Origin of the sequence: Streptomyces sp. NBC_01142, from assembly GCF_026341125.1 — a bacterium.
GTDB lineage: Bacteria > Actinomycetota > Actinomycetes > Streptomycetales > Streptomycetaceae > Streptomyces.
On the sequence record NZ_JAPEOR010000001.1, the window covers coordinates 1 to 56,500 of the forward strand.

A 56,500-nucleotide genomic window follows, 5' to 3' on the forward strand; every position below is an offset into this window, starting at 1 on the left:
CTGTGGGGACGCCTGCGTCCTGTGCCGCGATCTGGTAGATCGTCGTGCATGACGCGGGCGCAACTCACCGACGAAGCATGGGAGTTCATCGAGCCGTACTTGCCGATCGGCAGGTTTGGCCCGTATCCCGAGCGGCTGCGGCAGCAGTTCGAGGGCGTGATCTGGCGCTTCAAGACGGGCGGGCAGTGGCGGGAGATGCCGACCGAGTTCGGCGCCTGGTCCACCGTGCACAACCGCTTCAGGCAGTGGCGGGACGCCGGTGTCTTCGAGGCCCTGCTGGAGGGTCTGACAGCCGAGGCCGCCAAGCGCGGCGAGGTGGACTTGTCGCTGGTCAGCGTGGACTCCACCACTACCCGCGCCCACCACGACGCCGCCGGGGTGCAGCTCGACGAGGAGGTGCTCACCGCCCTGGAGAAGGCCGCCGAGGAGGAGAAGACCCAGTCAAAGGGGGCGATGAGCAAGGACAAGACGGGCGATCCGCCGACAGTGACCCCGCCCGGGAGGAGCGACGCCGCCTGCGAAGGCGACACCGACTCCGGCTGAGGGCCGCTCTGCTCGGGCGCTCGCGCGGCGGACAGACCAGCAAGGTCCACCTCGCTTCCGACCGCAAGTGCCGTCCGCTCGCGCTCATCCTGACCGCTGGACAGGCCGCCGACAGCCCGCAGTTCATCCCCGTCCTGAAGAAGGTAAGGGTCCGCGGACCCGTCGGTCGTCCCCGCACCCGGCGCGACGCGGTGGCCGGGGACAAGGCGTACTCGTCCCGCGGCAACCGCGCCTACCTGCGAAGACGCCAGATCAAGGCGGTCATCCCGGAGAAGAAGGGCAGCCGGGGTGGTCGGCCCGTCGGCCACGACATCGACCTCTACAAGGAGAGGAACACCGTCGAGCGCCTGATCAACAAGCTGAAAGCCTGGCGGGGCATCGCGACCCGCTACGACAAGAGGCCCGAAAGCTACCTCGCCGGCCTGCATCTTCGTGCCTCCATGATCTGGATCAAGGACCTCACGCGAACCACCCTCTGATCACAACCAGATACAGGCCCTAGTACTGCAACGGTGCTTGCCGTGACGGTTGGGCAGGTCGGTCGTTTATCAGGTCATGGGTGGGGAACTTGCTGATGCCCGGTCGTGGGCCGGTGAACTGAAGGCCTTGCACGAGCGGTTCGTGCACCGTTTCTCCAGGTCGGAGCCGCGGGAGTCGGCTCTCGCCTATATGCGGGGGCTGATAGCTCCGCTGGAGCGGAAGAACGGCTGGACGCTTGCCGAGGAGGCCGGGCATGGCGGCCCGGACCGGATCCACCGGCTGCTGAACCGGATCGACTGGAGCGCGGACGAAGTCCTGGACGACGTGCGGGACTACGTCGTCGAGCACCTCGGCGATCCGGATGCGGTGCTGATCGTGGACGACACCGGGTTCCTGAAGAAGGGCATCCGCTCGGCCGGGGTCCAGCGCCAATACTCCGGAACCGCCGGCCGGACGGAGAACTCCCAGATCGGGGTCTTCCTCGCCTATGCCGGCGGACGCGGCCGCACATTGATCGACCGCCGCCTCTATCTGCCCACCTCATGGACCGATGACCGCGACCGGTGCCGGGCCGCGGGCATCGACGACACGGTCGCCTTCGAGACGAAAGTGGTGATGGCCAAGGCCATGGTCCGCCGGGCGATCACGGACCGGATCCCGTTCCGGTGGGTGACCGCCGACGCCGCCTACGGCTTCTCCAAGGGCTGGCGTTCTGAGCTGGAGCGGGCGGATGTCTTCCACGTGATGGCCACCACCCGGCATGACACCGTCGTCACCCGCTGGGCCATGGACCACCCCGTTCACGATCTGTTTCCCGGGCTGTCCCGGCAGAAGTGGAAGCGCCGTTCCTGCGGCAACGGCGCCCACGGCCCGAGGGTCTACGACTGGGCGAGGGTCGAGGTCCGTCCCTGGCACCGCGAGGACCGTCGTCACTGGGTGATCGCCCGCCGAAGTGTCCGCCGGCCCGAGGAGATCTCCTACTACATCGCCTACTGCCCGGCCGACACCACACTCGACGAGCTGATCCGCATCGCGGGCAGCCGGTGGGCGGTCGAGGAGTGCTTCCAGACCGCGAAGCAGGAGTGCGGCCTGGACGACTACCAGGTCCGCCGCTACGACGGCTGGCACCGCCACATCACCCTGGCCATGGCCGCACACGCCTGCCTCACCGTCCTGCGGGCCCGTGAACTCGACACCGGGAAAGCAGAAACGGATCCTCCCAGCTCATACCCCTGACCCTCCCCGAACTCAGACGCCTGATCACCCGCCTCACTCGACCCCGCCCAAGCACCGACCACGTCCTGCACTGGTCACACTGGCGCCGCAGACGACAACACCAAGCCCGCATCAGCCACTACAAACGACGCGGCCACACACCACCAGAAGCCAACAAACCATCAGAGCAAAGACCGTTGCAGTACTAGGGTGCGTTTCAGAAGTGGATCTTGATGTGTCAAGATCCACTTCATGGGGCGGCACGATCTGACGAATGCGCAGTGGACGAAGCTGGAGCCCTTGCTCCCGGTCGGCAAGAAGCCTGGCCGGCCGCCGGTGCACACCAAGCGGCAGTTGATAGACGGCATACGCTGGCGCACCCGCGCCGGTGCTCCCTGGCGGGACGTGCCCGAGCGGTACGGCCCGTGGGAAACGGTCTACGGCCTGTTCCGGCGCTGGCAGCGGGATGGCACCTGGCACCGTATCTTCGAGCAACTGCAGGCTCAGGCCGACGCCGAAGGACTGATCACCTGGGACGTCTCGGTGGACTCGACCATCGCCCGCGCCCACCAGCATGCGGCTGGTGCTCGCAATCTGCAGATCGAGCCGCCGGGTGGTGTCTTCACCGAGCCCGAGGACCACGGGCTCGGACGCTCCCGGGGCGGGCTGACCACCAAGCTCCACCTGGCGGTCGAGCAGGCCCAGAAACCGATGTCGCTGGTCATCACGGCCGGACATCGCGGCGACTCCCCGCAGTTCGAGGTGGTCCTGGGGCGTATCCGGGTGCCCAGGCTCGGGCCGGGCCGCCCGCGCACCCGGCCGGACAAGGTCCGCGCCGACAAGGCGTACGGGTCCCGCGCGAACCGCGCCTACCTGCGCAAGCGCGGTATCCGATGCACCATCCCGGAGAAGCGCGACCAGATCGCCAACCGCAAGAAACGCGGCTCCCAGGGTGGCCGGCCACCCACGTTCGACAAGGCCGACTACAAGGAGCGCCACGCGGTGGAATGCGGAATCAATCGCCTCAAACGCCACCGCGCGGTCGCCACGAGATACGACAAGCTCGCCGTCCGCTACGAAGCGACCGTGCCGATCGCAGCCATCAACGAGTGGCTGTGACCAGCACTTTCAAAACGCACCCTAGATCCACACCCTGTGCCGCCGAAGAATGAGCCTCTACCTGAAGGCCGACCGGAAGCGGGCCGACGCGCCTCCCGGGCTCACCCGGGAGGCGACGGGGCTCGGCAGCTCGGGAAGCGGTACGAAATACCCCGACGGCGCGCTGATCGAATGTGATCGAGGATGCATTGAATTGTCTCTTCGCCGCCAGTGAGGATCGAAGCATGACGGAAATCGACCCCTGATGATCGCAATGCTATGTGCGCAAAAATGACTTTGCATAGAGGGGCTTGAGGGGCCAGCCCCCCTGTTCGGCGCGGTAGTTTCCTTTCAGGCCCGCTCGAGGGCCCGCCCGGGAAGTGTGCATCCACGTCCCCGGGGACGAACAGATCGACAAGGAAACAAACAAATGATCGAACCGATTCGCCGAGGGCGCCTGCAGCTGCCCTCCGGGCAATTTAACGGTACCAGTTTCAATATTGTCCCCGTGGGGATTCACGCCGACCCGGGAGGCCATGTAGCGGTGCGGCTGAGTGCTGTTCTCGCCGCCTTCGTCCTCACGTGGACCGTGGTCTCCGGCACCGCAGTTGACACGGTCCAGTCCGCCTTCATCGTCACCATGCTCGGCTTCGCCTGGCATGCCGGTGTCCACTTCAGCTGGGGCCTGGGCGAGTAGCCCTGGGCATTTCGGCCTCGCGTTCCCATTGAGCGCGAGGCCCATTCCCTTTGCCGCCTGTACATGCGGCATTGAGCACAGGGGCCGGCGCAGCGGTCCCGCGCCCTTGAGGAGCCCTCATTCTCTTCTCCCCTCGTTCCGCTGTGCCGCAGAGCGGTCTCCCCATTCGCTACCCCGTGCCGACGACGGTTGCTGCGGTGGCCGCGGACCTGGGGTTCGCGGCCTTCGTCGAACGGAACCGGCCGCGCTACATGCGCTACGCCGGAGCTCGCCTGCCTGCTGAGGTGGGTTCTTCGGCCGTTGTAAGCACCACGCTGATATCCGCCCGGGAGCGCTGGGGCTGGTTGTTGAGCCAGCCCTGCCCCGCGGCCGAGGTCTGGCAGGAACTTCGCCTTCGGGTGGGCTGGCAGGCCGACCGCACCGCGCCGCACGATCCGGCCCTGACCGCGTTGTACGGACAGCTTCCGGACGGGTGCGCCGACAGCGTGGTGCTGTGCTGCCGACTTGGCTTTGACGTCGACGAGGCGGCCGAGCTGATGGGTGCCGAATCGCCCACGATCGAAGCGGCCCTCACTGTCGCGCAGCGCGCGCTGCCGTATCTCGTCGAGGGGAGGCGCCTCTGACTCACCTGTGAATTCCTCCGGCATATTCGCTCTCTGGCCACGCTCGCTCGGATGCGCCACTTTCTGCCAGCTTGTGCCACCCTTCACCCGTACCGGCGGTGGTGCAGTTGCGTGCTGCCCTTCTAGGATGGGCAACTTCACTCCGATCGGGGCGGAATCGGTTAGGGGACGGGCCGTTGGTGGAGAGAAAGCATGTCGATTTGTCGGTGCCGAGTGCGGCGCGGATGTACGACTGGCTGCTGGGTGGCAGCAATAATTTCGAAGTAGACCGGGTTGCCTGCCAGTTATTGCTGGAGGTGGCGCCCACGTCGCGTGAGATCGCTCTGAACAACCGGTGGTTCCTTCAGCGTGTGGTCCGGGTGCTGGCCGAGGAGCACGGGATCAAGCAGTTCATCGACTTCGGTTCCGGCCTCCCGACCCAGCGGAACGTGCATCAGATCGCGCAGGAGGCCCACCGCGAGTCACGGGTCGTCTATATCGACACCGATCCGGTCGTCCTGGCGCTGGGCCAGTCTCTGCTGGATGAGAACGACAACACCGCGCTACTGCCGGTCGACATGACGGACACCGACACTATCTTCGGTCACCCGGACTTCACGCGGCTCATCGACTTCACCCAGCCGGTGGCCGCCCTGTTCGTCTCCGTGCTGCACTGCCTGCCTGACAGTGCCGGTCCCAAGGCTCTGGTGGAGCGGGTGGCCGACAGGCTCGTCCCGGGCAGTTTCGTCGTTGTGTGTCAGCTGGTGAGCGACGACCCGAAGGTCCGCGACGAGGTCACCGAACTCATGCGGACCCAGACCGGGGGCAACTGGGGAAGGGTTCGCGAGAAGGCGGACGTGGAGGAGATCTTCGAGAAGCTCCTCGTAGAGGAGCCAGGTCTCGTCGATGTGACCGACTGGCGACCTGACTCCGAGATCCAGCAGCGCCAACGCAGCGTCGAGTGGACGGAGTTCGGCGGGCTGGGGAAGGTGCCGTCCGGGAGTAGGCCCGGGGGCGCCGGCTAGGAGTACCGCTTGACGGCTGCCTCCAGCATGCGCCGGCTGTCCGCCGGTGAAGCGCACGCCTCACCCTGGATGCGCAGGAGCAACTGAAGGTGCCGCTCGAACTCGTTGTCCTTGGTCGGCCACGGCTTCGTGCGTTCCTCGGCGCTCCGTGCGGGCTTGTTGTAGTAGTCGGCCTTGCCGTAGCCCTCGACGTAGACGAGGTCGGGCAGTCCGCCGCGGCCGAACTGGAGGTGGGCCATGCCGCCCGCCATCGATGCCTCGTTGCCCGCGATCATGCGGTCGAGGAGCACGAACCGGAGGGTGAGGTGAGGGAGGTCAGCTATCTCAAGCAAGTGGAGCATCTGCTCGAGCATCACCTCGTTGGGGCCGACCCGTCGGAGCAGGACGGACTCGTCCATCAGGAATACGCAGCGTGGCGGGTCGGCCTGGCCGAAAACCCGCTCTTGGCGCTCCCGGCGCAGAGCGACGCGCATTGCCATCTCCGGGCTGTCCCACTCGCTGATGTGCAAGCCGGTGCGGATGATGCAGTTCGCGTACTCCGGTGTCTGCAACAGGCCCGACACCAGGCGCACGTCATATGTGGTGAGCACGATGGCCATGGACTCAAGGCCGAGGAGCCGGCGCAGGTACTCGGCTGTGAAGTCACCGAACCTGCTCTGAAACCACTCCGGCTCCTCGGCGCGGGAGAGCAGCATCGTCAGCTCGTCCCGCGCCGGGCTGTCGAGCTTCAGTTGATTCATCACCGCTTCGACCGTCCGCCGCTCGGGCGTGGTTTCCGCATTCTCCAGGCGGCTGATTGTTGAGTTCGAAACGAGGATCGCTTTCGCCAGGGCTGTCTGCGTGAGGCCGGCCTTATCACGCAAATCCTTGACGGCAAGTCCAAGCATGATGTGGGCCGCTGTCTTTGTTGCGTCTGGCCCGGCAGTGCGCCGGGCCAGACGGATGATCGGAATCGGATCCGGGGACACGCCTTCTCCTTCAACGGGCAGTCGTATTCACATGATGACACGCCCGAGCTGAAGGTGGCGGCCGAACTTATGTACGCCGATGCCTAGTTGAGGGTGCAGAGGGCGTCGAACTCGCCCTTCTTGGCGCCATCGATGAACGCTTCCATCTCCGCGCTGGAGACGATCAGCGCTGCCCCGGCGGGATCGGTCGAGTTACGGATCGCGATGCGGCCCTGGGGGAGCTCGGCGAGCTCGATGCACATGCCGTTCGCTTCGGACATGCGGCTCTTGACCCATTGCCCCGGGATGAGGTCAGCGGCCATACCGTTCGTGAAGTTCTGCATCGAAGAGGCACCCTCTCTGTTCGATAATCCCATTTTTTCTACCTTCCTCCTCGCGGCCACGAGACTGCACAGGTGAAAGCCCCATGAAATCCCGTGATGCAATTTCATGGCCCGGCGTGGATGGAATGCTAGCGGCCCAAATTCGAACAAGGATGTCCCACGTACGGGTGGGTCGCTCAGCCCCGGAGGCCTCTCGTGGCCGCCAGGCAAGCGTGGTGCCACGGCGACTTCCATGCGGAAGCAATGGCCTGCGTACCCGTCCGCGACCGCGCCCTGGAAGGCCACCTGCTCGCAAGCGCGGCAAGACCATCGGGGGCGCGGGCCTTACCGAAGACCACATGCTCTCTGTGGCCTCCACCTGCGTGAGCAGGAGATGAGTCTGCGCGACATCGCCGCCCGGCTCGTCATCACCAAGGGCGCGAAGAAGGGTCAGGACCTGCCGCCCGCGACCGGCCATGCGGATACTCCGCGAGCACAACGAGCAGATGGCCGCGATGGAACCCGCGCCCTGACCTGCGGACCACTCCCTAGCGTTGCTCTTCCGGCGGGAGCTACCGGGACCCCTTGTGACGACAGCCCAGCGGCCACTCAGCGTAGGACTACGGAGAGTGGCCCCGGCGCGGGTTGCGCCCAGAGGGCGTGTAGCGCACTGAAATCATTCGTGCGTCGGGTGTGACTCAAGTCACCGCACAAATGATTTCAGCGCCCAGGTCAGAGACACGCCCACTGCAATCTTTTGTGCGTCCCGACATGCGGGACCGTGCACGCCAATGCGGCGGCGGATGTGCCGGCGCGTCTGGAAGCGCTGGGGACGGCGGCTGGGCTCGACCGGGCGGCGCTGCACAGCCAGTTGGCGGCAGCCCTCTCGGTGGTGATCCATCTCGTCCGGGACAAGGGCGGGCAGCGGCGGATCGCCGAGATCCATGTGCTGGAGCGGGACGCGGCGGGGTTGGTGGTGACCGTGCCCGCGCTGCGGTGGGGAGCGCAGGCGTTCGCGTACGAGCGGGGCTGGGAGCGGCTGCGGCTGCTGATCGGGGGGCACTGCGATGGCCGGTGAGCCCATGTACGCGGCTGCGGTGTGTGTGGGGGCGCTCGCGTGGCTGATGGTCGGCCAGGACCGGGGCCTGCGGCGGGCGAGGCTGCTGCTCGCGGGCGGCGGCGGCGCGGTGGAGGCGCCCCCGTGGCGGCTGTGGGAGCGAGTGCTGCCGATGGTGCGGCTGAGGCGGGAGTGGCTGTGTCTGCCGGCCTCGCTGTTCCTTGCCGTCCTGGGCGATTCGGTGCTGCCGTTGATCGCGGGGGCGGCGGCGGTGCCCTTGGTGAGGCGATGGCTGCGGGCCCGGGAGCGAAGGCGGGAGCAGGAGCGGCGCGCCGAGGGGGTTGTCGCCTTGTGCGGTGCGGTCGCGGGTGAGCTCCGGGCGGGCCTGCAGCCGGGGCAGGCGCTGCTGTTCGCCGCCAGGTCCACGGAAGTGCTGGGCGGGGCGGCGGCCGCGGTGCTGGCGGCGGCGCGGTTCGGCGGTGATGTGCCTCAGGCGCTGCGGGAGGCGGCGCGGGAGCCGGGTGCGGGCGGGCTGGCCGGGGTCGCGGCGTGCTGGCGGGTGGCGGTGGACAGCGGTGCCGGTCTGGCCGCCGGGCTCGACCGGCTGGAGGCGGCTCTGCGGGCGGAGCGGGACCAACGGGAGGACCTGCGCGCCCAGTTGGCGGGTGCGTGGTCGACGGTAGGCCTGCTGGCGCTGCTCCCGGTGGTGGGCCTGGCGATGGGCTGGGCGCTGGGAGCCGATCCCCTCCGGGTGTTGCTGCACACCCCGGCGGGTGCGGTGTGCCTGGTGATCGGCGGGTTGCTGGAGGCCGCGGGCATCTGCTGGGCGCGGCGGATCGTACGGAGCGGGGAGGAGGCATGAGTGGGGGCGCCATGAGTGGAGATGTCGTCCACAGGCTGGGGGCGGTGGTGTCCGTGCTGGCTCTGGCGGCCTGCGTGATCTTCGCGTTCGCTGGGCGACGGCGGCGGCGGCGGGTGCGCAGGCGGATCGAGGCGCTGGTGGCGATGGAGCGCCAACGGCTGTTGTGGCGGCCGGGGTACGGGGCGTGGGCGAGGCGCTGGGTGGCGCCGGTGGGAGCGGTGATCACCGGCTACGTCTTGGTCGGCGGGGTGATCGGTGGCCTCGTCGGGCTTGCCGGAGCGTATGGCGTACGGCGCTGGCAGGGCAGACGTGAGCGGCGCATGGACGTCGGTGCGGAGGCCGGGGGGAGTGAGGCGGCAGGTCAACTGCCGCTCGCCGCCGACCTGCTGGCTGCCTGCATCTCGGCGGGCGCCGGTCCGCGGGAGGCGGCGGAGGCGGTCGGGGAGTCGCTGGGCGGGCCGGTGGGCGAACGGCTCGCGCGAGTGGCCGCCGAGCTGCGGCTCGGGGGTGAGCCGGCCCAGGCGTGGGGGGCGTTGGGGCGCATACCGGGTGCAGCGGCGCTGGCCCGCTGTCTGGAGCGGGCCGATTCCACGGGGGCTCCGGCGTCGGAGCCTGTGTCCCGGCTGGCCGAGCGCTTCCGGGCGGACCGGGCACGGACGGCTGCGGCCAATGGCCGCAGGGCGCAAGTCCTGATCACCGCTCCGGTGGGGCTGTGCTTCCTGCCCGCGTTCCTGGCGGTCGGGGTGGCCCCGGTGGTGATCGGCCTGGCGGATGGCCTGCTGAACGGCAGGTGACAGCAATCGACGGCAACTGAACAAGATCTCTTGGGGGTTGATATGTGGAATCCGATGCGGGAATGGCTGCGCGGGCTGGTGCGCAGGGTGCGTAGGGACGAGGGGATGACCACGTCCGAGTACGCGATGGGGACGATCGCCGCCTGTGCCTTCGCGGCCGTCCTGTACAAGGTCGTCACCAGTGGGGCCGTTTCGGGGGCGCTGCAGTCGGTGATCGGGAAGGCGCTCAATGCGCAGTTCTGAACTCCCGCGTTCTGTAGTCCCGGGTTCTGAAGTCCTCAGTTCCGAGGTGCGCGCCGCGGAGGTGCGCGACTCCGAGGTGCGCGACAAGGGGTCAGTGACGGCGGAGGCAGCGGTCGCGGTTCCGGCCCTGGTGGTGTTCGCCATGGCCCTGGTCTGGGCACTCATGGCGGCCTCTGCGCAGATCCAGTGCGTGGATGCCGCCCGGGCCGGGGCACGTGCGGCGGCCAGGTCGGAGCCACAGGCGGCCGCAATGGCTGCCGCCCGCTCGGCGGCCCCGGGCGGCGCCCGGGTCACGCTGGGGCGTGCGGGCGACCTGTGGCGGGTGCGGGTCGAGGCGAAGGCCCCGGGGCCGGGCGCCCTGGCCCTGACGCTGAGCGCGGAGGCGGCTGCCCTCGCCGAGGACACCGTGGGCCAGGACGGGCCGGCCGGCCGGGGCGCACCCGTGCAGGACACCGGGGAGGCCGAGTCCGGGAACGGCGCGGACGGCGCGGAGGTGGCGCCGTGAACCGGGAGCGTGGTTCGGCGACCGTATGGGTGGCCATGGCGGCGACCGTGCTCTGTGCGGTCTTCGCGGCCGTGCTGGCCATGGGGCAGGTGGTGGTGGCCCGCCACAGGGCCGGTGCCGCCGCGGACCTGGCGGCACTGGCAGCCGCCGACCATGCGCTGCGGGGCACGGCCGCAGCCTGCGCCAAAGCGGCCGATGTGGCCCGGGCGCAGGGTGCGGCGGTGGTGCGGTGTGCCGTGCGCGGCGAGATCGCCGACGTGACGGCCGAGGCGAGCCTGGGACCGTACGCGCCGACGGTCAGGGCGCGGGCGGGGCCGCCGGAGCTTCCCGGAGCAGTTCCGTGAGGAGCCGGACCGCGCCGCGCTTGTGCAGCGGATCGTTGCCGTTGCCGCACTTGGGGGACTGGATGCAGGACGGGCAGCCCGCTTCGCACTCGCAGGAGGCGATGGCCTCACGGGTGGCGGTGAGCCACTCGCGTGCGGTGTGGAAAGCCCGCTCGGCGAAGCCCGCGCCACCCGGATGGCCGTCGTACACGAAAACAGTTGGCAGCAGCGTGTCCGGGTGGAGCGGGACGGAGACCCCGCCGATGTCCCAGCGGTCGCAGGTGGCGAACAGCGGCAGCATCCCGATGGAGGCGTGCTCGGCGGCGTGCAGGGCCCCGCCCAGCTGCTCCGGGTTGACCCGGGCGGCGTCCAGCTGGCCCTCGGTGACCGTCCACCACACGGCCCGGGTACGCAGGGTGCGGGGCGGCAGATCGAGCTTGGTCTCGCCGAGAACCTCCCCGGTGATGAGTTTGCGGCGGAGGAAGGACACGACCTGGTTGGTGACCTCGACAGAGCCGTAGCAGAGGCGGCCGTCACCCCACGGGATCTCGGTATCGGTCTCGAGTACGGAGATGGAGGTGGTGTCGCGGGCGGTCGTGGAGTACGGCGGGTCGGCCTCCTCGACGAGGGCGGCCGAATCCTCCAGGTCCAGGTGCTTCACCAGGTACGTACGCCCCTGGTGGAGGTGGACGGCCCCGTCGTGGACGGCGGTGTGGGCCGCAGACGCGTCGACCGTGCCCAGCAGCCGGCCGGTGGCCGCCTCGACGATCTGGACGGGCCGGCCGCCACCGCCCCGGATGTCGGTCAGGTCGGCGGCCCGCTCGCGGCGGGTCCAGTACCAGCCTGCGGCCCGGCGGCGCAGCAGGCCGGCCGTTTCCAACTGAGGCAGGAGTTCGGGGACGGCGGGGCCGAAGAGCTCAAGGTCGTCTTCCGTGAGCGGGAGCTCGGCGGCGGCCGCGCACAGATGGGGGGCGAGGACGTAGGGATTGTCGGGGTCGAGCACCGTGGACTCCACAGGCTGCTGGAACAGCGCCTCGGGGTGGTGGACGAGGAAGGTGTCCAGCGGGTCGTCGCGGGCGACGAGGACGGCCAGGGCGCCGTGGCCCGAGCGGCCGGCGCGGCCCGCCTGCTGCCACAGCGAGGCTCGTGTCCCGGGGTAGCCGGCGATGACGACGGCGTCCAGGCCCGCGACGTCGACCCCGAGCTCCAGGGCGGTGGTGGCGGCGAGGCCGAGAAGCTCGCCGGAGTGCAGGGCCCGTTCCAGGGCGCGGCGCTCCTCGGGGAGATAGCCGCCCCGGTAGGCGGCGACCCGCTGCGGCAGGGAGCGGTCGACCTCGGCCAGGCGTTCCTTGGCGATGACGGAGATGAGCTCGGCGCCGCGCCGGGAGCGTACGAAGGCGACTGTGCGGACTCCCTGCACGGTCAGATCGGTCAGGAGGTCGGCGGTCTCGGCGGTGGCGGTGCGGCGGACGGGTGCGCCCTTCTCGCCGTGGAGGTCGGTGAGCGGGGGTTCCCAGAGGGCGAACACAAGTTCGCCCCGGGGTGAGGCGTCGTCGGCGACCTCCCGCACGGACAGGCCGGTGAGGCGGCCGGCGGCCTGGGCGGGTTCCGCGGCGGTGGCGGAGGCGAGGAGAAAGACGGGGTTCGCACCGTAGCGGGCGCACAGACGGCGAAGACGCCGCAGTACCTGGGCGACGTGGGAGCCGAAGACACCCCGGTAGGTGTGGCACTCGTCGATCACGACGTAGCGCAGGGCGCGCAGAAAGGAGGCCCAGCGGGGGTGGGAGGGAAGTATCCCGCGGTGCAGCATGTCCGGGTTGGTGAGGACGTAATTGGCGTACTGCCTGACCCACTCGCGTTCTTCTACCGGCGTGTCGCCGTCGTAGACCGCCGGGCGGATGCGGTTGCCGAGCGGCGCGCCGAGCTCCTTCACCGCACGGCGCTGGTCGGCGGCCAGGGCCTTGGTGGGGGCCAGGTACAGGGCGGTCGTACCGCGTCCATTCGGGGCCTCGGAGCCGTCGAGCAGGGCGGTGAGTACGGGCGCGAGATAGGCCAGGGACTTCCCGGAGGCGGTGCCGGTGGCGATGACGACGGATTCGCCGTCCAGGGCGTGCTCCGCGGCGGCTGCCTGGTGGGCCCAGGGGTGCTCGATGCCCGCCGTCTGGATGGCGTTGATCACTTCTGGGCGGATGCGGTCGGGCCAGACGGCATGCCGACCGGGCCTAGGGGGCAAGTGCTCCGTATGAGTGATGCGCGCAGCCCTGCCCGCCCCTGCGGCGAGCCGGTCGAGGACCGTACCGGGGGAGGGGCGGGTTTCCCCCCTCTCGGGAGGTCGACTGGGGCGGAAATTCTTGGCCATCGGCACCGAGTGTGTCACCGGCGTGACGGACAATGGTCCCAAGGCGTCGTGCATGGCTGCTGGTAAGTGATTGAATGCCATCGCGGCTGGCGACCGTCCTCCGACTCCGTCGGGGAGACCTGAAGGGCGGCCGCTCGATAGCAAGGTGCTGGAGGATCCGTGGACCTGTCCCTGTCGACTCGCAATGTGTCCGGCCCTGGTGGCGACCGTACGGTCGTCGAGGTCGGTGGCGAGATTGATGTGTATACCGCGCCCAAGCTGCGCGAGCAGCTGGTCGAGTTGGTGAACGACGGCAACTACCACCTGGTTGTCGACATGGAGGGCGTGGACTTCCTCGACTCCACCGGTCTTGGCGTCCTCGTGGGCGGCCTGAAGCGCGTACGCGCGCATGAGGGCTCGCTGCGCCTCGTCTGCAACCAGGAGCGCATTCTCAAGATCTTCCGGATCACAGGTCTGACCAAGGTGTTCCCCATCCACACCACGGTCGACGAAGCTGTCGCGGCCACCGACTGACGGTCGGCCGGAGACTGCCGGAAGATGTGAGGGGTACCGGGCATCCAGCCCGGGCCCCTGAGATGCACGCCCGTACGTCCGAGGGGGATCGCATGGCCACCGTTGAACTCCGCTTCAGCGCCCAGCCCGAACACGTCAGGACGGCCCGTCTGGTGGCCGCTGCCGTGGCTCGCCGGGCGGGAGTCGACGAGGCCGTGCTGGACGAGGTCCGGCTCGCGGTGGGTGAGGCATGCAGCCGCGCCGTCGGGCTGCACCGCAGCCATGGCATCACCGCCCCTGTGCGGGTCGTGCTGTCCGAGGAGGAGAAGACCTTCTCCATCGAGGTCGGGGACGAGGTTCCGAGTGCCGGCAGCGGTGGGGCCTCGGATGTCCCCGGCGCGCGCAATGGTTCGGACGAGGACCTGGACTCCGACGGCGAGGACGAGATGGGGCTCGCGGTCATCAGCGGCCTCGTCGACGATGTGGAGGTCTCCTCGACCGAGGACGGTGGCGTGATCCGGATGAGCTGGCCCACGACACCGGCCATTGTTCTGCCCTGACTGCTCGGACGATCTGTTGATCATTTTTCTGATCTCCATGTGGTGATGTGAAGTGAAGAGGCCCTGCTTGAGCAGGGCCTTTTTCCTTTTTCCTAGATCGTTGATCAAGCGTCAATGCCTTTGCCCCGTTACCTCTTTCAGGGGGATTTTCGGGACGCGATCATTTGCTGAGTAGCAAGCGAAGGTCAATTCCATTTGTGGCGCCCTGTTTTGATCAGGTTCCGCTCCCTACAATCCGTCCACATCTTGAGCTCTGAGCGTCAAGGAGGACGAATGGCGGGGCTCGTCAACCCAGAACTGTCCGATCAACCCACTTCTCTCGCAGCCGCGGTACTCACCGCCGACAACCGGCTGATCGTGATCGTCATCGCCGTAGTGGCCGTGGCGGCACTGTTCGTCGCCCAGCTGCTGGTGCGCCAGGTGCTGGCAGCCGGTGAGGGCACCGATTCCATGAAGAAGATCGCGGCAGCCGTGCAGGAGGGCGCAAATGCCTATCTGGCACGGCAGTTGCGCACCCTCGGCATCTTTGCCGTCGTGGTGTTCTTCCTGCTTCTGCTGCTGCCGGCCGACGACTGGTCGCAGCGAGCAGGACGTTCGGTGTTCTTCCTGGTGGGTGCGCTGTTCTCGGCGGCCACCGGATACATCGGCATGCGTCTTGCCGTACGAGCAAATGTGCGCGTGGCCGCGGCCGCGCGTGAAGCAACGCCGGCGGAGGGCGAGCCGGAAAAGGATCTGACGGCTGTCTCGCACAAGGCAATGAAGATCGCTTTCCGTACGGGAGGCGTGGTCGGCATGTTCACGGTGGGCCTCGGCCTGCTCGGTGCCTCCTGCGTGGTTCTCGTCTACGCGGCCGACGCACCCAAGGTGCTCGAGGGCTTCGGCCTCGGCGCCGCGCTGATTGCCATGTTCATGCGTGTCGGCGGCGGCATCTTCACCAAGGCCGCCGACGTCGGAGCCGACCTGGTCGGCAAGGTCGAGCAGGGCATCCCCGAGGACGACCCGCGCAACGCCGCGACCATCGCCGACAACGTGGGCGACAACGTCGGTGACTGCGCGGGCATGGCGGCCGACCTCTTCGAGTCGTACGCCGTCACGCTCGTGGCGGCGCTCATCCTCGGCAAGGCGGCATTCGGCGACGCCGGACTCGCTTTTCCGCTGATCGTTCCGGCGATCGGCGTGGTCACCGCGATGATCGGCATCTTCGCGGTCGCCCCGCGGCGCGCCGACCGCAGCGGGATGACCGCCATCAACCGCGGATTCTTCATCTCCGCGTTCATCTCGCTCGTCCTGGTGGCCGTGGCGGTCTACGCCTACCTGCCGAGCTCGTACGCCGAGCTGGAGGGCGTCACCGAGGCCGCCATCCGGACGCACAGCGGGGACCCGCGGGTCCTGGCGGTCATCGCCGTCGCCATCGGCATCGTGCTGGCCGCTCTGATCCAGCAGCTCACGGGGTACTTCACCGAGACCAACCGGCGTCCCGTGCGGGACATCGGCAAGTCCTCGCTGACCGGACCCGCGACGGTTGTACTGGCCGGTATCTCCATCGGTCTGGAATCCGCCGTCTACACCGCGCTGTTGATCGGCCTGGGCGTGTACGGGGCGTTCCTGCTCGGCGGTACGTCGATCATGCTGGCGCTCTTCGCGGTGGCACTGGCCGGCACCGGCCTGCTCACCACCGTCGGCGTCATCGTCGCCATGGACACCTTCGGCCCTGTCTCCGACAACGCCCAGGGCATCGCCGAGATGTCCGGCGACGTCACGGGCGCGGGCGCGCAGGTGCTCACCGAACTCGACGCCGTCGGCAACACCACCAAGGCCATCACCAAGGGAATCGCCATCGCCACCGCCGTACTCGCGGCAGCGGCGCTCTTCGGCTCGTACCGCGACGCCATCGCGACCGCGGCCAGGGAGGTCGGCGAGAAGGTCGGCGACGGCGCTCCCATGAACCTGGTGATGGACATCTCACAGCCCAACAACCTGGTGGGCCTGATCCTGGGCGCGGCGGTCGTCTTCCTCTTCTCGGGGCTGGCGATCAGCGCCGTCTCCCGGTCGGCCGGGGCCGTGGTCTACGAGGTGCGGCGGCAGTTCCGCGAGCACCCCGGGATCATGGACTACTCCGAGAAGCCGGAGTACGGGAGGGTCGTCGACATCTGCACCAAGGACGCGCTGCGCGAGCTGGCCACACCGGGCCTGCTCGCCGTACTGACCCCGATCGCGGTCGGCTTCTCGCTCGGGGTGGGGGCCCTCGGCTCCTTCCTCGCCGGCGCGATCGGCACCGGCACCCTGATGGCCGTCTTCCTCGCCAACTCCGGCGGTGCGTGGGACAACGCCAAGAAGCTCGTCGAGGACGGACATCACGGCGGCAAGGGCAGTGAGGCCCATGCAGCGACCGTCATCGGCGACACCGTCGGTGATCCGTTCAAGGACACCGCAGGACCGGCCATCAACCCGCTGCTGAAGGTGATGAACCTGGTGGCGCTGCTCATCGCGCCCGCGGTGGTCCAGTTCAGCTACGGCGACGATGCCAACGCCGGAGTACGGGCGGTGGTGGCCGTGCTCGCCATCCTCGTCATCGTCGGAGCCGTGTACATCTCCAAGCGGCGCGGCATCGCGGTGGGTGACGAAGACAACTCCGCGGAGCGGAGCTCGAAGTCGCCCGATCCCGCGGTGGTTTCGTAACACCTGCTCAAAAGGCGGGCGGACAGCGTGCATTGATGCGCTGTCCGCCCGTTTGCGTGTGTCGGGTGAGGCTTGTCTCCCTTGGTGCAAATGGCTGCAATAGGCCATGGGTCGGGCGTACGGCATGCGGTTGTCGCCCACTTGGCGTGTATGTTCCGGGGCCGAGAGCCTTGGAAGGGACCAATCCGGTGAACAAGAAGCTTGCGGCCGCGCTGTCCGGCGGTGCGGTACTGGTACTGGCGCTGTCGGGCTGCAGCAGTGACGACAGCGACGACAAGGTGGGGACCTGGGCCAAGAAGGTCTGTGACCAGGCACAGCCACAGATCCAGAAGAGGGCCAACGCCCAGCAGACCATCGTCTCGACCGCGGCGGACGGCAAGCCGGCCGACATCAAGGCCGCCGACTCGAAGGCCTTCCAGGACATCGCCGACGCGGACAAGGCGCTGGCCGCCGCCGTTCAGGGGGCCGGTACGCCGCCCGTCGACAACGGCGAGAAGCTCCAGAAGGACGCGGTCACCGAGCTCAACGCCACCGCCACGGCGTACCTCGGTCTGAAGAAGCAGGTCGACGCCCTCGATGCCAAGAACCAGCAGAAGTTCGCCGACGGTCTGCAGGGTGTCGCGGACGGTCTGAAGAAGATCGAGAAGATGGACCAGGACGCCCTGAGGAAGCTGCAGTCCGGCGAGCTGGGCCAGGCGATGGCGAAGGAGCCCGGCTGCCAGACGGCGCGCCCGTCGAGCCCTGCGGCCGGGTCGACCCCGTCCGGCTCGGCGTCCGCGAAGGCCGCTCCGGCCCTCTCGGGCAAGCCGTACGCCACGCTCTGACGCCCGAGCCCTGCGCCGAGCGCTACGCCGAGCCCTGCGCCCGGTCGTGCGCAGCGCTCCGAGTGCCCGGTCGTACGCCCCGCTCCGAACACCCGCCTCGACGTCCGCCCCGGCCACCCGCTGCCGTGCGGATCCGGAAGCGGGCGCCGCAAGCGGGCCCAGCACAGCCGCACGGCCCGGTCCCCCGCTCGGGGAGCCGGGCCGTGCGGCGTTTGTCAGTGGCGGCCGCCACAATGGTCAGGTGAGTACGACCAGCCCCGCCGCAGGCCTTCCCGTGTCCGACCACTCGCCCCGGCTCCGCGAGGCCCTCCTCGCCGCCGCCTTCACCGCCGACGGGCTGCTCGACCTGCTCGGTGCCCCCGCGTATGCGGCGCTCGCCCGCAGCGAGACCGTCCCCGCCCTGCGCGCCACCGACGGGGACGGCGTCCTCGACACGCTCGTACGGCTCTTCCTGCTCCAGCGGCCTGTTCCGCAGGAGCAGGTACGGGCCGCGCTGCCCCTCGAGGAGTGCCTGGCCGACGGATGGGTCGTGCGCGACGGCGACGACGTGCAGGCCACGGTGGATGTACGGCCGTACGGCGGACCCGAGGGCCAGGACTGGTTCATCGTCTCCGACCTGGGCTGTGCGGTCGGCGGCTCCGGCGGTGCGGGCGGCCAGGGCGAGGGGGTGGTGCTCGGCGTCGGCGGGGCGTCCACCACGCTCGCCGGGATCACCGTCCGTATGCCGGTCTCCTCCGCGCTCGACCTGGGCACGGGCTCCGGGATCCAGGCACTGCACGCCGCGCAGCACGCCACCCGGGTCACAGCCACCGATCTGAACCCGCGTGCCCTGCACTTCACCCGGCTGACGCTCGCGCTCTCCGGGGCGCCGGAGGCCGATCTCCGCGAGGGTTCGCTCTTCGATCCGCTCGGGGACGACACGTACGACCTGATCGTGTCGAACCCGCCGTTCGTGATTTCTCCCGGCGCCCGGCTGACCTACCGGGACGGCGGGATGGGCGGGGACGATCTGTGCCGCTCGCTCGTTCAGCAGGCGGGAGCCAGGCTGAACGACGGGGGATACGCGCAGTTCCTCGCCAACTGGCAGCACGTGGAGGGGGAGGAGTGGCAGGACCGGCTGCGCACCTGGGTGCCGCGCGGCTGTGATGCCTGGATCGTGCAGCGTGAGGTGCAGGACGTGACGCAGTACGCGGAGTTGTGGCTGCGCGACGGCGGCGATCACCGCAGCGACCCCACCGAGTACGCGGCGCGGTACGACGCGTGGCTGGACGAGTTCGAGGCCCGGAAGACCAAGGCGGTCGGCTTTGGCTGGATCACGCTCAGGAAGTCCGGTTCCGAGCGCCCGTCAATTGTCGCCGAGGAGTGGCCGCACCCCGTCGAGCAGCCGCTCGGTGAGAGCGTGCGGGCGCATTTCGCGCGCCAGGACTATCTGCGTACGCACGACGACGCGGCCCTGCTCGCCGACCACTTCAGGCTCGCGCCGGAGGTTGTGCAGGAGCAGGTCGGGCTGCCGGGAGCCGAGGACCCCGAGCATGTGGTGCTGCGTCAGAACCGTGGGATGCGGCGCGCCACCAAGGTCGACACGGTCGGCGCGGGCTTCGCGGGAGTCTGCGACGGGAGCCTGAGCGCCGGGCGGATCCTGGACGCCATCGCCCAGCTCATCGACGAGGACCCGGTGCTGCTGCGCGACCGTACGCCGCAGGCCATCCGGCTGCTGGTGGGGGAGGGCTTCCTGACCCCGGTCGACCTGGTGGATCCGGTGGACCTGCTGGAGCCGTCGGAGCCGGGACGGGAAGGCTAGAACTGCCCGGGGGCCGTCGGGGCCGTCGGGTCGTCGACTTCGCGCCGCTGCTCCATGAGGTGAAATCGGCCAATGTTCGGTTTGTGCTGTGCATCCCAGCGAAAACACCCCGGCGCGAAGCACCAGTGCGTCGGTAAGTAAGAGGAGCCACCGCCTCCGGTGAACCCGGCACCGGGACCGGGTGGGTGAACCCACGCGGCGTTCACCCGGAATTCGCGCCTATGACGCCGTGAGGTGTCAGCCTCGGCCTCCTGGGAACCTCGGCACGAGGGAAGGACGGGACACAGGCATGGAGAGCGGGCCGGCGATCTTCGCGGGGACGGCATTCGCGCTGTTCGGGGCAGCGCTGCTGCTCTGGACCGGAGCGCGCGTGCTGCACCGCGCGCCCGTCGCACACGGAGTGAGCCCCGCCACGGCCGTCGCCCTCGCGACACTCTTCGGCGCGGCGTCCCTCGCCCTCGGGGTGTGGTGCTTCGGCCGCGTCTGATCCGGGGCCCGGAGAGCCGACGTGCCGGTCCGGGCGGCAGGAATGGCTGGACTCGGGTTACCGTTCGAGTGGCCGTTGCGGGCTTTTGCCGTTTGACACGAGGGCGGGTTGTACCGTCACACTCCGCAGCGGGCAGCAGCGTCACCGCAGTGGCGTACTGCCGTACGTGCCCACCGAGCGTCGACCGGAGAGAAGAGCGAAGTTGTCCCCGACCAGCGAGACCGCAAAGGGCGGCCGCCGACTCGTGATCGTCGAGTCTCCTGCCAAGGCGAAGACGATCAAGGGCTACCTCGGCCCGGGTTATGTCGTCGAGGCGAGCGTCGGGCACATCCGCGACCTGCCGAACGGCGCCGCCGAGGTGCCCGAGAAGTACACCGGCGAGGTGCGCCGCCTCGGTGTCGATGTCGAGAATGACTTCCAGCCCATCTATGTCGTCAACGCCGACAAGAAGGCGCAGGTCAGGAAGCTCAAGGAGCAGCTCGCCGAGTCCGACGAGCTCTTCCTCGCCACCGATGAGGACCGCGAGGGCGAGGCCATCGCCTGGCACCTGCTGGAGGTCCTCAAGCCCAAGGTCCCCGTCCACCGGATGGTCTTCCACGAGATCACCAAGGAAGCGATCCGGGAGGCCGTCGCCAACCCGCGCGAGCTGAACAAGCGCATGGTCGACGCCCAGGAGACCCGCCGTATCCTCGACCGTCTCTACGGCTACGAGGTCTCGCCGGTCCTGTGGAAGAAGGTCATGCCGCGGCTGTCCGCCGGCCGTGTGCAGTCCGTCGCCACCCGCCTTGTCGTCGAGCGGGAGCGCGAGCGCATCGCCTTCCGTTCCGCCGAGTACTGGGACCTGACCGGCACTTTCTCCACCGGCCGTGCCGGTGACGCCTCCGACCCCTCGACCTTGACGGCCCGCCTGAACACGGTCGACGGACAGCGCGTCGCCCAGGGCCGCGACTTCGGCTCGGACGGGCAGCTCAAGTCCGGCCAGGTCCTGCACCTGGACGAGACGAACGCCCGCGCCCTGGCCGCCGCACTCCAGGACGCCTCGTTCGCCGTCCGCGCGGTGGAGTCCAAGCCGTACCGCCGCTCTCCGTACGCCCCGTTCCGTACGACGACGCTGCAGCAGGAGGCCTCCCGCAAGCTGGGCTTCGGGGCCAAGGCCACCATGCAGGTCGCGCAGAAGCTGTACGAGAACGGCTTCATCACGTATATGCGTACGGACTCCACCACGCTCTCCGACACTGCCGTCTCGGCGGCCCGGGCGCAGGTCACGCAGCTCTACGGTGCCAATTACCTGCCGGAGAAGCCGCGCGTGTACGCCGGGAAGGTCAAGAACGCGCAGGAGGCGCACGAGGCGATTCGTCCCTCGGGTGATCGTTTCCGCACCCCGGCCGAGACGGGTCTGACCGGCGACCAGTTCAAGCTCTACGAGCTGATCTGGAAGCGGACCGTCGCCTCCCAGATGAAGGACGCGGTCGGCAACAGCGTCACCGTCAGGATCGCCGGCCGCGCTGCGGACGGCCGGGACGCCGAGTTCACTGCGTCCGGCAAGACGATCACCTTCCACGGCTTCATGAAGGCCTACGTGGAGGGGGCCGACGACCCGAACGCCGAGCTGGACGACCGGGAGCGGCGCCTGCCGCAGGTCGCCGAGGGCGACGCCCTCTCCTCCGAGGAGATCTCGGTGGACGGCCACGCGACCAAGCCGCCGGCCCGCTACACCGAGGCCTCGCTGGTCAAGGAGCTGGAAGAGCGCGAGATCGGCCGCCCGTCGACCTACGCGTCGATCATCGGCACCATCCTCGACCGCGGCTATGTGTTCAAGAAGGGGACGGCGCTCGTACCGTCGTTCCTGAGCTTCGCCGTGGTCAATCTGCTGGAGAAGCACTTCGGCCGGCTCGTCGACTACGACTTCACCGCGCGGATGGAGGACGACCTCGACCGCATCGCGCGGGGCGAGGCGCAGGCCGTGCCGTGGCTGAAGCGCTTCTACTTCGGTGGCGAGGCGGCGGGTGCGGGTGTTGCCTCCGAGGCCGGAAACGGCGACGGCGACCACCTGGGCGGTCTCAAGGAGCTGGTGACGGACCTCGGTGCGATCGACGCCCGGGAGATCTCCAGCTTCCCGGTCGGCAGTGCGATCGTGCTGCGCGTCGGCCGCTACGGCCCGTACATCGAGCGCGGCGAGAAGGACTCGGAGGGCCACCAGCGCGCCGACGTCCCCGAGGACCTCGCGCCGGACGAGCTGACGGTGGAGTACGCAGAGGAGCTGCTGGCCAAGCCGAGCGGCGACTTCGAGCTCGGCGCGGACCCGGTCACCGGGCACCAGATCATTGCCCGTGACGGCCGCTACGGCCCGTATGTGACCGAGGTACTGCCCGAGGGCACGCCGAAGACCGGCAAGAACGCGGTCAAGCCGCGCACGGCCTCGCTCTTCAAGTCGATGTCGCTGGACACGGTGACCCTGGACGACGCGCTGAAGCTGATGTCCCTGCCGAGGGTGGTCGGTACCGACGCCGAGGGCGTCGAGATCACCGCGCAGAACGGCCGGTACGGCCCGTATCTGAAGAAGGGCACCGACTCGCGCTCGCTGGAGACCGAGGACCAGCTCTTCAACATCACGCTGGACGAGGCGCTGGCGATCTACGCGCAGCCTAAGCAGCGGGGGCGGGCAGCCGCCAAGCCGCCACTGAAGGAGCTGGGCACGGACCCGGTCAGCGAGCGTCCCGTGGTGGTCAAGGACGGCCGCTTCGGTCCGTACGTCACCGATGGCGAGACGAACGCGACGCTGCGCACGGACGACAGCGTCGAGGACATCACGCCGGAGCGCGGCTACGAGCTGCTCGCCGAGAAGCGTGCCAAGGGTCCCGCCAAGAAGACGGCGAAGAAGGCTCCGGCCAAGAAGGCCACGGCGAAGAAGACCGCCGCCAAGAAGACCGCTGCCAAGACGACGGCCGCGAAGAAGACCCCTGCGAAGACGACGGCGGCCAAGACGACGGCAGCCAAGACGACGACGGCCAAGAAGGCGACAGCCAAGACGTCGGCGGCCGCGGCGAAGAAGACGGCCGCGTCGGCGAAGGCGTCGACGGAGGAGTAGTCGCAGGACAGCCGGGCGAGCAGACAGTCTGCGTACGGGCGCTTTGTGCGGGGGGAGGTTTCTCATCCTCCGCACAAAGCGCCCGTATGTTCGGGCAGGCCTCCAGGGAGCCATGGGCTCCGGATAGGCTGGGCGGATGACGCGAGCCGAGCAGCCAGCCGAGCAGCAGGCGGTCATGAGCACCGCCTCAGAGACTGCCTCAGCCTCCGACGCACTTGCCGCAGACTCACGTGAACGCGCCGTGCGCGCCCTGCTGCGCTTCCCTCCGCTGAGGCGATTGTGGAACGCCCAGGTCGTCGGCGGTGTCGGGGATGCCCTCGCCGTTCTCGTACTTCTGCTGCTGTCGCTCCAGGCGGCGGTCTCCGAGGGATCGTTCGGGGACGGCTATCGCGGGGCGGCCTTCGCCGTCGCCGCCGTGCTCGGCGCGCGCGTACTGGCCACCCTGCTCTTCGGGGCCGTACTGCTCGGCCCCATGACGTCGCTCACCGCTCCGGGACCAAACCGGGATCAAGCGGGATCAAAGGGGAGCGAAGCGACTTCGGGCAAGCGTGGTGGCGGGCGACGGGAGGGCGGTCCGCTCGACCGGCGCTGGACCATGATCGGCGCGGACGGGCTGCGCCTCGCACTTCTGATCGTCGCACCCCTGTGGATCGACTGGGCACCCGGCAACGCGCTGGCGATTCTGCTGATCACCGCCTTCGTCATGGGGGTCGCCGAACGCTTCTGGACGGTGGCCCGTGACGGCGCCGCCCCGGCCATGCTGCCCGCCCCGCCGCCGGAGGGCGCGGCTGTGCGGCCGCTGCCCGACCACCTCGACGCGTTGCGCCGGCTCTGGCTGCGTACGAGCTTCGCCGTCATTCCCGTGGCCGCCGCGGCTCTGCTCGTCGCCACCCTGATCGGCAATCTGCTCGGTTCGGGCATCGAGTGGTTCTCGCTGCACCAGGCCGCTCTCGGTTCCTACATCGCGGCCGGTCTCTTCGCCGCGTCCGTCTCCACGCTGTATTTCGTGGAGCTGCCCGGCTCGCAGACCCCGCGCCCGCGCTCGCCCCTCGAGGGCCTCCGCCGCCCGTCCACCGGCAACGGCATGGACAAGGGGCGTACGGGCGCCGTACCGCTGTTCGTGATGGCCTGTGCCGCGGTCGCCGGTGCGCTCGCGTCCGCCGCGGCCGTCTCCGTACTGCACGCCGTGGACCTGGGCGGCGGGCCCGCCGCCTTCGCGCTGCTGGTGCTCGCGCTGACCGGGGGCACCGGGCTCGGTATCCGCGGCGCAGCCTCCGTGCTTCCCACGCTCTCGCGCCGCCGGCTGCTCGCCCTCGCGCTCGCGGTCACCGGGGTCGCGCTGCTCGCCATGGGCCTCGTGCCGGACACGGCGACCGTGCTGTTCATCGCGCTGCTCGCCGGCTTCGCCGCCGGCGTCGCCGCGCACACCGGGCACGCGCTCATCGACCAGGAGACCGAGGACTTCCGGCGGGGCAGGATCACCGAGCACCTCCAGGCGGTCGTACGGGTCGCGATAGCCCTCGGTGCGATTGCCGCGCCGCTGCTGTCCGCGGCGATCGGTCCGCACCGGCTCGCGAACGGCGACTTCGTCTTCGCGCACGGCGGCGCGGCGTTCACGCTGATGCTGGTGGGCGCGCTGCTGCTGCCCGTCGCGGCGATCGTCCTGGCCAAGACGGACGACCGCTCCGGCGTACCGCTGCGGCGGGATCTGGGCGACGCGCTGCGTGGCGGCGCGGATCCGGCCCAGGCGCCGGCCGCGACCGGTTTCTTCATCGTCCTGGAGGGCGGCGACGGCGCCGGGAAGTCCACGCAGGTCGAGGCGCTCGCGGAGTGGATCCGGGCGAAGGGCCACGAGGTCGTGGTCACGCGGGAGCCGGGTGCCACGCCGATCGGGAAGCGGCTGCGGTCGATCCTGCTCGACGTGTCGTCGGCGGGGCTCTCGAACCGGGCGGAGGCGCTGTTGTACGCCGCCGACCGCGCCGAGCACGTCGGATCGGTCGTACGGCCCGCACTGGAGCGCGGCGCGATCGTCATCTCCGACCGGTACATCGACTCCTCGGTGGCCTATCAGGGCGCCGGGCGTGATCTGTCGCCGACCGAGATCGCCCGTATTTCGAGGTGGGCGACCGACGGACTCGTACCGCATCTGACGGTGCTGCTGGACGTCTCCCCCGAGACGGCGCGGGAGCGGTTCACGGAGGCCCCGGACCGGCTGGAGTCGGAGCCCGCGGAGTTCCATCAGCGGGTGCGCTCCGGCTTCCTTACGCTGGCCGCGGCCGACCCGGGCCGGTACCTGGTGGTGGACGCCGGCCAGGAGCCGGAGTCGGTCACCACTGTCGTACGGCATCGCCTCGACCAGCTGCTGCCGCTCTCCGACGCCGAGGTGAAGGCGCAGGAGGACGCGCGCAGGGCGGCCGAGGAGGAGGCCCGCCGACGGGCGGAGGCGGAAGCCGCGCAGAAGGCGGAGGAGGAGCGACTGGAGCGCGAGCGCCAGGAACAGCTCGCCAAGCTCCGCGCCGAGGAGGACGAGCGCAAGCGGCGCGAGCTGGAGGAGGCGCGGCGGCGCGAGACCGAGCGGCAGGCGGAGGAGGCCAGGCGGCGGGCCGAGGAGGCTCGGCGGCAGGCGGAGGAGGAGCGGGCGCGCCGGCTGGCCGAGGAGAAGGCGGCCGCGGCGGAGCAGGAACGGCTCCGTAAGCAGGCCGAGGAGGAGGCACGGCTGCGGGCGGAGGCGGAGGAGCGCCGCCGCGAGAAGCAGCGCAAGGCGGAGGAGGCGTTGCTGCGGGCGGAGGAGGCGCGGCGGCTGGCTGAGACGGCCGCGGCGGCAGCCTCGGCGGCTTCGGCTGCGGCTTCGAGCTCGGGTTCGGCTTCGACGGCGGCTTCGAGCTCGGGTTCGGCGTCGGTCCCGGATGCGGCTTCGGGCTCGGCCTCCGAACCGGTTGTCCCGCCCGACGAGGTGACGCAGGAGGTCCCGACGCCCGGGACGGCGGGAGCGTACGACGAGACGTCGGTGCTGCCGGAGGTCCAGGACCCGCGGGCGGCCGACGAGACGGCGGTGCTTCCGCCGGTCCGCGAGTCGCGGGCGGCCGACGAGACGGCCGTGCTTCCGCCCGTACGTGAGTCGCGCGCGGCGGACGAGACGGCGGTGCTTCCGCCCGTACGTGAGCAGGTACGTGGGCCGGTCCGCGACGCGGATCTTGCTGACCGGGTCCCGCCGGGTATCTTCCGTGACGAGCCCTCGAACGAGCGCACGCGCGAGCTCCCCCAGATCGACCCGGAATCCGGCTCGTCTTCGTCTTCGGCTTCTTCTTCGGGTTCGGCTTCGGGTTCGGGCCGCCCCCCGCGGCGCCGCTCGGACTGGGCGGAGGAGACCCCGCTGGACGACCTCCCGACCCTGGCGGACGAACTGCTCGGCCCGCCCGACGAGGACGACGACAAGGGCCCCCGCCGCGGTCGCTGACGCGTTGCTGCGGGTCCGGGGGCAGGGACTGTCAGACCCCTGCCCCACAATGGGAGACCCCAGCACGAAAGGCGGGTGACGGCACATGACCGTATGGGACGACGTGGTCGGCCAGGACCGTGTCCAGGCGCAGCTCGCCGCCGCCGCCCGGGACGCCGACACCCGCGTCACCGCCGAAGCACGCGGCGAACGCCCCCCGGACGCGTCCAAGATGACCCACGCCTGGCTTTTCACCGGGCCCCCCGGCTCCGGACGGTCCACCGCCGCTCGTGCCTTTGCCGCCGCGCTGCAGTGCACAAGCCCCGACCGTGCGCTCGGCGGCGAGCCCGGCTGCGGGTTCTGCGACGGCTGTCACACCGCCCTCGTCGGTACGCACGCGGACGTCGACGTGATCCGTACGGACCTGCTTTCCATCGGCGTCAAGGAGACACGAGAACTGGTCCGCCGGGCCCAGCTCTCCCCGGCCGTCGGCCGCTGGCAAGTGATCATTCTCGAGGACGCCGACCGCCTCACGGAGGGCGCGGGCAACGTCCTGCTGAAAGCCGTCGAGGAGCCCGCCTCCCGCACCGTCTGGCTGCTCTGCGCGCCCTCCCTCGAGGACGTACTGCCCACCATCCGCTCGCGCTGCCGCCATCTCACCCTCCGTACGCCACCCGTCGCAGCTGTCGCCGACGTCCTGATCAGGCGGGACGGCATCGAGCCCGAGGTCGCCGCTTCCGCCGCCCACGCCACCCAGGGGCACATCGGGCGTGCCCGTCGGCTCGCCACCGACGAGCGGGCCCGCGCCCGCCGTGCCACCGTGCTCAAGATGCCGCTGCGGGTCGGGGACATCGGCGGGTGCCTCAGGGCCGCCCAGGAGCTCGTCGACGCCGCGGCCGAGGACGCCAAGCAGGTCGCCGACGAGGTCGACGTCAAGGAGACGGAGGACCTCAAGGCGGCTCTCGGCGCGTCTGCGGGCGGCCGGATGCCGCGCGGCACGGCCGGGGCGATGAAGGAGCTGGAGGACAAGCAGAAGCGCCGCAAGACCCGTTCGCAGCGCGACAGCCTCGACCTGGCGCTCACCGATCTGACCGGCTTCTACCGAGATGTGCTGGCCCTCCAGATGGGCTCCGAGATCGCGCTGGCCAACAACGATGTACGGGACTCCCTCGACCGGATCGCCCGTGACTCGACCCCGGAGCGCACCTTGCGCCGGATCGAGGCCGTGTTCGCCTGTCGGCAGGCGCTGGACCGCAATGTGGCGCCGCTGCTGGCCGTCGAGGCGATGGCGGTGGCTCTCCGAGCGGGCTAGCGGCCCGGCGGCCCCACCCGGCGGGCCCGGCGCCGGTACAGCCATGCCAGCCGGTGCCGGTGCTGGCCGGCGGGCATGCCCGCCGACCGGCACCGGGTTGACCGGGTCATCCGTACGAGCGCCTTACGACGCCGACGCCCACCCGGCTACTACGCTCGGAGGATGGACACCAGGCGCCTGTTCCGTTCTTCCGCCCTAGCGCTGGCCACGGCCGGCCTCTTGATCTCCGGATGCACCGGCGGAAGTTCCTCGCCCAGCGCCGCCTCCGCGTCCGCCGGAGACGGCAGAGCCGCCCCCGACACAGCCCTCAAGCCGTACTACGCACAGCAGTTGAAGTGGCGGTCGTGCGGTGTCTCCGGCTTCGAGTGCGCCACGATGAAGGCCCCGCGGGACTACGCCGAGCCCGACGGCGAGACCATCGACCTGGCCGTTGCCCGCAAGAAGGCCACCGGCCCCGGCAAGCGCCTCGGCTCCCTGCTCGTCAACCCCGGCGGCCCCGGTGGCTCGGCCGTCGACTATCTCCAGAGCTACGCGGGCATCGGCTACCCCGCCCCCGTCCGTGCCCGCTACGACATGGTGGCCATCGACCCGCGCGGCGTCGCCCGCAGCGCGCCCGTCGAGTGCCTCACCGGCAAGGAGATGGACGCGCACACCCAGATTGACCAGACCCCCGACGACCCCGCGGAGACGGCCCGGCTGGCATCCTCCCTGAAGGGCTTCGCGGCGGGCTGCAAGAAGCGTTCCGGCGCGATCCTGCCCCATGTCTCCACGGTCGAGGCGGCCCGCGACATGGACATCCTGCGAGCGGTGCTGGGCGACAAGAAGCTGACGTACGTCGGGGCTTCGTACGGCACCTTCCTCGGCGCGACGTACGCCGAACTCTTCCCCGACCGCACCGGCCGGCTCGTGCTCGACGGCGCGATGGACCCGTCCCTGCCGTCCCGCGAACTGAACCGTGACCAGACGGCAGGCTTCGAGAACGCCTTCCAGTCCTTCGCCGCCGACTGCGTCAAGCAGCGGGACTGCCCGCTCGGCACCGAGTCGCCCGCCGACGCTTCCGCCCGCCTCAAGGCGTTCTTCAAGGCGATCGACGCCAGGCCCGTCCCGACCGGCGAGAGCCGCGAGCTCGGGGAGTCGCTGGCCACCACCGGGGTGATCGCCGCGATGTACGACGAGGGCGCCTGGCCCCAGCTCCGCGAGGCCCTCGCCTCCGCCATGGCGGGCAACGGCTCTTCCCTCCTCGCCCTGGCCGACACCTACTACGAGCGCGAGGGCGACGGCTCGTACGCGAATCTGATGTTCGCCAACGCCGCCGTGAACTGCCTCGACCTGCCGCCCGCCTTCACCGGCCCCCAAGCGGTACAGGCCGCCCTGCCCGCCTTCGAGAAGGCCTCCCCGGTCTTCGGCAGGGGCTTCGCCTGGGCCTCCCTGAACTGCGGCTACTGGCCCACCCCCGCCACCGGCTCCCCGCACCGCATCGAGGCGAAGGGCGCCGCCCCGATCGTGGTCGTCGGCACCACCAGGGACCCGGCGACCCCCTACAAATGGGCGAAGGGGCTGGCAGGGCAGCTGGACTCCGGACGGCTGCTCACGTACGAGGGTGACGGCCACACGGCGTACGGCCGCGGCAGCGACTGCATCGACACTGCCGTCAACACCTATCTCCTGGAGGGCACGCCCCCGCAGGACGGCAAGCGCTGCTGACCGGGGGCCCGAGGGTCAGTGCCCGGCGGCGGCCCTGAACCCGCGCCGTCGCCCCGTCGGGCCCGAGCAGCGTCCGCCCGGCGATGAGCTGCCAGGTGTGCCGGACAAGGCATACCTGGACCGGTATCGGGTGACTCGCCCCACACCGGGCACGTCGTCGGAGGCCTCTGACGGGGCCCCGGACCTGGTACGGAGCACCCAAAAGAACCCTGTAGACTTGGCGCCGCTGCGGATGCGAACGTGTCCTTGCGGGGACGGTTATATCCGCAGCTTGCCGCCTTAGCTCAGTTGGCCAGAGCAACGCACTCGTAATGCGTAGGTCTCGGGTTCGAATCCCGAAGGCGGCTCTGTAGAACCCTCAGGACTCACTCGCCGTGACCTGGGGGTTTTGCTATTTCCGGGCCAGACGGGGGCGGAACAAAATGATCTTCGCATCCCCTTGCGTGCCCATTGCGTGCCCATCTGCGTGCCCGGAACCTGGTGTGACCTCGGGGTTCGCGGGTTCGGCCTCAACCTCGGCGACGATCGCCTCGACCTCGACCTCGGGCTCGGCGGCGAGCTGAACGGGTCGACGCACGGTGCCTCTCGGGACCATGGCGGCCGTGGCCTCGGCGGCGTCGCGCGCAGCCTTGGGCATGACGGACTGATAGATGTCCCGCGTGATCCGGCTGTCGCTGTGTCCGAGGGTCTCGGACACGATCTTGACGTCGACGCCGGCGGCGAGCATGAGCGAGGCGGCGACGTGCCGCAGGTCGTGCATGCGGATCGGCGGCAGACCTGAGAGCTCGACGAGCCGCTCGAACTGATCGGTCAGCGTGCCGGGGTGCAGCCACTCCCCGTTTTCCTGCGTGAACATGCGACCGCTGTCGGTCCATGCCTCGCCCCATTCGAGGCGCTCGGTCCCCTGCTTGATCCGGTGCGCTTCGAGAACCTCGGCGGTGTACTCGTCGAGCGAGATGATCCGCTCGCCGCTGTCGGTCTTCGGCGCCGACTCGACAACCTCCCAACCGTCCTGCACGAGCTGCGTCGCGACCGTGAGCTCGCTCGTCGCGGCGTTGTAGTCGGACCACCGAACGCCACACGCCTCGCCCCGCCGCAGGCCCCGGAACGTGATCAGGTGGAACAGCGGCAGCAGCCGCTGATCGGTATCGGCGAGGAAGTCCAGGAAGGCGCCCGCCTGCTCGGGAGTCCAGACCATGACCGAGCTCGGTTTGTCGCCAGTCCGCAGCCACTCGGCGATACGGGCGTCGGTCCACACCATCGCCTTCGGACGCTTGGCGGCGGCGAGCTCGACGTGCTGCGCGGCGTTGAAGGTGATCGAGCCCCGGGCTATCGCGGTGTTGAGCGCGGCCCGCAGCGTGGCCCGGATGTGCTGCTGCGTCGAGGGCCCGGTGACCCGCCGGAACGGAGCCATCGCGTCGATGGTGTCCTTCATCACCTTCCGGCGGGCGCGGTGCTCTCCTCCCTTCCACGGGGTCGCCTTGAGCTCGGCGAGTGCCGCCCGGCGGTCCGCGTTCGCCTCGGTGATCTCGATGTTCGTCTCGGCGATGCCCTCGAACATGGCGTCGAGGTGCGGCACGGTGAGGCGGTCGAGGCGAATGTGCCCGATCCGGGGGCGCAGGTGGCACCGGATGTCGAGCGCGTACCGGTCGTGGCCGCTCTTGCGCAGCGCCTTCTTGCCGGCGAGCCACAGGTCGAGCCACTCGGCGACGGTCATGTGCTGAGTGAGCGACTGGCCGGTGCCGAACCGCCGCTTCGTCTCGTCGAGATCGGGGATGCTCTCCTTACCGGCCCCGACCAACGCGAGCAGGTCGCCGAGGCGGGCGCGGCCGTCCTGATCGTCCGCGTCGGCGATGTTCAGCAGGGCGCGCACCTTGTCGAGGTCGCCCTGCGCCTCGGTCTGCGTGTCGTATCCGGCGCGGCGAAACAGGCGGCGGTCGCCTTCCATGGTCGGCGGCAGTTCCTGCCGGATCGACCACACGCCGTGCGTGCGCTGCTTGAGCTTGGGGCAGGAACTGCCCAGCGGCTTGCCGTCCTTGCGGCGGCAGTAGCAGCGCTTTGTCGTGGTTCCCTTCGCGGTCACTCGATACCTCTCGGGTTGGTCTGGTCGGGGTTGTCGAGCAGGTCGAGCCGCTTCAAGTCCTCGGCCAACTCGGTTGGCAGGTGCGGGACGGTGAGGCTCGCGCGGTGCATGTCGTTGACGATCTGCGCGAGCTCGTCGAGGCGGTCGACGTACTCGGCCTGTGCCGATGGATCGAGCGCGGCGCGTAGTCGGGCCTTGTGGGCCCTTTCGCGGCGCCGCGCGAGCTCGGGGTACAGCGAGACCGGATAGGCCGCTGTGGCCCATGCGGCGGCCCACGTCTGCCCGATACCGGCGATCGGCCGCGTGTCGGCGACGTACCGCCCGTCGAGGGGGCCGTCGAGCGTCGGCGTTGCCTCGCCGGTCATCCACTGCCACACCGTGTACGGGTCGCGAGGGTCCGCGCCCGGGACGGTGGGCACGGTCTCCTCGGTCCCGAGCGGGACCATAAGGAGCAATGGAGGAGTGGCGAGCGCGAGGCCGAAGACGAGCAGTTCCTCGGCGGTCACCTGACGGCGCTTCTTGGCGTTGCCGTCGCCGCGGCCGGTCTCGATCGTGACGATCACGGCGTAGGAGAGATCGGGGCGACCGAGGCGCGCGCACTCGGCGGCCAGGTCGTGCCGGTTCATTCCGAGCCGCTCGCGGTGCCGGCGGATCTGAGCGGCGACGACGTCGCCCGCTGTCTGGTGACTGTGCATATCGCAAAGCTAGCTTTGTTGGTTGCAAAGCGCCACCCTTGATCGTAAGTTGCTGATCTAGGCATCGCTCGGCACCACCGGGCCGATGTGCACACCGATGTCACTGGGGGCAGATGATGAGCACGACTGAGCACGGGATGACACACGACGAGCTGATGACGCTTCCCGTTGCGATCCCGCTTGAGACGGCCAACAGGGCGTTGCACCTTGGCCGGACGACTGGCTACCACCTCGCCCGTACCGGGCGTTACCCCGTGCGGGTGCTCCGCCACGGACGGGCGTACAAGGTGTCGCGCTATGACCTACACAGGCATCTCGGGGTGGCACGTGAGTCGTCTATTGGTGAATCTTCGTAGGCAAAGCGAGCCCGCCCGCCGCACCTCAGAGGCGAGGGTGCGGCGGGCGGGTCTGTCTTGTGGCCGGCTGAGAGCTACCAGCCGTGTTCGGTGAGCATTTCGGCGCCCTTGAGGTACCCGTACAGGCCGGCGGCGGGGTACTCGATGATGTCCTCGGGCAGGGCGTCGACGGGGAACCACGTCAGCGCGAGGCACTTCTCGGGCTCGCGGTTCTCGGGCTCGCCCTCCCACTTGGTCGCCAGGAAGAACAGACCGATCCGCTCGACCTGCTCGCTCTGCTTGTGGTGCACAGTGTGCACGAGCCGCAGGTGCTCGGGGTCGACCTCGATCCCGGTTTCTTCGCGCAGCTCGCGGGCGGCGCCGACGGTGAGGGGCTCGCCCTGGTCGAGCTTGCCGGAGGGGGCATGCCACCGGCCGTGACCGTACGGTCCGCCGCGCTGCGACAGCAGGATCATGTCGCCGTCGCGCAGGATCACGTGCGTGTCGATGACGGGGGCTGCGGGTGTGGGGCTCATGGGGTCACCGTGGGGTCGTCGTCGTGTGGGACGGGTGCGACGGTACCGCCGGACGGGGGCAGCGCGTCGGCGATTCGGCGCGCTACATCCTTTGGGGCGATGGTGGTGGAGTCGAGTACGAGCACCTGTACGCCCATGCCCATGAGGGTCTGTGCTGCCTCGGCGTAGAGGTCGACCTCGCGGCTTGGGGCGTCGGGGTCGTGGTGGAAGCGGTGGCGCACGCCGCGGGCGGTGAGGCGGGCGGCGATCACGGCCGGGTCGGCGGTGAGGATCACGGCGAGGTCGGGCAGCATGATCTCGCGGTTCAGGTCGAGCAGGTACTGCTCGGCGACGCCGTCGAGGCGTTGCAGTACGAGCGACGAGGCGAGGTACCGGTCGGATATGACCGTGAATCCGGCGTCGCGCATCGGGCGCAGTTCGACCTCGACGTGTTCGTACCGGTTGGCGGCGACGAGGCAGGCGAGGGCGTGCCCGCGGAGGAATGCGGCGCTAGCGCGGGTGAACTGTCCGAGAGCGCTCTGCGACGGCTCGCACGTGCGGTAGACGAGGCGGCCCTCGTTGCGCAGCAGGCGGTCGAGTTCTTCGAGGGTGGTGGATTTACCGACGGCGCCGGGGCCGTCGAGGGTGACGAACGTTCCGGCGGTGGTCATGCGGCGACCCCGATCCGGTTTCGGGCGTGCTGCTCGCGAGTGAGCGTGGCGAGGGTCGCGCGCAGCATGGGCAGGGGGACGGTTCCGAACTGGATGCCGACCGAGAAATTGAACTCGTCGCGCTGCCTCATGGACTCGTCGGCGCCGTCCGCGGTGAGGTCGACGTCGGAGTATGCGAGCAGCTTGTCGGGGTCGTGTCCGGCCTCGGTGAGGGTGTGCCAGACCGGGGTACCGGGGTAGGGCCGGAACTCGAACACGGACGCGCGGAAGCGGGCGTCTGCGTGCCGGTCGGCGATCGTCCACAGGTTGTGGATGTGTCGCACGGTCGCGTCGAGGTCGGTCTGCTCTTCCTCGGGGTAGCCGAGGATGAAATAACCCTTCACGCCGATGCCGCGTTCGAGCAGCCGGCCGGTAACCCGCTCGGTCATCTCGGCCGTGATCCGCTTATCCATGCCGGCGAGCACGCGGTCGCTGCCCGACTCGATCCCGAGGGCGACCTCGCGGAGCCCGTTGGTCTTGAGGGTGTCGAGCATGGTGTCGTCGAGGCGGTCGAGAACGTTGATCCGGCCCGTGGCGTCCCACACGTACCGGTCGCCGATCTTGTGCCGGGTGAATGCTTCCATCTGCGGGACGATCACCCGTTTGGCGCCGAGAAACAGGTCGTCGACGAAACGGTAAGCCGTGGTCCCGTACACGTCGTGCAGGTGGTCGAGTTCGGTGATGATGCCCTCGGGCGAGCGGGTACGGATCTTGACGTCGGGATTCGCCGAGACCGCGGCGCCGCAGAACGAGCAGTCGTACGGGCACCCGCGCGCCCCGACGATGTTCGCCTCGGTCCGGCCATCGTCCGCGACGTACGGATCTTGTGGCAGGAACTCGCGGTTCACCAGCGGCAGAGCGTCGATGTCCGGGCTCAACCACTCTGCGGTACCGCCGCGGGCGATGCCGGCGGCGTGCGTCCCGAGGATGCGGTCGCGCCACATCACCCCGGGCAGCTCGGCGCGGCGGCGTTCGTCGGCGAGCAGTGCGGCGACGCGGGTCTCGCCCTCGCCGATCACGAGGGCGCGCAGGTTGCGCATGCGGGGGTCGGCGAGGATGCGGTCGGGCATGGCCTTGGCGTGGTGTCCGCCCACCATGAGGGCGATCCCGTCGTCGATCTCGGCGGCGATCCGGGCCGACATCTCGTACGTGGGGGCGAGCAGGTTCATGCCGACCCATCGGGGTCGGTGGTGGTTGATGAGGCGGGCGGTTTCCTCGATGCCGAGGCCGTGTGCTTCGGCGTCGAGTACGCCGACGTTGAAACCGGCCTGCTGCGCGTAGGTGGCGATGTAGGCCATGCCGAGCACGGGCAGGGTGTAGTCGTTGGTCCGCGGCCGCAGGCCGTAGTCGCGCAACGGGGCGTTGACGAACAGGGCGTCGAGGACGCGGTTCGGGTCGGCGCCGGCGATCAGATCAGGGGTGGTGCGGTGTTCCTCCTGTGCGGGTAATACGGGCATGGCTCCCCCAGGTGAGAGTGAAAAGGGTCAGGGCGTGCAGTTGGGTGCGGGTGGGCGCCCATTGGCGCCATAGGGCTTCGAACGGCTTGTCGTCGTCGGGCAGGGTGAGGGCGGGTGCGGCGCGGCCGGCCCATGTGCGCACGGCGAGGTCGCCGTGCGGGTAGACGGAGTGGTCTCCGGTGAAGTCGGCCGCGGCTGCTGCTGCGGTCCACGGGCCGATGTACGAGACCTCGCAAAGCTCTTTGACGAGGGTTTCCGGGGCGAGGGTGGCCCAGTGGTCGCCGCGGTCGAGGTAGGCCGTTGCGGCGGCGCGCAGGCCCTTGGCGTTGAACTTGCAGCCGATCGCGGCGAACCCCTCGTCGCTTACTTCGAGCACGACCTCGGGAGCGGGGGCGAGGGGAATCGGGCCGGCCGGGGTGTCGAAGGTGCGTCCGTAAGCGGCGTAGTAGGCGCGGTGCTTCTTGCGGGCCTGCGGTGCGCTGATCACCTGCCGAAGGAGCGCGGTCGTGATCGCGTCCCACAACGACGGGTTGGTGAGCCGAGCCACCGTGCCGAGGGAAACCAGCTCATCGAGGAGCAGGGTTCCCTCGGCGGCCGTGGGGAGGTCGACGGCGGACGTGTAGGCGACGGGGGGCTGCTCGGCGGCGTCGGTGTCGAGGGGGCGCAGCAGCAGGTGCTCGCGGTCGCTCTCCCAGTGGGCGAGCCATGCGGCGCCCTGGTGCTCGACGACGCGTACCGGCTCGCCGGCCGCGGTCTCGTGCCAACCGGCGTGTTCCGTGATGATCGTGGTACTCATGTGCTCAATTCCCGTCGCTGTTGCTGTGGTTGTGCTTCACAGTCTGCTGACTGAGTGGGAGTGAGCGAGAGAAATCGGACGGGTCGAACCCTCCACTCGGCGCACGTCCCGTCGCGCAGAATGATCGTGAAACCCGTTTCCTCGCCGCGGTACAGGGCGGCGGCGGCTTGCATCCATCCGCTTCCATCGGCCCATTCCAGAGCGCGCGCTATCTCGTGACGCGTCAGGGTGAAGACGTGGGCGCCGCGGATGTCGATGCGCAGGGCCCGAATCGCGGCTCGGGGGTTCGCAACCACCTGTACGGGGGTGCGCACCTCGACCGGTCCGCCTCGGGGGTTGTAGCGCACCCGCTCGATCTCAACACCCGTGCGGATGGTGTGGTCATGGGCGACCCACGTCTGCAACCTTGGACCGGTAGACGCCGGGTGACTGCGTAGCATCTGCATTCGTACCTCCCTGCCGCGGCTTCTCGGTTGCGTTCCTCCGGACCAGTGTTGGAACGGTGGAATGGGTGCAACCCCGGGGGGACCTTGCCCAACGGCAAACGCGCGGGGCAGAGTTAGGGCACGTCAGACGCGGTTTGAGTGATGAACCGGCCTGCCGTAGTGACGCAGTGAGACCGTAGCGCCACGCACAATCAGGCTGCAAGTGTGGACCGGTACAAACATGCAGACTGGCATATGCAAAAACCCCCCGCCCTGGTCAGGCGGGGGGTCATGGACGCGCGTGGCGCCGGGGGCGGAGAGGGCTAGTTGACGAAGTGATCAAACTCGCCGTTCTTCACACCCAAGATGAAGGCGGCGAGCTTCTCGGGCGACGTGGTGATGATGCTTGCCGGGTCGTCGCTCTCGCACAGCACGATCTCGCCTTGGTGCTTGCCGACGTACAGGCACTGCTCGCCGCCGCCGCCGGAAAAGCTCGACTTCTGCCAGTTGATTTCGCTGTTCATCCCTGTATTTCTCACAGTTCTCTTGCGATGTGGTGAATGAAACTTCGCGACTCGTCGGCGTCGAGCGAGGTCTGCTCGGCAAATGAGAGCAGGGCCCGATACCGATCGAGGTCTGCGGCTGTGTCCAGGAAGCGACCGCCGAAAGGCGTGTCGATGTGAACAGTGTCAAGCTGCGGGACCGTGCCGGTCGCGTACATCACGGTTTGCGTGACCTCGATGAAGTCGTCGGCCGCGAAGGGGATCACGCGGAGAGTGATCCACTCCTGCTCTGATGCTTGCAGCAGGTAATCGAGCTGATCCCGGGCCACCTTCCGACCGCCCACCCGCATCCGCAATGCAGCCTCGTGCACGATCGCTTCGAACTGCGGTGGCGTCTCGCGGTCAAAGATCGCACGACGCTTCATGCGGTGCTCGACTCGGGCGTCGACTTCTTCCGGCGGCACCTGCGGGATCACCCCGGCGAACAGCGCCCGTGCGTAGTCCTCGGTCTGTAGGACGCCCGGGAACGTCATCGGCTGGAGGCATCGCAGGCCGGTTGTGTGGTGTTCGAGTTCGGCGATGTCCAGGAAGCCGGGGGCGAGGATGCCGCGGTATTTGTCCCACCAGTGCGTTCCCCTGCGCTCGGTGGCGATGGTGCACAAGGCGGCGAGTAGGGCCTCGTCGTCGGATTGGTAGAACGTGAACAGCCGACGAATGCGTTCGTCGCTGATGCCGAGGCGGCCGGCCTCAATGTTGCTGATCCTTGCGGCATCGGTAGAGAGCAAGCCGCCGGCATCTCGCGCGGTCATGCCGGCGCGCTCGCGCAGCTTCCGCAGCTCAGAGCCCAAACGGATCTGTCGGGCGGTCGGATTGTCCCTCGGCGGCATGTGTCCCTTCCCCTTGTCCTACCTGAGTTTGCCCGGTGCGGCGTCACGGGTCCACCCGGAAGAGTTCCTTGGGGTACATGGTTGTACCGGTCCAACCTTTTACCCTATGGTCCTGGCAGCACCGCGACGCGAGCAGCAAGACCGCGAAGTGCAGCCGCTGACGCACGTCTTGACGTGTCGTCACCCCGGGAAGCGGCCATTGCCACGCGCAGCGAGCGACGCGACCAACCGCGTTGGGAGACGAGGACATGACGACAAGCGCTTTACCTCCTGCACCCCCGCCCAGCTTGGGCGTTAGCTACCGGTTCGTAGCGCCCCGTACGGCGACGACGCCGAAGATTCTTCGTGATCTCGTGACTGTCCTGGTGGTTGCCTTCGGGCACGAGGACGTCGCCGAGACGCTCCGACTGTGCGTGTCCGAGGTGGTGACGAACGCCTACCTCTACACCCGTGCTGACCTCATCACCGTTGATGTATCTCTCGGCTCGACCGGGGTCACTGTCTGGGTGAATGACGATCGCCCCGAGCGGCTACCGCATCCGCCCCGCACCGCGCCGTCGTGGCGATCAGAGCACGGGCGGGGGCTTCTCCTCCTATCGCGCCTCGCGGACCGATGGGACGTCGGCGCCACCGGTCCCCGTTCGAAGCGCTTCGAATTCAGCATCGACTACAAGGGGGCGGCGTGAGGCTCGACCCTGTTTTGGTTGGCGTGCTCTCGATCGCCGTCAGCCTTGGCCTACTCGTCCTCACCGCGGTATGGGCCTCGCTCCCGAGCGCTCGGCGCGCGGTGACCCCGGCGCCCGATCGCCCCGGACGCAAGTACCGCTGCTACTGCTGGAAAGAGCCCGTGCTCGTGCTCGTCGAGGCGCATGGGCCACCGGACGCCGAGGCGTCGCCCGTTGGGCGTAGGCGACACGCGAGGCCATCCAGCGCAGACCACGCCGCCCGCCCGGATAGTGCCTCCCACGCGGGGGCGGGCGGCGGTGGAAGGGGAGCACATCCCGTGCACGCGGTCGCGTAGATCACCCGCACGGTGACCCCGGGCAGGGGGCCCTCGACGAGTGCACCGTCGAGGGCCCCCTCGCCTGTCTCCAAAACGAAAAAGGCGCCCCCGCCACCGGCACGAGGCCGGGGCGGGGGCGCGCGGTGTTCAGCGGGCGGCGGTCTGCCAGAGGGTGAGGGCGAGGCCGATCACGGCGACCAGGGCGAGGACGCTCGGGAGGGGCCACCGGGTCTTTTCGAGTGCGTCGAGTCGGGCCTCGTGGTCGGCGAGCTGCCGGTCGACTTGGTCGCCCCGCTGTACGACGAGGGCGAGCTGTCCGTCGAGGCGGGCGAACCCTGCCTCGACCACGCCGCGCAGCCTTTCGAGTTCGAGGGCGACGTCGGACGGTGAGGGATCGGTCATCGGCGACCGTCCGGCCGGTCGAGGGCGAGCAGCTCGGCGTCGCGGTCCGGGCCGGTCCGCAGCCACGCGGGCAGCAGGTTGTCGACGACCGGCAGGGCCATCACGCGCGTGATCGCTCCGGCGACGGCGAGGGCGATACCGACGCCGGCCGCGGCCTGCGGGATGCCTGCGGCGTTGACGATGAGCGGCAGGCCGGCCGCGAGGGCGAGCACGGTCTGCACGATGGTGCGAGCGGTCCGGCGCTGTGCGTCGGTCATGGGCGGTTCCTCTTTCTACAGGGTGGGGGGCCCGCCCGCGGGTTGCGGGCGGGCCAGGAGGCGGGGGTCAGACCTTGGGGACCTTGAGCGCGGCCCACGAGGACGGGCCGGGCCATCCGTCGGCGTCGTCGCCGCTGTAGCCGAGGTGGCGCTGCCACCGCGCGTAGGACTGGCGATCGGCCTCGGTCCACTGGGGACCGGGGCCCGTGCGGTACGCCGAGCAGCCGACGGCGACGAGCCGCCGGCCCATGGCAGTGATGAGCGGCGAGCGCGGGTTCGCCTTGAACCAGCCGACGCCGGGGAAGGGGGCGTACTGCGGGGCCGGGGGCGGGGTGGGCTTGGGCTGCTCGGGCGTGCGGCCGAGGCGGCGGTCGATGCGCTCGCGCATGTCATCCATGGACCAGCCGCGCGGGTCGCTCTTCCAATCCGACCACTCCTTGTGGCCGATGACGGATGCGGCCGACCATCCGTACGCGCGGCAGATCGCGGCCGAGGTGCGCTCGATCGCGTCGAGCTGTTCGGCGGGCCACGGGTCGGCGCCGTCGCCGAGGTTGACGCACTCGAACCCGTAGAAGTGGGCGTTTCCGTCGATCGCGCCGGCCGAGCCCTCGTGCTTGTTCGTCGCGGGCAGGGACTGCTCGGCGATGACTGCGGAGAGCACGCGGCCGTCGCCGCCCCCTGCGTGGTTCGCGCGGCCCGAGCTGATCAGGTGCACGGTTCCGTCCTTGGCGATCACGCCGTGACAGAGGGGGCCGGGCAGCGAGTCGTATCCGTCGTAGCAGAGCCGCACCGACGAGTCGGTGCCGCTCGAAACGGTGTGGTGGATCATCACGCCGTTGATCGGGCCGAAGCTGCCGCGGTGGTTGCGGTTGTGGGTGCGCCAGTCGTCGACCTCGACGACGCGCACGCCCTCGGCGCGCAGGATCGAGACGAGCCGGTCAGGGCTGAAAGGGACTGCCATGCGTGGTGACTCCAGACATGAAAAAAGCCCCGGCCAGAGAGGCACGGGGCTTACGAGGAAGGGGAGTTAGGCGAGGGCGCACCAGAAGCGGTTAGCGCCGGACTCCATCGAGGCGACGGTGATCGTCGTGGGCGCGGTGGCAGCGCCGGCGGTGTAGACGCCGAAGCGGCGCACGGGGCTCTGCCCGAACACGTTGGGAGGGGCGCCCGCGCCGGACTCGGCGGCGAGGAGCATCGGCCCGTCGCCCGTGGTCGTGTTGTACTGCCACCTTGCGGCGACGTAGTAGACGCCGGCGGGCGCCGCGTAGGACGCGGTCAGGGGCGAGCTGATCGTCGCCCCGCCCGCGGTGTGGACTTCCGCCGGTTCGTAGGTGGCGGTGGACATGTCGCCGGTTGCGGCCACGCGGGTACCGGCCGAGTCGTAGATCGCGGCCCACGAGCCGCTCACGAGTCCGCCGGCGTATCCGGTCGCGAACCAAACGATGCGGGTCACGGTGACCGGCACGCGCAGGATGACGGCGGTAACCCGGATCGGGCCGCTACCGGGGTAGAGGGCGGTCGACTGGCCGAGGGCGGGGTCGAATGCCCACGTCAGCAGGCCGTGATCGGACGGGAGCCACTCGCCGCCCCCGAACGCGTCAACGTACGACTTGCGGGCGAGGTGGTTCGCGGTGGTCGGCGCGGCCGTGGTCGAGGGAATGGTGCTGAACGTCTTGCCGCCGCTGATCGTCTGTGTGCCGGCGAGCAGGACGGCGGCCGAGGTCTGCGTGTACCGGGCGTCGGCCGCGGCCTGGTCGAGCGCGCCGACGTCGGATGCGGTGAGTACGACGACGCCGGTTTTCGCGTTCACGGAGTCGACGGCGCCCCCGCCCGCGGCGGGGAGCTGCGCCGCGGGCACCTTGCCGTCGGCGCCGAGCGTGGCGACGCCGGACGGTGCGCCGGCCGCGGACGTCGCGACGGCGCCAACGTCGGCCGCGGACAGGGTCACGGCGGCGGCGCTCTTGCCGTTCACGGACTGCACGACGCCACCGGGCCCGGTGGCGCCGGTCTGCCCGGTCGCTCCGGTGTCTCCCTTGGGTCCGCGGAGATTGCCGACCGCGGTTCCCCACCCGCTTGCGCCGCGCTGCCACAGGTCGCCGGTATCGGTGCGCAGCAGCATGTCACCGGGGCGGGTGCCGGTGCTCGGCGTGCTCCCGGTGTTGACGTACCAGGCTGCGCCGCGGACGTCGCCGCCGAGCTGCGCCCATGCTCCGGCGCTGCGCTGCCACGTCGAGACGGTCGTCGAGGTGACGCCGAGGACCGTCGAGGATTCGTAGCGCACGTAGAGGTCGCCGTCGGCGCCGAGGCCGGCCGCGGGCGCGGCGGCGCCGCTGTAGATCCGCGATCCGGGGGCGCCGGTCGGGCCGATGTCTCCGCGGGGTCCCGGTACGCCCACGTAGTTGGGCTTCGCGGGGTCGGTGGGGGCGATGTCGGCGAGGTCGACCTCGGGCTGCGCGCGCGGTAGCAGGACGTTGTACGAGCGGCCGACGGGGATACCCGAGAGCTGCTCGGCCACGATGTACGCCCAGCCGCGCGGGTCCATGTCGGGGGCGTCGGTGGCGGGCAGGGTGACCTCGATCGAGCCCTGCGCGTCGAGGGCGGCGTTCACCGGTCCGCCGACGATCACGTCGGACGCGGGAAAGGTCAGTTGAGCGGGAGCGCGGAAGACAACCGCCCCCGACAGCGGCGTGCCGTCGGGGGCGAGGAACCGTCCGCGTACGGTCACGGTGGGTATGGACGGGGGCAGCAGTGCGGGGCCTCCTCAGTCTTCGATCGTGCGCAGCCCCGCGGGGATGCGTACGGGGTCCGGCCGCCGCTTGGGTTCGGCCGGCGTCTCGCTCACCGCAGGGCCGGTTCCCCGCTGCGCGGTGGCGGTGGCCGTCGGGGGGCGCGTCGGTACGCGCGGGGCCTCGTCGGGGCTGTAGGTGTGGCGGTAGAGAGCGGAATAGACGCGGGTCTCGACGTCTCGGCCCGCTTGAACGTTGCGGTGCTCGACCATCCACTCGACCCACTGCAAGAACTCGATGTCGTGCATGGGCTGCGTGATGAACTTGTTGGTCCACGTGCCGGCCGGACAGTCGTACTCGGCGACCGTGATCGCGGTCCCGCCCTCGGGCCGCATGGTGACCTTGACCTGCCCGCCCCCGGCGTTGGCGTAGGAATACAGCTCGATCTCGGCGACCGCGTGCGATACCGGACCTGCCCCCCACCACGCCGGCTGGTAGGCGGTTTCGCTGGTGTTCTGCCTTTGGGTGGGGTGGAGTTGAAGGGGGAGCATGGGGCGGCCGAGGAATCGATCGCTGAACGCGTCATCCATGAGGATCGGGGTCGGCCGTTCCTTGTCGCGGCTCCAGATGCGGATCATCTGATCGTCTTCGAGGACGTCGTCGCCGACTGTGAGGGCTCTCGTGCCGTTGGCCCGACGGAGGAAAAGACCCCAGTCACCTTGGGGCGTCTGGCCGACCTTGAAAGTCGCGATCCCCTCGGGTGTCTGGGCGATGAGCTGTCCGCCCTCGCCGATGGTGATGTCGCCGTGCAGGATCTGATCGAGGGCGGGGCGAATTTGGGCGCGGCCGGCGAGCTCGCGCACGCGCCGTTCGAGCTCGCGGATTCGGTCGAGCAGGTCGAGCGGGATTGCTGCCACTAGGCGGCCTCCAAGTAGAGCCGCGCGGTCTCGGGTCGGCCGCGCAGGGGTGGACTGATCGCGAGGCCGACCACGCGGTATCGGCGGTCGAGCCCTTCGGCCCACCACAGATCCCGAATGCGCACGCGGACGGTGGCGCCGAGCAGGGCGGGCGAGAGTGGCACGCGGTCGAGCGCGACGGTCAGCTCGGGAATCGGCCGCGGGGTGAGCGCGGCGGCGAGGTCGGCGCGGGCGTGCGCGGCGAGGGTGCCCGGATCGGTAACGGTGGTGTAGTCCGAGGTCCCGTCGAGCCGCGGCCATCCGGCGGCGAGCTGCTTGTCGTCGACGAGCAACTCGGTCATCAACGGCAGGGACTCGGCGGCCTGGTTCTTGTTGTCGCTGGCTCCCCTGCTCTGCCAGACATTGGCGCGCACGGTCGCATCGATGGGCCAGTCGTAGGAGAGGACAGGCCCGGGGTGGTCGAGGACGATCTCGGACTCGCCCGTACGGATCACGGGCGTGCCGAGCTGCAAGCCCTTGATGCGCCGACCGCTGCCCGGATCGCGGTAGCTCGCGATCCTCCACTCGAACCCGCCCTCGACGGCGGCGAGTTGGTCGATGACCTCACGGATTCGTGGCTGGTCATAGCGCCGGTACGTCCGGTCGCGCGCGACTCCCGAGAGCTGCTCGGCGTCGTACTCGATACCGATGTCGCCGCCGGCGAGGCTCGCGCTGTAGTCGATCAGACCCCGAACGAGGTCGAACTGATCGACTTGTGTCGCCTGCTGCGTGTGGAAGATCGCGCGATGGTCGAGGTAGCTCGCCCACCCTCCCGCCTGTATCCGCAGGCCGAGTTCGCCCCGCGCGTTGCTTGCGAGGCCGGCGGTCCAGGGGATGCCGCCCCACCAGATGTCACGGCCTCGCTCGATCCACATCGCAGTGCGGCCGAGGTCGAGGGCGGAGCGGACGCGGGCGGCGATCTGCCGGTTCGGCAGGGGCACGGTCACGGCGGCCGACCCGATCTTGCCGAGGTAGTCGTCGAGCGACACGTCGCTCACGGGCAGGATGTCGAGGACTTGATCGCTGCGCAGATCGCACAGGACGACCCGGTATGCGGGGGCGATCAGATGATCACCCCCTTATGCGTCGAGGGGGTACGTCACTCCGGAGAGTGCGGCCCACGTGGTCAGCCCGGTACTGGAGATCAGGCGAAGTTGCCCGCTGGTCCACGCGTCGAGCTTGATCGCGGCGCCGCCCGCGGCGATCGGTACGGACGTGAGGGCGGCCGGCCGGCAGTTCGCGGGGAGGACGGTCGCGAGCAGGTTCCCGGTGTTGGGCGGCGAGCCCGAGGCCACCCAAGACACGCCACCTCTCAGCTGTAGATGGGGGACGCCGGCGACGATGATCCGCCGGTACCTGACGTCGCCCTGGGCGTTGCCGTTGTTGGTGAAGCCCGAGGCGAGGGTGAGCGGTGTCCACCCGACGGTGGGTTCGAGGGGCTGCCACGATCCGCCGTCCCACCGGTCAAGGCCCGTCCCGTTGTCGCGGTACTGACCCGCGTACGCGCCGGAGAAACCGAGGCCCCACCCTCGGGGGATGATCCCGCCGTACGCCGAGGTGTAGCGGCGGCGGTCGGCGAGCGCCGAGGCCCACGTGATCCCGCCCGTACCGGCCGAGGTGCCGGCGGGAACGGTGATCTCCCACAGCCGCAGGGCTGCGGCGGGCAGGGTCGGGGGGACCGGGGTTGCGGTGGCCGCGCCCTGCACGATCTCGACACGGGCGGTCGTCTGCCCGGTGCTGTCGTACGCCGTGTCGTAGACGCGCAGCACTATGGCGTCGATCCGCCCGTACTGGGCGTGTCCGTCGCCGACGGTGAGGGTCTCGGGAGCTGTCACGGCGACGGGGTACGCCCCTTGGGCGTCGGCCCCTTGGATCAGGGCACGGCCGACGCCGAGCTGTACCTGCATGGCGGCGGTGCCCGTCGCGGTGAGGGCGGTTCCGCCGGCGATCACGCCGTCGCGGGAGCCCATCGCGCTCTCGGGTGCCATGACGCCGAGGGGAACGAGGCGGGTGTCTTCACGGGTTTGCCCGGCGGCGAGCAGCCATCCGGCACGGACGGTCAAAGGGTCCTCCTTACCAGTGGGCGGAGCGCCATCGGATCGAGCACGAGGCGCGGGGGTCGGTGGCGCCGGGCGCCGACCGGAACAGGAGCGAGGTCGTGCCCGGGGTGAGGGTGAAGAGGGTTTCGGGGACGCTCCGGGCGGTCACGGTGTAGAGCCGCGCGGCGGTCGCGTTGAGGGTGACCGTGCCCTCGCGGGTGTCGATCACGAGTTCGTCGTCGAGCGCGAGGTCGATGTCGTACTCGATCGCCTCGCCTGTAGCGAGGTTGGTCACGGACGGGAGGGAGAGGGGGCCCCGGATCGCGATCACGGGGTGCGCGGGGGCGTCGCCCTCGTTGACGGCGAGGAGCGAGCCCGTGCTGCCCGGGGCACCGAAGTTGATCGGGTAGAGCAGCCGTTCCGGCCCCGGGGGCACCTGCCAGTCGAGGCCCGGTTCGGCGGACGGTAGCTGCGCCTCGACCTGCTGCTCGACGAGGCTGTACCGGCGCGGGTCGGTCGCCTCGAACTGGAGCGCGGCCCCCTGCACGATGCCGATCGCGTACCCGCCTACTCCGACGGGGATCGAGCGGCGCATGCAGCGGGCGAAGGAGAGCAGGGGCAGCTCGTCGTCGAGCTGCACGACGAGCGGCTGCTCGTCGTCCCGCAGGGCGGTCGCCGCGCGCAGCGCGCGCACGGCGGCGCCCATGCGGCGCGGCTCGGTACGGATCACGATGTCGTCGAGGGTGATCGTCCGGGGCTGCGCGAGGAGTCGGCCCAGGTAGGCGCCGTGGGCGTCGGACCGGTTGACGGTGCCCGAGTCAACGGCGGGAGAGTCCTCCCACCCGGGGAGGTTCTTCCACCGGTAGGGGGTGCCGGGGCCGAGCAGCAGGTCGCCGAACTGGATGTGCCCGGGGGCGGTGACAAGGTCACCCGCGGCCATCTTCACCCCCTGCCCTTGGCATGCCAGGCAAGCGCCGCCGCGGTCTGATCCGCGGTCGCCGCTCCCGAGTGCCAGTTCTCGATATGGACAGTCGGGCCGCCCCAACCCCCGCCCGCACTAGCGCCGTTGGCGGGCGCGCCCGCGGTAGCGAACTGCGGGGCTGCGGGCACGGTGACGAGTCGGCGCATGGTGCGGTCGATCGCGGGGGCGCCTGCTTTGATGCCCTCGACGATTCCCGCGGGAATGAACTTTCCGATCTTGTCACGCATAAGGCGACTCGGAGAGTGAATTCCAAGTGCCTTAGCGATGGGTCCCGGGATCAGGTTTTTGGCCCAAGACATGAGAGTTGAACGCAGCCAACTGCCCATAGCCCGGATGCCGTTCCACAAGCCCGTGACCAGATCGCGCCCACTGTCGTACAGCATCGAACCGAAATTACCGAAGTAGCCTGCGATCATTCCGGGCAGTCCGCGCAGCCAATCCAGCATTTCGCTGGCCTTGCGTACGGTTCCCGACTTGATGGAATCCCAGTGCTTGATGATGAGCCCGACGAGCGTCCAGTTCAGGAAGAAATCGACGATGCGACCCGGGATGCCGCGCACCCATTCAACGGTTGCATTCCAGGCGGAGACTGTTCCGCTCTTGATTGCATCCCAGTGCTTGATAATCAGGCCGACGAGCGTCCAGTTCAGGAAGAAATCGAGGATCGCCTGACCGACCCACTTGAGTTTTCCCCAAACCCAATCCCAGGCGGCCGACGTCGCCGACACGATCGTGTCCCAGTTGGCGACGACAAGCGCGACGATGCCGACTACAGCGGCGATGATCAGCCCTACCGGGCCCATCGCGAGAAGCCAGGCAGCGGCCATTCGGGCGCCCTGAATCAGGCTTTGCGTGCCCATGAGCACCCATGCGCCGACGACCCGTAGAGCCGCAGCAGCGGCGCCCGCACCCTGCGAGAGCCAACCGGCGAGCATCATCACGTTGAGCGCGACGAACCGCGCCGCGGCTACTGCGCCGGCCGCGGTCTGTGTGGCCCATCCGGTGACCACGGCGGTGGTCGTGGTCCATGCGGTGATCCCGAGCGCGACAAGCGTCGGGATCATCAGGAGCGTGATCACGCCGGCGGCGATCGAGAGCGCCGTCGAGTGCTCGGAGATCCACCCGACGGACGTCCGCAGCGCGCCGCCGAGGCCACCCTCGCCGATGAAATCAGCGGCCTTTTCGAGGGCGGGTACAACGTAGTTTCCGAGGACGGTAACGACCTTGTCGATTGCCGCGCGCTTGAATACCTCGAACTTTGTTGCAGCGTTGTCGCGCATTGCGTCGCCCGCCGCGTCCGTCGCGCCCTTGACGTTGCCGAGAGCGGCGACGGCGGTTTTCGGGTCGAGCTTGAAAAGCGCGGATTGCAGATCCTCGGCCTTGGTTCCGAAGAGGGCGACCGCGGTTGCATTCCGTTCGGCAGGGTCCTTAATGGCCTTGATGCGGGTAAGGACTTCCCCGAGGGCTTTCGAGGCTTCCGGTCCACCCTTTGTGAACGTCTTCGCCATTACGTCCGCGTTGAGCCCGATGGACTTGAAAGCGTCAACGCTTCCCTTGCTCATGTCCTTCGAGCGGATCGCAAATTCCTTCAAGGCGTCGCCGACGGTGTCGGCATCGCGGGCACCCCCTTGCAGCCCCTGCTGCATGAGGCCCATCGCGGTCTGAGCGTCTAGCCCCAGATCCTTGAACTGAATCGGGTACTCGCTGAAAGTGTCGAGCAAATCCTCGGCCGCGTTGGTGCCCGACTGGCTGCCCTTTACAAGGACGTCCATTGCCTCTTCGGCGTTTTTCGCGATGCCGGATTTCAGCATCACGCCGACCGCGCGGGACACCTTGCCGACGTCCTCGCCCATGACCGAGGCCGTGTCCGAGACACGCGTCGCCATGTCCTTGATCTGGCTCTGCGTCGCCTCGGGCGGTAGCAGACCCTGCTGCGCGATGCCGCGCAGGATGTCGGCGCCGTCGGCGACCGACTCGACGATCGCGCCGGAGTACAGGGCGCCGGCGGCCTTGCCGTATTCCTTGGCGACGGGGCCCGAACTGCCCATCTGCGCCTGTAGCTTGCCGGCGACCTTGCCGCGGTCCATGGCTTCGGCGATGCCGCCCATGAGCGCGCTGCCGATGGCCCCGCCCACCGCGGCGGCGGCGAATCCTTTCAGCGCCGCGCCCATGCCGGAGGACGCGCGCTCACCGCCGTCGGCCGCGCCCTCGGCGAGACCGTCGCCGAGGGCGTCGCCCGCTTCCTGCCCTGCTCGGTCGGCCGCGGCGGCGATCTGGTCGCCGCCCGCCTGTACCGCGGCGCGGGCGCGCGCCATTCCGGCATCTGCGCCCGAGTCGTCGATCGTGATTGTGGCGGCGAGTTCGCCCACCATGAGGGCCACGGGTGGTCACCTCCTGGCGGTCGTCCCTCCCGTGGGGGAGGCATCGGGCGGAGGGGTGAGCACCCGGGCGAGGCGAGACTCGGCCGAGAGCAGAGCGAGGATGCGCACGCGCAGCCATCGCCAGGAACGGGCTTGCAGCAGCCCGGGAGTGCTGAGGTCGATCCCGTAGACCTCGTGCAGATCAGCCTCGACGAGCGGCCACTCGGCGAGGATCGCCGCCCAGGTCAGCGACGCTTGCGGGCCTTCTTGCCCGCGCCGCGGGCGGGCGCCGGGCGGGTACTCGTACCACTCGTAGAGCCCCGAGACGGGGTCAAGCTCGCCGCACCCGATCGGTTCCGGCGGGCCTCCCGGTTCGGGGCCAGACGAGAAGGGTCGCCGGCCGCGGTCCAGTACCGCTCTGCGGCGGTCTTGTCCTGCGCGATCCACACCATGGCCGTGATCGCGGCGTGCTTGAGCGTCGGCCACTTCACGCCGTCGGCGATCATCTCGTCGTGAGCGGGGCCGAGTACGTCTCGGTAGAGATCGCGCTCGGCGGCGTCGCCGAGCACCTGCTCGTCGGCCCGTCCTCCGTCCGCGGCGACCGCGGCGGCATGGATGAGTGCCTGTGTCCGCAGGCCGATCTCGGCCGAGGGCGCGGGCACGGTGTAGAGGCGACCGGCGACCGGTAGCTCGATCGACTCGTCGAGCAGTTCGCCGAGTTCCTCGAACGCCACTACGCGTTACCTCCCTTGGCGGCGAAAGTCCCGCCACCGGCCGCGGGGTTGGTGATCTCGGCGAGCGGGCCGGACCCGGTAAGCGTGACCTTGATCGTGTCGACCTCGTCGGGGCCCCCGCCGTCCGGCTCCCAGGTCACCAGGGCGAGGCCCTGCTGCGCGTCCGGGGCACCGTTGCGGTCGTAGTAGCGGATGTTCACGTACGACTTGGCGCCGAACGAACGGGATGCCTTCCGCAGGGCTTCCTGCGCGGCGTTGAAAACCCCGGTCGTTGGGTGGGCGCGGTGAGCGATGGTGGTCTCGATCGACCACGCGAGCATGGTCACGGCCTGCTCGGCCCACCCGTCGGCGTCGTAGGTGGTGACCTCCTGCTGCGTCGGTTCCACCTTGGGGGTGAATTCCGTGACCCCGGGGACAAGGGTCCATATCGGGGTGCCGGGCGTGGTGCCCATGTCCAGCTCAAGGCGGTACCTGCGAGCGAGCGCGGTTACGGTCTCGGCCGGGGGCGTCGGGGTACTCAAAGGGGGCGCCTCCTATTCGAGGTGGGGGTGCGCCCGGTGGGCGCGGGCATGGAAGTTGGCGGATCGCTCCCAGCGGCCGGCCGAGTCGGCGCCGATCGGGGCGGCCGAGACGCGGTAGACGAGCTGCACGGGGACGGCGCCGAATCGGTGTGGGCCGCTGCCGTGCAGCACCTCGTGCACCTGGTCGTCGAGGGCGTCGACCTCGCGGGGGTCGGCCCCCGCGCGGGTGCGCGCCTGAATACCCGTGGTCGTGTCGGTGAGCACGGGGGAGTCGGTGACCGGGTAGGCGGCGAGGCAGATCACGCGGTCGGGGACCGGGGGAAGAGCGGCGATGGTGATCGCGGTCTCGCCCGCGGCGTATACGCCGTCGGGGCGGTAGATGCCGACGCCGGCGGAGTGCAGCAGGCGGGCGAGACCGTCGAGCAAGTCGACGGTGTAGGTCATCGCAGTTCGCGCCGGACCTGTGCGGCGATCACTGCCTGCACCTCGCCGGCGACCTCGGGCAGCACGCTCTCGACGTACTTCGCGGAGCGGCCGGGGGAGTGCCGGGCGGTCATGTCCTCGTGGACCCGGACCGCGTATGGGGTGTCGTAGACGACGGCGGCGGTCAGCGCCTGCTCGTCGACGCTGACGGCGCCGGAGCGTTCGAGGGTGCCCTCGGCGATCGGCACCCGCTGCCGGGTCGCTTGCAGGGTGAGTTCACCGGCGAGGTTCAGTCCTCGCAGGAGTCCTGAGCGGATCGCGGTTGTGGCGGCGTCGCCGTTCCAGCGCAGGCGGGCACGGCTCATTCGCACATCACCTCCGCGCAGCTCGGTACGGGCAGGCCCGGGGCGGTGTGGCCGGTGGCGACAAGCGCGGTCGTGATCCGTCCGTCGGGCAGGGTGACCCGCGATCCGGGCGGGCAGTCCAGACCGGGCGCGGCGATGATCTGCGCGGTGCTCGTGACGGCGCGGCCGTCGGCCGCGCGGATCATGCGGACGGTGTGACTGACGAGGGCGGGATGCTCGGCGGTCGGCCCATAGGCCGGGCCGTACGCGCCGTCGCCGAGGTACGGCTCGACGCTGATTCGGTGGCGGAGCAGGGAGGGCGGGACGCGGGTCACCATGCGGCCACCCATCCCGGGGTGAGGCCGGCGCGGCGCAGCTCTCGGGCTGCGCGCGGCGCGAGTTCGACGCCGGACGCGCCCGCTGTCGAGGCGGATCGCCCCGACAGGGACACGGGGCCGATCGAGACCGAGTCCCATCTGCCCTGCGACCCGGTGCCGTCGTCGCCGGCGGCCACCCAATACTCGACCTGCGCGCAGCTCGCCGCGGCCAGAGCGGCGGCGATCTTCGCGTCGAGCGGGTCGCCGTCCTCGTCCACGGGATAGACCGCGGTGAGCAGCGCACTGTCGATGTCCTCGCCGGCCCGTGCGAGGAGTCTCTCGGCGTCGGCAGGTGCGGGCTGTCCGGTGTAGGTAGCGAGCTGTTCGGGGGTTGCGTAGGGCTGGCGGGCCACGATCACCCCCTCTTATTGCGCGCAGCAGAACGGCCCGTCGACGTGGTGTCGGCCGGGCCGTCCTGCTCGCTGCTCTGCTCGGTATCCGGCGGATCGTCGCCGAGGGGCTCGACGGTGTAGCCGGCCCCCTGGCAGTAGCCGATCACTGCCGGGTCGCTCGTGGTGGCGGTGCCGTCGGTGAACTGGACGCCGGCCGGTCCCTCTCCGGTGAAGTCGGCGACCGGGGCCGTGATGCGCATGATCACGGGCATCACGCGCTCTTGATGTTGCGGAACACGGCAGCGGCCTTGGTCGCCTTGAGGACGGGTGCCACCGGCCCCATTTCGACTTCACCGGTCTTGACGGCGCCGGAGCGGTCGAACTCGGGAAGCCATGTGGACACGAGCGGGGCGCCGCCCCCGACCGAGGCGCCGTGGAATCCATCGAGGCCGTAGCGGACGGCGTACAGATCGCCGAGGCCGGTTACGTTCCCGCCCCCGCCGGCGCCGTCCGGGTCGCGGGTCACCAGGCCGATCACGTCGACGTTCGCTCCGGCCTTGCTCTTGAGGTCGACGAGCGGGATTCCGTTGTACGCGGTGACCGGGCGCCCGAACGCGTCCGTGCTCTTGTCGAGCTGGTCGGTCCACGCGGCGATGGTCTTGAAGAGAGACAGGGTCTTGCGGTTGCCGTAAATGACATCGGGCGCGTCATCCATCGCGGCGAGCCAGTCGTCGATGTGGCGCTGCGCGGCGAGGGCCGAGCCCTTGTCGGTGATCGTGGTCCAGTCGACGAACCCGCTCGTGACGCCGTTGTTCAGCGGCAGGTACTCGGTGCTCGATCCGGTCAGGATCTTCGACAGGCCGTCGAATCCCTTCGCGTCGGTGGCCTTGTCACCGTTGATCACGGCGTCGGCGAATCGTGCGCGGCTCGCCTTGATGAGCTGCTGCATGTTGAGGGTGACGGCGCCCGAGGCGGCCGGCCCGATACGGGCGATCACGCGGTCGATCTGGAAGCTACCGCCGAGCGGTACGAGGTCGACGGTGTAGCGCTGCGTTGCGACCTCGGCCGGCACGTACTCGCTGTTAATCGCGCGGAAGTCGGCCGACCGCTGGCTGATCAGGCGCCGGTATCCGTAGGTGAGGGTGTCGCCGCCGGTCGGGCTTACGACGTTGTCGAAGGTGAGGCGGTCGAGGATGTCGGACGACTTACGGAACTCGTCGATGACCTGAACGTCTACGTCATCGGTGGCATTGTTCCGGGCCTCGCTAAGGGAGGTGGGCAAAGGATTCTCCTAGATCGTTCAGCCGCCGAGGCGGGCGGCGACGGCGTCGTGCAGCGTGGCGGCGCGGCGGTCGCCGGCCGGGGCGCCGTGGAACTCGGCGCCGCCGCGGGGCGGGCCGGACGGTCCGGCGCGGTAGATGTCGGGGTCAGCGGTCACGGCCGCGGTGATTGCGGCGGCGAGCTTGGTGCCGAACTCGGCCGCGGTCGGGTCGAGGTCGGCGACCGAGGCGAGGAAGCTGCGCGAGTTGAGCAGGCGGTCGCCGCGGGCGCCCTGGTCGGCGGCGGCGCGGGCGACCGCGAGTTCGACGCGGGCGGAGCGCAGTTCGCCGGCGTGCTCGGCAAGCAGGCGGTCGCGCTCGGCGACCGCGGCGGCGAGCTTGGCCGGGTCCTGCTCGGCCTCGCCGCCGTTGGGGTTGAGCGCCTTGGTCACGGCGTCGAGGGCGGAGCGCAGTTCGTCGCGCTCGGCCGCGGCCTGCTCGGCGCGGGTGGTCGCCTCGGCGAGCTGCTGCTCAGCGCCCGCGCCCGCGGCCGGGGCGGACGGAGCGCCTGGGGCGGGGTTCGGCGGGGCGGCCGGGTCGCCGGCGGGCGGGGTGACGGTGCCGGGGTCGACGGTGTTCTCGGGCATGACGGGATAGCCCTCCGGGGCTCGTACGGGCATGAAAAAAGGGCCACCTGATCGGCGGCCCTATAGAGGGGGAGAGAGGGGCTACGGCTCGGCCGGTGCGAGCTGCTGCTCGGCGGCGACGTAGCCGCGCACCCATGCGGCGCGCAGCAGCGGCTCTTCGCCGCGGTACGGGCAGTCGGTAGCCGGTCGCCCGGTGAGGGCGGCGTGCGCCCCGGCCTGCCGAGCGCGCACCGCGGCCTCGCGGAATCCCACGGGCACCCCCTTACTGCTTGAGCTGCTGACCGTGGGCGGACTGGCGGGCGGTCTCGGCCGCCGCGTTCTTGACGCCGGTCACCTGCTCGGTGAACTCGGCGAGCGTGACGCGCGGCGAGGTATCGGCCCACCATCTGATGAGGTCTTCCGAGGCGCGGGCGTAGGCGACGTGCGCCGGCCCGGTGAAGAGCGAGCGCGGGTCGACGCCGGCGGCCTCGGCCGCGCGGCTGAGCATGTGCCCTCGGGTCGCGTCCTCGGCGGCGAGCCATTGCAGGTAAATGTGTTCCTGGTACATCCCGCGTATCTCTTCGCGGCTGTACGCCTCGCGTGCCGCCCGCTGTTCGAGTTCCCGCTCGTACGCCCAACGCTCGGCGGCGGACATGTGCTCGGTCCCGTCGGGGCCCTTTTCGAGGTCGCGCCCGTAGGCGCCCCACTCGTCGGGGTCCGCCGGGGGCGGGTCGTCGAGGGGCACGGGCTGCATGGCCTCGTCGAGCGCGGTCCGGGTGGCGAGGGTGTCGGCGACGCGTGCGCCCGCGGGGGCGGGCGGTGGCGCGGCCGGGTACCGGCGGTCGATTTCGGCGGCGATCCGGGCGGAGTCCTCGGGGGCGGCGTAGCGCACCCCCCAGACGAGCAGGTCGTCGCCGAGGGCGGAGAGGTCGCCGGCGAGACGGCCGGAGGGGAAGAGGTCGGCGAGCGCTCGGCGGCGGTGGATCTCGGCGCCGATCGCCGCCCGGTCGCCTTCGACGTTGCGGGCGCGAGCGGCGAGGTCCCGTTCAGACATGCCGACGAGGTCACGGCGGATACCGGGCATGGCGGCGTCGATGTCGCGCCGGTCCATCTCCCCCATGATCCGCAGCATGTCGTCGTCGCCGAGGTGGGTAGAGACGCGGGCGAGCTCGTCGTCGCTGAACTCGGCGAGGTTGTCGACGAGTCGGCCCTGCGGTCGGATGCGGTCGAGCAGCACCTGCTCGTCGCGCCGGCCGGCCTCGCCGCGGATGCGGTCGAGGTCGCGCTGATCGAGCACGCCGGGCCGGATCGCGGCGCCGAGCTGCTCGTCGGTCATCTCGGGCAGGGTGCGCTCGTCGCCGGAGCGGACGCGCGCAGCCTCGAACGCGTCCTGCGGCGGGCGCGGTGCGGTCGAGGGGAGGTTGCTGGCGCCGGGCTGCTCGCGCTCGCGACGGCGGATGAGTTCGGGGTGCTCGGCGAGGTGGGCGCGCTGTTTGGCCTGCCACTGCCGAACCTTGGCCTCGGCCGCCCGACGAGCCTCGGGGCTCGTCGCCGCGGCCGACCGGTTCTTGTACTTCCTGATCCCGCGCTCGATCGCCCTCTGCTTCTGTGTCGCCTCGTATCCGTCGGGGTCCTCGGACGCCTCGGCCGCCGGCCGGGTCACCCCGGGCAGATAGGCGGCAATGCTGTGCCTGCAATTCGGGTGTTGGAAACCGCGCTGCCGTGCCTCGTCGAGACTGCCCGCGATGTGCACCTGCACGGTGCTGCCGTCCTCGACGGCGTGCTCGACCTCAACCGTGCGGGCGCCGCCGGGTCCGTCGAGGCTCAGTACCTTGCCCTCGAACGGTTGGCACACAGGGCACTCGTGGGGGGCGTTGCTGACGATCACGAGGTCGACGCCGGCCGCGCGCAGCTTGTCGCCGTGCGCCTCGACCGCGGCCCTACCGGTCGCCGTCCGCACGGCCATCTCGGCATAGCTCGTCATCTGCCACGCGCGCCCGCCGCGGTCGACGAACGTCCGCAGACCCCGGTCGGCAAACCGGTCCATGGCGGATTGTGTGGCCTGCCTGCGGGTGTCGACGCCGAGCAGGGGAGTCGCCGAAACCTCGGCGATCACCTGCCGGTACCCGTCCTCGACGCCGCGGAGTATCCCGCGGTGGGTGGCCGTTACGAGATCGATTGTCTCGGCGGCGAGGCGGTCGACTGCCCTCGTGCTCGGCGTGGTCTCGGCGATCCGACGCAGGTCGGCATCGTGCAGTGCCCCGAGTTCGGCGAGACCGGATCGGGCGCCGATGTTGTACGCCTCGGCGACCGCGTCGAACACGTCGAGCTGTACCGCCTCGGCGAGGGCGTCGACGACACCCTGTGCCCCGCGGCGCAGCGCCTGAATGTCCCGCAGTTTGTTGGTCGCCCACCCCGGGGCTTCGAACCCGTCGGCGAGCTGCCGGGCGACGATGCCGAGCAGCCGCTGCTCGGCGTCCGCGTACAAGTCGCGGACAGCGGCCGAGAGATCCTCGGCCATGGCGGGGTGGATGGGCACGGCCACCCCCTCAGGTATTCACCTATTCGAGTGAGTTTCTTGATCGTCTACGAGGGGATGTATGGGCTCATGACGAATCTGAAGCGCGGCACAGTGAAGTGGTTCAACATCACCAAGGGGTTCGGATTCATCGAGCCCGAGGTCGGCGGTGACGACATCTTTGTCCACATCTCCGCAGTCGAGAAGGCAGGTCTGAGCTCCCTCGAAGACGGCCAAGAGATTCAGTTCGAGATCGAAGAGGACCAGCAGACCGGCAAGGCGTCCGCCATCAATCTGGAGGTCGATTAGTCGAGGGCCCCGACCTGCATGGGGTCAGGCACGGCCTGGCCTGTCTCGGTGAGGATGCGGGCGACCTCGGTCTGCACTTCGGCCTCGTCCCATCCGGGGTGGATCATTCTCACTTTGGTGTCGACGCTTACGGCCTGCGCCTGCTGATACAGGGAAAGGGTCTGCGCGAGCGTGGTCGGGTCCTCGCTGATGACGCCCCCGAAGTCGATCCGGGGGCGCTCGGGCACGATGCTGCGGCCGAACAGCAGCCGGTCGAGCAACAGCATGACGTGCAGCATTTCGGCGAGGGGCGGCGACCAATACCGGATTTTCTTGCCGCGGGTGGTCATGCTCCGGCGCTCCTTCGCCTTGACCTCGGTTGCGGTGATCGCGGCGCCCTGGTCGTCGATGCCGAAGGTCTGCGCGGCGTAGCCGGCCGACCGTACGGCCTGCCGTGTCGTGGCCTCGGCGCTCCTCTCGTGCTCCTCGAC

Annotated in this window: 56 protein-coding genes, 1 tRNA gene and 2 pseudogenes (1 of these 59 cut by a window edge); 27 read left to right on the forward strand and 32 right to left on the reverse strand. The window is 69.8% G+C overall.

From position 1 onward, the window contains the following. The first annotated feature begins 48 nt into the window (after window positions 1-48). The 7 genes and pseudogenes from OG883_RS00005 to OG883_RS00035 all read left to right on the forward strand — a co-directional run bounded on the left by OG883_RS00005 (window position 49) and on the right by OG883_RS00035 (window position 5,660). Window positions 49-1,022, forward strand: a pseudogene (locus OG883_RS00005) (IS5 family transposase). Between the two features lie 76 nt (window positions 1,023-1,098). Further along, window positions 1,099-2,259, forward strand: coding sequence for an IS701 family transposase (locus OG883_RS00010; RefSeq protein ID WP_266533120.1), 1,161 nt, complete (start codon window positions 1,099-1,101; stop codon window positions 2,257-2,259). Window positions 2,260-2,490: 231 nt separating this feature from the next. After that, window positions 2,491-3,357, forward strand: a complete 867-nt coding sequence (locus OG883_RS00015) for an IS5 family transposase (protein WP_266533123.1) — start codon at window positions 2,491-2,493, stop codon at window positions 3,355-3,357. 49 nt (window positions 3,358-3,406) lie between these two features. After that, the gene (locus OG883_RS00020; protein WP_266533125.1) at window positions 3,407-3,571 is read left to right on the forward strand and encodes a hypothetical protein; all 165 of its coding nucleotides are present in this window, start codon (window positions 3,407-3,409) and stop codon (window positions 3,569-3,571) included. A gap of 273 nt (window positions 3,572-3,844) precedes the next feature. Beyond that, a complete protein-coding gene (locus OG883_RS00025) occupies window positions 3,845-4,033 on the forward strand; it encodes a hypothetical protein (RefSeq protein ID WP_266533127.1) in 189 nt (62 codons plus the stop codon). A 197-nt stretch (window positions 4,034-4,230) separates the two neighbouring features. Beyond that, on the forward strand, window positions 4,231-4,656 hold the full coding sequence (locus OG883_RS00030) for a hypothetical protein (RefSeq protein ID WP_266533129.1): 426 nt from the start codon (window positions 4,231-4,233) through the stop codon (window positions 4,654-4,656). Between the two features lie 179 nt (window positions 4,657-4,835). Continuing rightward, window positions 4,836-5,660 (forward strand): SAM-dependent methyltransferase, encoded by an 825-nt coding sequence (locus tag OG883_RS00035; RefSeq protein WP_266541112.1) that lies wholly within the window; start codon window positions 4,836-4,838, stop codon window positions 5,658-5,660. On the opposite strand, the gene OG883_RS00040 is transcribed toward OG883_RS00035, so the two are convergent. After that, window positions 5,657-6,547, reverse strand: a complete 891-nt coding sequence (locus OG883_RS00040) for a helix-turn-helix transcriptional regulator (protein ID WP_266533132.1) — start codon at window positions 6,545-6,547, stop codon at window positions 5,657-5,659. The genes OG883_RS00035 and OG883_RS00040 overlap by 4 nt on opposite strands. Before the next feature lie 164 nt (window positions 6,548-6,711). Continuing rightward, on the reverse strand, window positions 6,712-6,951 hold the full coding sequence (locus OG883_RS00045; protein WP_266533135.1) for a DUF397 domain-containing protein: 240 nt from the start codon (window positions 6,949-6,951) through the stop codon (window positions 6,712-6,714). 751 nt (window positions 6,952-7,702) lie between these two features. Between OG883_RS00045 and OG883_RS00050 the strand changes: the two are divergent. From OG883_RS00050 to OG883_RS00075, 6 genes and pseudogenes are all read left to right on the forward strand, one after another. Next, window positions 7,703-8,008 (forward strand): annotated as a pseudogene (locus OG883_RS00050) (secretion protein); the annotation flags it as partial. 4 nt (window positions 8,009-8,012) lie between these two features. Next, window positions 8,013-8,849 carry a type II secretion system F family protein gene (locus OG883_RS00055; RefSeq protein ID WP_266541114.1) on the forward strand — a complete coding sequence of 279 codons (837 nt, stop codon included), beginning with the start codon at window positions 8,013-8,015 and terminating at the stop codon, window positions 8,847-8,849. Further along, window positions 8,846-9,643, forward strand: coding sequence for a type II secretion system F family protein (locus OG883_RS00060; protein ID WP_266533138.1), 798 nt, complete (start codon window positions 8,846-8,848; stop codon window positions 9,641-9,643). The genes OG883_RS00055 and OG883_RS00060 overlap by 4 nt, the downstream gene beginning before the upstream one ends. Before the next feature lie 42 nt (window positions 9,644-9,685). Further along, window positions 9,686-9,886, forward strand: coding sequence for a DUF4244 domain-containing protein (locus tag OG883_RS00065; RefSeq protein WP_323180851.1), 201 nt, complete (start codon window positions 9,686-9,688; stop codon window positions 9,884-9,886). Between the two features lie 46 nt (window positions 9,887-9,932). Continuing rightward, entirely contained in the window at window positions 9,933-10,391 is a 459-nt protein-coding gene (locus OG883_RS00070) for a TadE family type IV pilus minor pilin (protein WP_266533141.1), read from the forward strand. Continuing rightward, window positions 10,388-10,735 carry an Rv3654c family TadE-like protein gene (locus OG883_RS00075; protein WP_323180852.1) on the forward strand — a complete coding sequence of 116 codons (348 nt, stop codon included), beginning with the start codon at window positions 10,388-10,390 and terminating at the stop codon, window positions 10,733-10,735. Before OG883_RS00070 ends, OG883_RS00075 begins: the two co-directional genes overlap by 4 nt. On the opposite strand, the gene OG883_RS00080 is transcribed toward OG883_RS00075, so the two are convergent. Then, on the reverse strand, window positions 10,689-13,154 hold the full coding sequence (locus tag OG883_RS00080) for a DEAD/DEAH box helicase (protein ID WP_266533143.1): 2,466 nt from the start codon (window positions 13,152-13,154) through the stop codon (window positions 10,689-10,691). The two genes, OG883_RS00075 and OG883_RS00080, sit on opposite strands and share 47 nt — an antisense overlap. 78 nt (window positions 13,155-13,232) lie before the next feature. Here OG883_RS00080 and OG883_RS00085 point away from each other — a divergent pair, with 78 nt between their 5' ends. From OG883_RS00085 to OG883_RS00135, 11 genes are all read left to right on the forward strand, one after another. Next, window positions 13,233-13,586, forward strand: a complete 354-nt coding sequence (locus tag OG883_RS00085) for an STAS domain-containing protein (RefSeq protein ID WP_266533145.1) — start codon at window positions 13,233-13,235, stop codon at window positions 13,584-13,586. Window positions 13,587-13,678: 92 nt separating this feature from the next. Next, a complete protein-coding gene (locus tag OG883_RS00090; protein ID WP_266533148.1) occupies window positions 13,679-14,125 on the forward strand; it encodes an ATP-binding protein in 447 nt (148 codons plus the stop codon). Between the two features lie 273 nt (window positions 14,126-14,398). After that, window positions 14,399-16,804: a sodium-translocating pyrophosphatase gene (locus OG883_RS00095; RefSeq protein ID WP_266533151.1), complete on the forward strand. Its 2,406-nt coding sequence runs from the start codon at window positions 14,399-14,401 to the stop codon at window positions 16,802-16,804. Between the two features lie 188 nt (window positions 16,805-16,992). Then, the gene (locus OG883_RS00100) at window positions 16,993-17,628 is read left to right on the forward strand and encodes a small secreted protein (RefSeq protein WP_266533152.1); all 636 of its coding nucleotides are present in this window, start codon (window positions 16,993-16,995) and stop codon (window positions 17,626-17,628) included. A gap of 241 nt (window positions 17,629-17,869) precedes the next feature. After that, window positions 17,870-19,429, forward strand: a complete 1,560-nt coding sequence (locus OG883_RS00105; RefSeq protein ID WP_266533155.1) for a class I SAM-dependent methyltransferase — start codon at window positions 17,870-17,872, stop codon at window positions 19,427-19,429. Window positions 19,430-19,718: 289 nt separating this feature from the next. Beyond that, on the forward strand, window positions 19,719-19,916 hold the full coding sequence (locus OG883_RS00110) for a hypothetical protein (protein ID WP_266533157.1): 198 nt from the start codon (window positions 19,719-19,721) through the stop codon (window positions 19,914-19,916). Window positions 19,917-20,118: 202 nt separating this feature from the next. Next, window positions 20,119-23,004, forward strand: a complete 2,886-nt coding sequence (gene topA, locus OG883_RS00115; RefSeq protein ID WP_266533160.1) for a type I DNA topoisomerase — start codon at window positions 20,119-20,121, stop codon at window positions 23,002-23,004. A gap of 136 nt (window positions 23,005-23,140) precedes the next feature. Continuing rightward, on the forward strand, window positions 23,141-26,461 hold the full coding sequence (gene tmk / locus OG883_RS00120) for a dTMP kinase (protein ID WP_266533163.1): 3,321 nt from the start codon (window positions 23,141-23,143) through the stop codon (window positions 26,459-26,461). 85 nt (window positions 26,462-26,546) lie between these two features. Next, entirely contained in the window at window positions 26,547-27,752 is a 1,206-nt protein-coding gene (locus OG883_RS00125) for a DNA polymerase III subunit delta' (RefSeq protein ID WP_266533165.1), read from the forward strand. Window positions 27,753-27,914: 162 nt separating this feature from the next. After that, a complete protein-coding gene (locus OG883_RS00130) occupies window positions 27,915-29,456 on the forward strand; it encodes an alpha/beta hydrolase (RefSeq protein ID WP_266533167.1) in 1,542 nt (513 codons plus the stop codon). A 273-nt stretch (window positions 29,457-29,729) separates the two neighbouring features. Further along, a tRNA-Thr gene (locus OG883_RS00135) sits at window positions 29,730-29,803 on the forward strand. A gap of 44 nt (window positions 29,804-29,847) precedes the next feature. On the opposite strand, the gene OG883_RS00140 is transcribed toward OG883_RS00135, so the two are convergent. Continuing rightward, window positions 29,848-31,404 carry a site-specific integrase gene (locus OG883_RS00140; protein ID WP_266541119.1) on the reverse strand — a complete coding sequence of 519 codons (1,557 nt, stop codon included), beginning with the start codon at window positions 31,402-31,404 and terminating at the stop codon, window positions 29,848-29,850. Between the two features lie 131 nt (window positions 31,405-31,535). Continuing rightward, window positions 31,536-32,234 (reverse strand): hypothetical protein, encoded by a 699-nt coding sequence (locus OG883_RS00145; protein WP_266533169.1) that lies wholly within the window; start codon window positions 32,232-32,234, stop codon window positions 31,536-31,538. A 116-nt stretch (window positions 32,235-32,350) separates the two neighbouring features. Between OG883_RS00145 and OG883_RS00150 the strand changes: the two genes are divergently transcribed. Further along, a complete protein-coding gene (locus OG883_RS00150) occupies window positions 32,351-32,590 on the forward strand; it encodes an integrase (RefSeq protein ID WP_266541121.1) in 240 nt (79 codons plus the stop codon). 74 nt (window positions 32,591-32,664) lie between these two features. On the opposite strand, the gene OG883_RS00155 is transcribed toward OG883_RS00150, so the two are convergent. The 6 genes from OG883_RS00155 to OG883_RS00180 form a co-directional block, all read right to left on the reverse strand. Then, window positions 32,665-33,105: an NUDIX domain-containing protein gene (locus OG883_RS00155; protein ID WP_266533171.1), complete on the reverse strand. Its 441-nt coding sequence runs from the start codon at window positions 33,103-33,105 to the stop codon at window positions 32,665-32,667. After that, entirely contained in the window at window positions 33,102-33,755 is a 654-nt protein-coding gene (locus tag OG883_RS00160) for a dTMP kinase (RefSeq protein ID WP_266533174.1), read from the reverse strand. The genes OG883_RS00155 and OG883_RS00160 overlap by 4 nt, the downstream gene beginning before the upstream one ends. Continuing rightward, window positions 33,752-35,251: a radical SAM protein gene (locus tag OG883_RS00165; RefSeq protein ID WP_266533177.1), complete on the reverse strand. Its 1,500-nt coding sequence runs from the start codon at window positions 35,249-35,251 to the stop codon at window positions 33,752-33,754. The genes OG883_RS00160 and OG883_RS00165 overlap by 4 nt, the downstream gene beginning before the upstream one ends. Next, window positions 35,208-36,047: a hypothetical protein gene (locus OG883_RS00170; RefSeq protein WP_266533180.1), complete on the reverse strand. Its 840-nt coding sequence runs from the start codon at window positions 36,045-36,047 to the stop codon at window positions 35,208-35,210. Before OG883_RS00170 ends, OG883_RS00165 begins: the two co-directional genes overlap by 44 nt. 748 nt (window positions 36,048-36,795) lie before the next feature. Beyond that, the gene (locus OG883_RS00175) at window positions 36,796-36,996 is read right to left on the reverse strand and encodes a DUF397 domain-containing protein (protein WP_266533181.1); all 201 of its coding nucleotides are present in this window, start codon (window positions 36,994-36,996) and stop codon (window positions 36,796-36,798) included. An 11-nt stretch (window positions 36,997-37,007) separates the two neighbouring features. Further along, window positions 37,008-37,862, reverse strand: coding sequence for a helix-turn-helix transcriptional regulator (locus tag OG883_RS00180; protein WP_266533183.1), 855 nt, complete (start codon window positions 37,860-37,862; stop codon window positions 37,008-37,010). A gap of 248 nt (window positions 37,863-38,110) precedes the next feature. On the opposite strand from OG883_RS00180, the gene OG883_RS00185 reads away from it, so the two are divergent. Beyond that, entirely contained in the window at window positions 38,111-38,548 is a 438-nt protein-coding gene (locus OG883_RS00185) for an ATP-binding protein (RefSeq protein WP_266533186.1), read from the forward strand. A 464-nt stretch (window positions 38,549-39,012) separates the two neighbouring features. Here the strand turns inward: OG883_RS00185 and OG883_RS00190 are convergent, their stop codons facing one another. The 20 genes from OG883_RS00190 to OG883_RS00285 all read right to left on the reverse strand — a co-directional run bounded on the left by OG883_RS00190 (window position 39,013) and on the right by OG883_RS00285 (window position 55,742). Continuing rightward, the gene (locus OG883_RS00190) at window positions 39,013-39,267 is read right to left on the reverse strand and encodes a hypothetical protein (protein ID WP_190087993.1); all 255 of its coding nucleotides are present in this window, start codon (window positions 39,265-39,267) and stop codon (window positions 39,013-39,015) included. Then, complete coding sequence (locus OG883_RS00195; RefSeq protein WP_266533192.1) at window positions 39,264-39,524, reverse strand: hypothetical protein; 261 nt, start codon at window positions 39,522-39,524, stop codon at window positions 39,264-39,266. The genes OG883_RS00190 and OG883_RS00195 overlap by 4 nt, the downstream gene beginning before the upstream one ends. Window positions 39,525-39,591: 67 nt before the next feature. Continuing rightward, window positions 39,592-40,485: a peptidoglycan-binding protein gene (locus OG883_RS00200; RefSeq protein ID WP_266533195.1), complete on the reverse strand. Its 894-nt coding sequence runs from the start codon at window positions 40,483-40,485 to the stop codon at window positions 39,592-39,594. Window positions 40,486-40,551: 66 nt separating this feature from the next. Next, window positions 40,552-42,249, reverse strand: a complete 1,698-nt coding sequence (locus OG883_RS00205; RefSeq protein ID WP_266533198.1) for a hypothetical protein — start codon at window positions 42,247-42,249, stop codon at window positions 40,552-40,554. A 36-nt stretch (window positions 42,250-42,285) separates the two neighbouring features. Beyond that, window positions 42,286-43,167, reverse strand: a complete 882-nt coding sequence (locus tag OG883_RS00210) for a hypothetical protein (RefSeq protein ID WP_266533200.1) — start codon at window positions 43,165-43,167, stop codon at window positions 42,286-42,288. Then, the gene (locus OG883_RS00215; protein ID WP_323180853.1) at window positions 43,167-44,204 is read right to left on the reverse strand and encodes a hypothetical protein; all 1,038 of its coding nucleotides are present in this window, start codon (window positions 44,202-44,204) and stop codon (window positions 43,167-43,169) included. Before OG883_RS00215 ends, OG883_RS00210 begins: the two co-directional genes overlap by 1 nt. Before the next feature lie 81 nt (window positions 44,205-44,285). Further along, complete coding sequence (locus OG883_RS00220; RefSeq protein ID WP_266533202.1) at window positions 44,286-45,269, reverse strand: hypothetical protein; 984 nt, start codon at window positions 45,267-45,269, stop codon at window positions 44,286-44,288. 10 nt (window positions 45,270-45,279) lie between these two features. Next, a complete protein-coding gene (locus tag OG883_RS00225) occupies window positions 45,280-46,185 on the reverse strand; it encodes a phage tail domain-containing protein (RefSeq protein ID WP_266533205.1) in 906 nt (301 codons plus the stop codon). A gap of 2 nt (window positions 46,186-46,187) precedes the next feature. Next, the gene (locus OG883_RS00230) at window positions 46,188-48,599 is read right to left on the reverse strand and encodes a phage tail tape measure protein (protein ID WP_266541125.1); all 2,412 of its coding nucleotides are present in this window, start codon (window positions 48,597-48,599) and stop codon (window positions 46,188-46,190) included. 233 nt (window positions 48,600-48,832) lie between these two features. Further along, window positions 48,833-49,321, reverse strand: coding sequence for a hypothetical protein (locus tag OG883_RS00235; RefSeq protein WP_266533208.1), 489 nt, complete (start codon window positions 49,319-49,321; stop codon window positions 48,833-48,835). Beyond that, complete coding sequence (locus OG883_RS00240) at window positions 49,321-49,842, reverse strand: phage tail tube protein (RefSeq protein ID WP_266533211.1); 522 nt, start codon at window positions 49,840-49,842, stop codon at window positions 49,321-49,323. Before OG883_RS00240 ends, OG883_RS00235 begins: the two co-directional genes overlap by 1 nt. A gap of 12 nt (window positions 49,843-49,854) precedes the next feature. Next, a complete protein-coding gene (locus OG883_RS00245; protein WP_266533214.1) occupies window positions 49,855-50,286 on the reverse strand; it encodes a minor capsid protein in 432 nt (143 codons plus the stop codon). Further along, window positions 50,283-50,630, reverse strand: coding sequence for a hypothetical protein (locus OG883_RS00250; RefSeq protein WP_266533216.1), 348 nt, complete (start codon window positions 50,628-50,630; stop codon window positions 50,283-50,285). Before OG883_RS00250 ends, OG883_RS00245 begins: the two co-directional genes overlap by 4 nt. Continuing rightward, a complete protein-coding gene (locus OG883_RS00255; RefSeq protein ID WP_266533224.1) occupies window positions 50,627-50,947 on the reverse strand; it encodes a hypothetical protein in 321 nt (106 codons plus the stop codon). The genes OG883_RS00250 and OG883_RS00255 overlap by 4 nt, the downstream gene beginning before the upstream one ends. After that, window positions 50,941-51,339, reverse strand: a complete 399-nt coding sequence (locus OG883_RS00260; protein WP_266533227.1) for a hypothetical protein — start codon at window positions 51,337-51,339, stop codon at window positions 50,941-50,943. Before OG883_RS00260 ends, OG883_RS00255 begins: the two co-directional genes overlap by 7 nt. A 2-nt stretch (window positions 51,340-51,341) precedes the next feature. After that, window positions 51,342-51,578 carry a hypothetical protein gene (locus OG883_RS00265; RefSeq protein ID WP_266533230.1) on the reverse strand — a complete coding sequence of 79 codons (237 nt, stop codon included), beginning with the start codon at window positions 51,576-51,578 and terminating at the stop codon, window positions 51,342-51,344. Between the two features lie 11 nt (window positions 51,579-51,589). Next, window positions 51,590-52,600, reverse strand: a complete 1,011-nt coding sequence (locus OG883_RS00270) for a major capsid protein (protein WP_266533233.1) — start codon at window positions 52,598-52,600, stop codon at window positions 51,590-51,592. A gap of 18 nt (window positions 52,601-52,618) precedes the next feature. Continuing rightward, complete coding sequence (locus OG883_RS00275; protein WP_266533236.1) at window positions 52,619-53,257, reverse strand: hypothetical protein; 639 nt, start codon at window positions 53,255-53,257, stop codon at window positions 52,619-52,621. A 48-nt stretch (window positions 53,258-53,305) separates the two neighbouring features. Then, window positions 53,306-53,476, reverse strand: a complete 171-nt coding sequence (locus OG883_RS00280) for an Rmf/CrpP fold protein (protein WP_266533239.1) — start codon at window positions 53,474-53,476, stop codon at window positions 53,306-53,308. Between the two features lie 10 nt (window positions 53,477-53,486). Then, a complete protein-coding gene (locus OG883_RS00285) occupies window positions 53,487-55,742 on the reverse strand; it encodes a phage minor capsid protein (protein WP_266533242.1) in 2,256 nt (751 codons plus the stop codon). A gap of 69 nt (window positions 55,743-55,811) precedes the next feature. Here OG883_RS00285 and OG883_RS00290 point away from each other — a divergent pair, with 69 nt between their 5' ends. After that, window positions 55,812-56,030 (forward strand): cold-shock protein, encoded by a 219-nt coding sequence (locus OG883_RS00290; RefSeq protein WP_323180854.1) that lies wholly within the window; start codon window positions 55,812-55,814, stop codon window positions 56,028-56,030. Here OG883_RS00290 and OG883_RS00295 read toward each other — a convergent pair. Beyond that, window positions 56,027-56,500 carry the end of a phage portal protein gene (locus tag OG883_RS00295; protein WP_266533244.1) on the reverse strand. Its footprint extends 1,002 nt past the window's final position, so only the last 474 of its 1,476 coding nucleotides appear in the window; its start codon lies beyond the right edge, outside the window; its stop codon occupies window positions 56,027-56,029. The genes OG883_RS00290 and OG883_RS00295 overlap by 4 nt on opposite strands.

Coding starts and splice junctions, on each gene's coding strand:
- OG883_RS00010 (WP_266533120.1), top strand. CDS start 1,099: ATGGGTGGGGAACTTGCTGATGCCCGGTCGTGGGCCGGTGAACTGAAG.
- OG883_RS00015 (WP_266533123.1), top strand. CDS start 2,491: ATGGGGCGGCACGATCTGACGAATGCGCAGTGGACGAAGCTGGAGCCC.
- OG883_RS00020 (WP_266533125.1), top strand. CDS start 3,407: ATGAGCCTCTACCTGAAGGCCGACCGGAAGCGGGCCGACGCGCCTCCC.
- OG883_RS00040 (WP_266533132.1), bottom strand. CDS start 6,547: ATGCTTGGACTTGCCGTCAAGGATTTGCGTGATAAGGCCGGCCTCACG.
- OG883_RS00045 (WP_266533135.1), bottom strand. CDS start 6,951: ATGCAGAACTTCACGAACGGTATGGCCGCTGACCTCATCCCGGGGCAA.
- OG883_RS00055 (WP_266541114.1), top strand. CDS start 8,013: ATGTACGCGGCTGCGGTGTGTGTGGGGGCGCTCGCGTGGCTGATGGTC.
- OG883_RS00060 (WP_266533138.1), top strand. CDS start 8,846: ATGAGTGGGGGCGCCATGAGTGGAGATGTCGTCCACAGGCTGGGGGCG.
- OG883_RS00065 (WP_323180851.1), top strand. CDS start 9,686: ATGTGGAATCCGATGCGGGAATGGCTGCGCGGGCTGGTGCGCAGGGTG.
- OG883_RS00080 (WP_266533143.1), bottom strand. CDS start 13,154: ATGGCATTCAATCACTTACCAGCAGCCATGCACGACGCCTTGGGACCA.
- OG883_RS00090 (WP_266533148.1), top strand. CDS start 13,679: ATGGCCACCGTTGAACTCCGCTTCAGCGCCCAGCCCGAACACGTCAGG.
- OG883_RS00095 (WP_266533151.1), top strand. CDS start 14,399: ATGGCGGGGCTCGTCAACCCAGAACTGTCCGATCAACCCACTTCTCTC.
- OG883_RS00110 (WP_266533157.1), top strand. CDS start 19,719: ATGGAGAGCGGGCCGGCGATCTTCGCGGGGACGGCATTCGCGCTGTTC.
- tmk (WP_266533163.1), top strand. CDS start 23,141: ATGACGCGAGCCGAGCAGCCAGCCGAGCAGCAGGCGGTCATGAGCACC.
- OG883_RS00125 (WP_266533165.1), top strand. CDS start 26,547: ATGACCGTATGGGACGACGTGGTCGGCCAGGACCGTGTCCAGGCGCAG.
- OG883_RS00130 (WP_266533167.1), top strand. CDS start 27,915: ATGGACACCAGGCGCCTGTTCCGTTCTTCCGCCCTAGCGCTGGCCACG.
- OG883_RS00140 (WP_266541119.1), bottom strand. CDS start 31,404: ATGGAAGGCGACCGCCGCCTGTTTCGCCGCGCCGGATACGACACGCAG.
- OG883_RS00145 (WP_266533169.1), bottom strand. CDS start 32,234: ATGCACAGTCACCAGACAGCGGGCGACGTCGTCGCCGCTCAGATCCGC.
- OG883_RS00150 (WP_266541121.1), top strand. CDS start 32,351: ATGAGCACGACTGAGCACGGGATGACACACGACGAGCTGATGACGCTT.
- OG883_RS00155 (WP_266533171.1), bottom strand. CDS start 33,105: ATGAGCCCCACACCCGCAGCCCCCGTCATCGACACGCACGTGATCCTG.
- OG883_RS00160 (WP_266533174.1), bottom strand. CDS start 33,755: ATGACCACCGCCGGAACGTTCGTCACCCTCGACGGCCCCGGCGCCGTC.
- OG883_RS00165 (WP_266533177.1), bottom strand. CDS start 35,251: ATGCCCGTATTACCCGCACAGGAGGAACACCGCACCACCCCTGATCTG.
- OG883_RS00170 (WP_266533180.1), bottom strand. CDS start 36,047: ATGAGTACCACGATCATCACGGAACACGCCGGTTGGCACGAGACCGCG.
- OG883_RS00175 (WP_266533181.1), bottom strand. CDS start 36,996: ATGAACAGCGAAATCAACTGGCAGAAGTCGAGCTTTTCCGGCGGCGGC.
- OG883_RS00180 (WP_266533183.1), bottom strand. CDS start 37,862: ATGCCGCCGAGGGACAATCCGACCGCCCGACAGATCCGTTTGGGCTCT.
- OG883_RS00185 (WP_266533186.1), top strand. CDS start 38,111: ATGACGACAAGCGCTTTACCTCCTGCACCCCCGCCCAGCTTGGGCGTT.
- OG883_RS00190 (WP_190087993.1), bottom strand. CDS start 39,267: ATGACCGATCCCTCACCGTCCGACGTCGCCCTCGAACTCGAAAGGCTG.
- OG883_RS00195 (WP_266533192.1), bottom strand. CDS start 39,524: ATGACCGACGCACAGCGCCGGACCGCTCGCACCATCGTGCAGACCGTG.
- OG883_RS00200 (WP_266533195.1), bottom strand. CDS start 40,485: ATGGCAGTCCCTTTCAGCCCTGACCGGCTCGTCTCGATCCTGCGCGCC.
- OG883_RS00225 (WP_266533205.1), bottom strand. CDS start 46,185: ATGGCCGCGGGTGACCTTGTCACCGCCCCCGGGCACATCCAGTTCGGC.
- OG883_RS00230 (WP_266541125.1), bottom strand. CDS start 48,599: ATGGTGGGCGAACTCGCCGCCACAATCACGATCGACGACTCGGGCGCA.
- OG883_RS00245 (WP_266533214.1), bottom strand. CDS start 50,286: ATGACCTACACCGTCGACTTGCTCGACGGTCTCGCCCGCCTGCTGCAC.
- OG883_RS00250 (WP_266533216.1), bottom strand. CDS start 50,630: ATGAGCCGTGCCCGCCTGCGCTGGAACGGCGACGCCGCCACAACCGCG.
- OG883_RS00255 (WP_266533224.1), bottom strand. CDS start 50,947: ATGGTGACCCGCGTCCCGCCCTCCCTGCTCCGCCACCGAATCAGCGTC.
- OG883_RS00265 (WP_266533230.1), bottom strand. CDS start 51,578: ATGCGCATCACGGCCCCGGTCGCCGACTTCACCGGAGAGGGACCGGCC.
- OG883_RS00275 (WP_266533236.1), bottom strand. CDS start 53,257: ATGCCCGTACGAGCCCCGGAGGGCTATCCCGTCATGCCCGAGAACACC.
- OG883_RS00290 (WP_323180854.1), top strand. CDS start 55,812: ATGACGAATCTGAAGCGCGGCACAGTGAAGTGGTTCAACATCACCAAG.